The following is a 55,794-nucleotide window of genomic DNA, read 5'->3' as shown; positions in this document are numbered from 1 at the left end:
GTCGCCATCCGCGGCGAGGGCCTGTTTCGGGTCACCCTGCCGGACGGGCGCACGGCCTACACCCGAGACGGTTCTTTCGATCTGTCGGCACAGGGCCAGCTCGTCACCCGTGACGGTTACCTTGTCGATCCCGGCGTGACGGTGCCGAACAATGCCACCTCGGTGACGATCAGCGCCCAGGGTGCCGTGCAGGCGACGGTGCCGGGCCAGACGGCTCCGCAGGCGCTGGGCCAGTTCCAGCTCGCGCGCTTCGTCAACAAGGTCGGCCTCGAGTCGATCGGCGACAACCTGTTCATCGAGACCGCCGGGTCCGGTCCCGCCATCAACGGCCTGCCGGGGGCGGAGGGCTTCGGCAACCTTCAGCAGAGCTACCTCGAGGAGGCGAACGTCAACGCCGTCACCGAGATCTCCTCCCTGATCGCTGCCCAGCGCGCCTACGAGATGAACTCGAAGGTGGTGACGGCCGCCGATCAGATGCTCTCGACCACCTCCCAGATGTTCCGCAGCTGATCGGGCTCCTGACCATGCATGCTCTGCGACAGATCCCGCCCCGCCGTTCCGCCCGCGTTGCGACCTTGAGCGCTGCCATTGTCGCGCGGACTTTGTTCGCCGTGCTGGCCCTGTCCGTCCTCACCCTGCAGGTGTTGGCGCAGGACGCGCGATCGGCCGGCGCTCCCATGCGCCTCCGCGGCGACGTCACGGCGCGCGGCGACGTGCTGACGCTCGGAGACCTCGCGGAGGGTGCGGCCGCCGAGATGGCCCTGCGTCCGCTGTTCCGGGCGCCGGCTCTCGGCGCCACCGGCACCATCCAGGTGCGCCGCATCGCCGAAGCGATCGCGGGGCTCGGGCTCGGCTCGGTCGAGACCGGCGGCCGGCTTCAGGTGTCGGTCCAGCGCGCCGCCCGCAAGGTGACGCAGCCGGAGATCGAGGCCGCCCTCAAGCGCGCTCTCGATTCCGGTTACGGCGTCGACTCCCGCAATTTGGCCATCCGCCTCGATGGCGAAGCGCCGGTCCTGCTGGCGCCCCTCGATCTGAACGGCCAGGCCGTTGCCCTCGACCTCAGCTACGATGCCCGCTCACGTCGAATCGCTGCCCTGATCACGCTCGGCGAGCGTCAGGCATCCCTGCGGGTGTCCGGTCAGGTCATAGAGATTCGCGAAGTCGCGATCCTCGGCCGGAGCCTCAATCGCGGCGAGACCATCCTGGCCTCGGATCTCACGGTGGAGCGCCGCCCGCGGGAGGCGACCCCGGCCGATGCGCAGGGGTCGCATGCCGATCTCGCCGGGCAGGTGGCGCAGCGCAGCCTGAGTGCCGGCGCGATCCTGCGTTCGGGGGACCTGGCACCCCCCGATCTGGTGGCACGTGGCGAGGCCGTGACCATCGTGTTCGACTCCCCCGGCCTGAATCTCTCCCTCCGGGGGCAGGCCAACGAGAGCGGCCGTCTCGGGTCATCGATCACGGTGACCAACCCGATCTCGAAGAAGATCCTGTCCGCCACCGTGATCGGGGCCGGCCGTGTCTCGGTTGGTCCGGCACCGCTGCTGCGCCAGGCCAGTGCGGCCTTCGACCCACCGACCGTTCAGCGCTGATCCGCTTCGTTCGCGTCCCTTTTCCGGTTTGCCAAAGGTCCGGTCCCCATGACCTACCGCCTCTCGCCCGCTCTTGCCGTCACGCTGATGTGCACCGCGCTCGGTGCCTGCAACACGGCCGACCGCCTGTCCCAGATCGGTGCGACCCCCGCCCTTTCGGCCATCGAGGATCCGACTTCTCAGGCCGGCTACAAGCCGGTGCGCCTGCCGATGCCGGAGATCCAGCCGGTGTCCTACGCGCCGAATTCCCTATGGCGGACAGGCTCGCGCGCCTTCTTCAAAGACCAGCGTGCAGCCCGGATCGGCGACCTCGTCACCGTGAAGGTCAACGTCACCGACAAGGCGAACCTGAACAACGAGACCAAGCGCTCGCGCTCGAACGCGGAGGGAATGGGATTGCCCAATGCCTTCGGTTTGGAGAGCAGCAAGGGCATCGCGGCATCCGGGATCAGTCCCGACAAGCTCATCACCGCCACCTCGAACACGTCGAGCGACGGCGCCGGCTCGGTTCAGCGCAACGAGACGGTGACCACCAGCGTGGCGGCGATCGTGACGCAGATCCTGCCCAACGGAAACCTCGTGGTCGAGGGCAAGCAGGAGATCCGGATCAACTTCGAGGTGCGGGAACTCATCGTCGCCGGCGTGGTCCGTCCCGAGGACATCGAGTCGGACAACACCATTGAATCCAGCAAGATCGCCCAGGCGCGGATCGCCTATGGCGGGCGCGGTCAGATCACAGACGTCCAGCAGCCGCGTTACGGCCAGCAGCTGGTCGATGTGTTGCTGCCGTTCTGAGACCGATCGGCGCCCCGTGGATGGGCGCCGAGATCGTGTCGTCAGCAGCCCGATCGATCACGGGTCGATCCAGGAGAGGATTCTGTTCGAGATCAGGTGACAGGCTATCCGGGGTCAGTCGTCGCGATAGACTCGCTCGCGACGCTCATGGCGCTCCTGCGCTTCCAGGGACAGTGTGGCGATCGGACGGGCATCAAGGCGTTTCAGCGAGATCGGCTCGCCGGTCTCCTCGCAATAGCCGTAGGAGCCGTCTTCCAGACGCGCCAGCGCCGCATCGATTTTGCCGGTAAGCTTTCGCTGTCGGTCGCGCGCCCGCAGCTCGATCGAGCGATCGGTTTCAGAAGATGCGCGATCGGCGAGGTCAGGATGATTTTCGTTCTCGGTCTGTAATGCCACCAGCGTATCCTGCGCCTCCCGCAAGATATCAGACTTCCAGCCGAGCAATTTGCGACGGAAATACTCCCGCTGCCGATCATTCATGAACGGCTCGGTTTCACTCGGTACGTATCCGTCCTCAATCGTGATCTTCGCCATTCGCGCCTCTTGCAGCCGGTTCGCGGCGATCATTTTGCGTGGCTATAATGCAGGGGGCAGGCCACGACAACGCATCGTGATCCCTACTCACGGCAATCCTCTCGGATGTTTTGCGCGCTGCGGCAAACACGCAACGGCTGCAAACCCTCTGCAAGTCGCTTTGCGCTGCAACAACGGCGACGCTTTGTCATGGACTTTCTAACCTGCGTTAAAATGCAGGCTGAATGGCTTCCGCCGGTCTCACCAACCCTGTGGCCGAGATCGAACACAGGGCGCCGCAAGCGGAACCGGAGCGATGGCCCTACGTTGGGCTCGGCACCGCCGAGAATGGTAAGTCTTCAGCAGTCGAGATCTTGGCCGAAGTTCCTCAAGGTTTTACCTAGGTTACTACCACCAAGATAATCGGCCTAACTTATGGTTGATACTTGGGGCCGATGGCGGTCAGGCTGGCTGTATCGACGTGGTTTTGTGCGAATCGCCTAATATTCACTACAAACCATGTGGTCGATGTGCCGATTGCTGTCTCGGCAAGTGATTATTATTTCCTACGATCCGGAGCATATCTCATGGCGACCAAGGTCAAGTCTCTGCACGATGCGTTTTATGAGACGCTGAAAGACGTTTACTACGCCGAGAAGCAGTCGGTCCGAGCCCTCAAGAAGTCAGCGAAAGCGGCTCAGCACGAGGAACTTCGCAGCGCCTTCGAGACGCATGCCGAGGAAAGCGCCGAGCAGGTCGAGCGTCTTCAACAGGTCTTCGAGATCATCGGCAAGCCGGCGCGCGCCAAAACCTGCGAGGCGATGCAGGGCATCACCTCCGAGATGGAAGAGGATCTCGAAGATTTCGCCGACAGCCCGGCCGCCGACGCTGTGCTGGCTGCCTGTGCCCAAGCTGTCGAGCATTACGAGATCGCTCGCTACGGGACGCTGAAGACCTGGGCGCGGCAGCTCGGTTACGCGGATGCCGCCAAGCTTCTGGAACAGACCCTTGAGGAGGAGAAGAAGACCGACGCGCTCCTCAGCGAGATCGCCGAGCGGATCAACACGGATGGAAGCGAAGAGGCCGAGGCCGCCGAGGAGGCGCCGCGCGCCAAAGCGAAGACCAAGGGCTGAACGGTCCCTCGAGGACGAGGGGAGAAGCGGGGCGCTGAGTTGGCTGGTGCTCCGCCCTTCGCCAAGCAGGTCAGAATGCTACCGAGGGGGAGAGCTTGGCGAGTTCGACGGCGGCCCGCAACTCAATATCGGCGATCAGACCGTCGAGACGCGGGTCACCGCTGATCCCGGTCCGGTCGGCCAAGCGGCGCGCGATGGACTGGAGGTCGCGCGTCGAGACTCGTCCCATGATGAGCGAGGCCTTGAGGCGGTCCAGCCCATCAAGGAGGTCGCTGCCGCGCTGGGTCGAGCGCCGCCGACGCTCCTCTGGGGTGTCCGCGTTGCACTGGAGGGTCAGGATCGCATCGAGTCCGGCCAGAGAGGCTGCCGGGGTGGCCGCAGCGCTGGTGGACGCCTTGCCGGGGTCTGAAAGGGTAAAGGACCGCATGGTGTCGTTGCGACGAGCGCCCGCGGCCGCCGGACCGGTGTTCAAGGTGACGAAGCGGGGATCGACGCGCATGGGAAAAGACCAATCGGGGCGGCGGTGCGCCCTGCACCGTGAGAATCCGCCGATGATGGTTAAGCCGGCGTAAAGAGCCCGGCAGAAAATGCCGGGTCGGCATGAAGCAATCAGTCCGACGGATCGTACATCCCTGCCCTCGCAGAAGAAAACCATTCAATTCCAACGCATTGGGGAAACGATTGGCTTGGCATGGTCCTGGCACGGTATCCGGGACATCCCTGCTGCGAAGAGCCCCATGCCTGACAGTCAGAACGGCCCGTCCCGGCTTCATCGCTTCACCATCTGCTTGCTGGCAGCGATGGCCCTGGTTTTGGGCCATGCGGCTCCTGTCCTTGCCCTGTCGCGGGTCAAGGATCTCGCCAGCGTCGAGGGCGTGCGCCAGAATCAGCTCGTTGGTTACGGCATCGTCGTCGGCCTCAATGGCACCGGCGATACCCTGAACAACATCCCGTTCACCAAGCAATCGTTGCAGGCGATGTTGGAACGGCTCGGGGTCAACACCCGCGGGGCGACCATGCGCACTCAGAATCTGGCGGCCGTGATGGTCACGGCGAGCCTGCCGCCTTTCGCGACCCAGGGGAATCGCATCGACATCACCGTCTCCTCCCTCGGCGACGCGAAGTCTCTCCAGGGCGGTACTCTGCTGGTCACGCCTCTGCTCGGCGCCGATGGCGAAGTCTACGCCCTGGCCCAGGGCTCGGTCGCCATCGCGGGCTTCTCCGCCGAAGGGGACGCCGCCAAGATCACGCGCGGCGTGCCGACCAACGGGCGCGTTCCGAACGGGGCCATGATCGAGCGCGAGATGGCGTTCAAGATGAACGACATGCGGTCGCTTCGTCTCTCCCTGCGCAACCCCGACTTCACGACCTCCAAGCGGATCGCAGCCGCGATCAACGACTTCATGGGGGCGGACACGGCCGAGCCGACCGATCCGGCCACGGTTACTCTGCAGATTCCGGCCCGCTACACCGGCAACATGATCCGGCTCGTGACCGAGGTCGAGCAACTCAAGGTCGAGCCGGACCAGACCGCGCGGGTCATCGTCGACGAGCGCTCCGGCATCATCGTCATGGGGCGTGACGTGCGCGTCTCCACCGTGGCGATCGCGCAGGGCAACCTGACCGTGACGATCACCGAACAGCCGCAGGTCAGCCAGCCCGCTCCCCTCTCCAACGGCGCCACGACGGTGGTGCCGCGCACCGGCGTCAAGGTCGATACCGGCGACGGCAACAAGCTCGCCGTCGTGAAGGAGGGCGTGACCCTGCGGGAACTCGTCGACGGCCTCAACGCCCTCGGTATCGGTCCTCGCGATCTCATCTCGATCCTTCAGGCGATCAAGGCGTCCGGCGCCCTGCAGGCCGACATCGAGGTGATGTGATGCCTGTTCTCTCCATCTCCTCAAACCGACCCGAGAGGTAATCCCATGCTGTTCGCGCCCCTCGCCGCCAGCGCCGCCCTTGGGGTCGGCAAGGCCATCGTCGGAGACATCGCCAAGACCGTCCAAAGTGCGGTCGGCTCGGGCACCGCCACGGCCGCCAAAACCGCCGCTGAGGCCAAGGCGAAGAAGGCTTCGACGGATTTCGAATCGATGTTTCTCGAGCAGTCCCTCGACCGCCTGTCGCAATCCGAAGGCACCGATGGCCCGCTCGGCGAGAACGGCACCGGCGGTGGCGTGTACCGTTCGATGCTGACCAAGGAATATGCCGGCCAGATCGTGAAGAGCGGCGGCGTCGGCATCGCCGATCAGGTGTTTCGTGAGATGATGAAGATGCAGGAGGGTGGCGGTGCAAAGGTCAGCTGAGACACAAACGCCTCGCATCGCAGACCGCGCCGGCGCTCAGGCGCTGGTCACCGGCGTGTTGGCGAGCCTCGAAGCGCTGGAAGCCGTGCTGGCCCGGGAAAGTGATCACATCCGGGTCGGTCGAATGCGTGAGGGACTTGCGGATATGGATCGCAAATCCGCCCTGGCGGCGGCCTACTTCCAGGGGCTCGAGGCGATCAAGGCCAATGCCATCGTGCTCGCCCGTTTCGCACCGGAGGACATCGAAACCCTGAAGGCGGCGCATCTTCGCTTTGCTCAGGCGCTGGAGACCAATCAGGCGGTCCTCGCCACGGCGCGGGGCGTCTCCGAAGGCCTGGTAAAGACCCTGGTGGACGAGATCGACCGGGCTCGAACCCCCACGGTCTACGGCCGCCCCTCGCAGGCGCCCTCCCCCTATGGACGCAGCGGCGGCGCCCGCAGCCAGCCCCTGGTCCTATCGCGCAGCCTCTGACGAAGGACCAAGGAACGCGATAAACGGCCGGGTGGCGCGTCAGGGCCGCCCGTGACCCATCCGCACGAAGGCGCGCACCGGCCCGAACTCGGATTCACTGCGGGTGTCGATCGAGAGCTGCCCCGCGGTGACGGGCGCAGTGCCGTGACTGCCGATATTCAGGGCGCCGATCGCCCGGCCGCTCAGGCGAATGCAGGTCGGCGAGCCCGGAACGCGCACGAAGCCGGGACCCTGCTTCGGACAGGGCTGGCGGGTCTCCCGCTGCCGCAGGTCCGGATGCGGTTTCGGTCGCTCCCCCGGCTGCGCCGACGCGGCAAGGTCTCCGCCGAAAAGCGCGGCGAGGCCGATCGCCGATGCGGCACGCATCGCAGAGGTCATGCCGGGTCCCCCGTCCTTGAACCGAAATCCGGGATAAGCCATCCCGCCTTCCCGGCCAAGTTCGGCGGCCGGAAGCTGCTGCTTCGTCAGCCGGAAACTGCTGCTTCGTCAGCCGGAAGCTGCTGCGCGAGCGCGTCAGCTGAGATAGTTCACGAGGTTCAGTTTCGAAAGCATCGAGGTGACCTGATAGCTCGCCTGTAGCTGCGTCTGGAGTTGCAGCAGCTGGGCGGTCACCTCCTGGGCCGAGATGTTTTCCACGCCGTCGAGCGAGCCCTGCAGGGTGGCGCGATTGGTCCGGTTGTCGGCCTTGGTGTTCGAGAGTGTGTTGGCGGCAAGCCCCATATCGCTCGCAATGCCTGGAACACCACCCGCTTTGCGCGAGTCTGTGACCAGGAGGGCTCTGGCGCTGTCAGCGAGCGCGCTGAAGCGCTGCGCGTCCGGCGTCCCGCTGACGGCGGTCGTTCCGGGATCAGCCGCGATGATCGCAAGACCCGAGAGCACGGCACGGATCGGCGCTTCGTTGGCCTGGGCGCCGATGTTCAGGATTCGATTGGCGCCGATCTGAGCCGTGGCCGTGGCGCGTGGATCGGGAGACGTATCGTCGCCCTTATACCAGATCACCGTCTTGGTGCTCGCCTGCTCGGTGTAACCCGTGGCCTGACCGTTAGCGAACGTGATGCGCCGTGGAGCGAAGCCCGGCGATTGCGATCCGGCAAAAAAATCCTGCGCCGCCCGCGATGCCGAACTGGCCGCGAGACTGGTCGAGGCAGACCCCTCCAGGGCATTGGTCACGGCCTTCGACAGGCTCTTGGCGATGGTCGGCAGGTCGCCCTCGAGGGAGAACTCCGTCGTGGAGGCGGCATCGGCGGTGGCCCTGGCGGTGAGGGTCAAGGTCTGGGTCGTGCCGTCGCGCAGGCCGACGCTGACGGTCACGGTGTCGCCCGCAAGGGGCGTCCCTATCAGGCCCAGGGTCAGAGACGCGGGCGTGCCCCCGCTATAGGTCGAGGTGATTCCGACCCGATCCGGCCCCTGGATTCCAGCGACGGTGGCTTTGCCGAAATTCTTCTCGCGATCCGCTCCGAACCGCTGGTTCAACACGGCCTCGGCAACATCCGGACGCAGCGCCGTCGGATCATCGTCGGTGGCTGCAGCCTTGATCGCATAATCAACGAAGGTCTGGGTGCCGTCGGGTTGATTCAGGGTCACCCGAATGCGGTCCCCCTCTTGCGGAGCCGCCGCGAACTTGAAACTGACGTTGGACGGTGCGCCGCCCCCGGTCGCACTCGGCTCGATCGCGTCCGGGTTGGAACTCGTGGCGCCGAGCAGTCGAAACCCGAAATTGGCGCGCATCTCCATGCCGGCCGCGCTGATGCCGCCGTCTTCCGAGAGGCTGACGGTCGCGCCGTTCGCCGCGGTCGTGATCCGGCCGGAACCCGTTCCGAGATCGGCCGCCTTCTGCTCCGCGATCAGGGTCTTCAATCCGTCGAGGTTCCGGGCGACGTCTCCGTTCAGGATGGTATCGGCAGTGGCCACCGGCGGCGCATCGGTCGCGCGCCCGCCGAACAAGTATTGGCCGCCCATGTCGACGTTCAGGGCATCGATCGCGGCGTCCAGGCTGTTGCGGGCGATCTGCGGCGTGTTGTCGATGGTCGAGCCGTTGCTGGCGGCGAGCGAACGCTGAAGATTGGTACCGAGATTGTTGATCTGGGTGATGCTCAGGTTGGCCAGGGTAACGCGCGTGGTCGCACCCGTGATGGCTGCATCGTACCCGTCAAGGGCGCTCAGGGCCGCATGCGCGCTGAGGCTGGTGGTGCGACCCGTCCCGAGGCCACCATACGTCGTCGCCGTCTTGCCGCTGGCGAGCTGGTTGGTCAGCGTATCGAGGCGACCCTTCAGGCCGACAAGATTGGCCGTGTTGCGGTCGCCGAGATAGGTGCTGGCGTTGAACGGAGCGATGCTCATCGGTTCCTCGGGAGAATGCGTGACCTCGGTCGGGCTTTGCGTTGGGAAGGCTTGAACACCGCGGACTCGTCCTAGATCCGCAGCAGGGTGTCGAGAAGGTCGCGGGCGGCCGTGAGCACGCGCGCGTTGGCACTGTAGGCGGTCTGGAGCTGCACGAGCTTCGACATCTCCTCGTCGATGCTCACCCCCGACACCGATGCGACCCGGGCCTGCGCCGTCGCCAGCGCGATTCCCTGGCCCTCGTCGAGGCTCTGCGCGGAAGCGGCGCCGGCGCCCTGCGTGTCGATGATGCGCTGGGCGAAATCCTGGACGCTGGATGTGTAGGGCGCGTCGACGCCCCCGATGCCGCTCGCCGCCGCGAAGGTCCGGCTCGAGCCGATGAGCGCTCCGTAGAGGTATTGCGGGCGCGTCGCGTCTGACGCCAGGGTGTTGGACGCCGTGTTGACGAGTTGGGCGGTGTTGGTGGCCACGGCCTGGTTGACGGTGATCCGCTGGGCAAAGCCGGTCAGTTGCGATCCGCCCTCGAAGGAGCCGGTATAGAGCGTCCCCTTGCCTCTGCTGTCGAGGAAGAGCGGGATCTGTGGCTTGCCGGTCTGGAAGTCCGTTGGATTCGCGGCCTGAGTTACGCTGGCGCTGATGCCGAGAAGCGTCGGAGCACCGGCGGCCGGGTTGCTGGCGATGCGCAAGCTGCCGGCGGCGGCGCCCGGCTGGTTGCTGACATTAAATTCGGAGCCGAGGGCAGCCTGCAGGGCGGCGCGAAGATCCGTTGTCGGATTGGTCAGCCTGATCATGCTGATCTTGGCGTTCGGATCGCTGAGATCCGCGCGGTTGACGCTCGGGGGGGTCGCCGAGCTGTAGGGGATCAGCACACGATTATACGAGACGCCCATCGCGTCCTTGAGGCTGACCGTGATCGCATTTCCCGAGCTGAGGCCGGCGAGATCGATGTCCAGCGCATTCGCCGTTCCATCCAGGGGCACGGTGCCGACGGCGGCTCGGTCGGACATCGAGCGGGACAGCCCGGCGGCGAGTTCATCGAGCTGCCGCTGGGCTTGGGGCAGAATCGAGTCGCGCAACTCGATGGCTGCCGCGAGTGAGCCCGAGCGAATGGCCTGCGAGGCGATGAGGTCGACGCGAGAGCCGCCGGGGGTCGTGGCGGTGATGGTGCCAACGCCTCGCGTCGCTGAATCCTGCGTATAGGCAGAATCCGGATCCAGGGCGCCTCGGCCGTCGAAGCTCAAGGTCGCCGCCGCGCCGCGATCGACCAGGGTCATTCCGGACGTGGTGATCACCGTCACCGTGCCGTTGCGCTGATCCACCGTCTGCACGTCGAGAAAGGCGGACAATCCGTTGATGGCCTGGTCGCGCTGGTCAAGCAGGCTGGCACGGGCGCCCTCGTCGGAGGCGCTGGTAATCTGCGTGTTGAGGGTCGCGATCGAGGACAGGTAATCGTTGGCCTTGGCCGTGTCGCTGCCGAGCTGGCTTTCGGTGGCCGAGCGCAGATCCTGTACGCCCTGCGCGATGGTGCCGATGGTGGAGGCGAGGTTCGCGGCCCTGGAAACCACGGTGGCACGGGCCGGTGCGGAGGTCGGATCGTTGGTCAATGATTGCAGGGACAGCGCGAAGTCGTTGACGACGCCATCGAGCGCGGTCGACGATCCCGGCATCCCGTAGAGCTGGTCGAGGGACGTGCGAACCGTCGAGAGGAAGCCCGTATAGGCGGACCCAGAGGTTTCCATCCGCAACTGTTTGAGGGACGCCGCATCGAAGGCGCGGCCGAGCGTTCCGATGGAGACGCCGGAATTGCCGATGCCCTGCGCCACGGACGTGAGGGTACGCTTGGAGTATCCAACGGTGCCGACGTTCGCGATGTTCTGCGAGACCACGCCAATGGCGGCCTGGGTCGCCTTCAGGCCGGCCGAGGCGGTGTTGATCGCATTAAAGCTCACGAGGCTTCTCCCTTGCCTGTCGGTTCACGTCCGGTCGCGGGTGTCCTCAGCGAATGATGTTGATCAGCGCGGATATCATGTCCTGCGCCGTCGAGATGACCTTCGTGTTGGCAGAGTACGCCTGTTGGGTTACGATCATCTTCGAGAATTCACTCGCAATGTCGGTGTTGGATTGCTCGACATTGCCGCCGATGATCGAGGTGGTACCGAGGCCGACCAGCGGCGTGCCGGAATCGAGAGTCTGCTGATAGGTGCCGTTTGACGTCGCCTTGAGGCCATCCGAATTGATGAACTGCACCACCTTGATGTTCGCCAGAGCGACCGTGTTGCCGTTGCTGTAAGAACCAGCGATCTTGCCGTCCTTGGTGATGCTGAGGTTGTTCAGGGTGCCCGATGTAGAGCCGTCCTGGGTCAGCGCATTCGTGGTGACGGTGCCGCCGGAGGAGGTGTAGCCAGTCAGGCCCCCGGTGCCGTAGGAAAGCTGAATGTTCCCTAGATTAACTCCATCCACCGTGAGGGCGGGGATCGTTACCGAACTGGCCGCGGGCGCAGTCAATTGGCCACTGCTGTTGAACTGGAAAGCCGTTCCAGCGTTCGTCCAGGTACTATTAGTGCTCAGGACCGTGCTCTGATTGGCGTAGAACAGGTTCCAGACATCATTCGTCCCCGCCGCCGCATTGCCGTTCTGAACCTTTGCCCAACGGGTCGTGAGGGTGACGGGGGCCCCCCCTGCAGTGTAGGCGGTGAGGACAGGACCCGAAATGCTGCCGTTGATGAAACTAGTCGCGTCGGCCGCCGACACGGTTGCGGTGCCGGTCCCGGACAGGATGGCGGGGTTGGCCCCCGAGGCCAGGGTGCCGAGAAGCTCGGTGCCGGGCTGACTCGCATTGGCCTTGGCGGTCGCGGGCGTCTTCGGCAGGTTGGCCGAATAAGTGATGGTGGAGGTCGGCTGTGCCGGTAGAATCGTGTTCGCGACCTGGATCGGACCCTCGGCGGTCGCCTGCCCGGTGACCGGATCGAGGCTGCTGCCCTTCAGGTAGGAGCCGGCCCCGTTGACGAGATAGCCGTCTTTATCCAGGGCAAAGTCCCCGCGCCTTGTATAGGTATCGCCGGTCACGAAGCTGGATTGACCGTTGGCGTCGCCGGATTTGGTCGTGACCGCGAAGAAGCCTTCGCCGTTGAGCGCCATGTTCGTCCCGATGTCGGTGGCGTTCAGGCCGCCCTGCACCGTGGTGGTCTGCCGCGAATTTGCGGAGACCGATCCGGCGACCTGCCGACTCGGTGACTGCTGTTCCGCGACGAGATCGACGAAGCTCGTATCGACCCGCTTGAAGCCGGTGGTCTGCGAGTTCGCGATATTCCCGGAAATGTTCTCCAGCGAGAAGGACTGAGCCTTCAGGCCGGAGACGGCCGTCTGCATCGCGGAGAAGACATCCATGACCGAAAACCTTGTGTGACGATCGCTTCGCCGGCGCAGAGCGGCACGGACCGGATCTCGTCCAGCAATCCACGTGCCAAGCGTAAGGTATTGTCAGTAATGGTTTTTCTGCAGGGATGACCCGGCAGGAACGGCCGGGAGACGGCCGGATCGGCAGCTTTTGCCGAGGCGCTTTGGTCGAAGGATCTTGTTTACGCGACGTTATCGCCGATTCCGCTAGTGTCCCGAAATCGAAGGCGGTGGATCGCTATCATGAGAGCCAAACGGTCGACCCTCGTCCATCTGATCTACTTCTCGCGATTGAACCTCGCGGCGGATGCGCCCACGCGGACCCGGCAGATCGGCGAGATCACGCGGCAGGCGCAGAAGAAGAACGAATTCTCGGTGATCACCAGCTTCCTGATCATCGAGCAGAATTTCGCGGCCCAGATCATCGAAGGCGAGCGTACGTCGGTGAGCGATACCTTCGCGCGGATCAGCAGCGATTCCCGCCACCGCGATGTTCAGATCGTCGAATGGCGCGAGATCGTGAAACGGGAATTCGTGAACTCCTTCACCACTGGCATACGGGGTCCGACGAATGACGCGCTGTTTCAGAAGGCCGCCCTTCTCCCCATGTTCCAGCGCGGAACCCCGAAGAGCACCGCAATCCACGCCCTGGCGGCGACCCTGCAGGCTGAGTCAATGACGAAGCAGGGCATCGACCATCTGTTCGTCTAATGCCGACGCGGCTCAGTCCGACATCGGGGTCCTGTCCTCAAACCCGTGATATTCCATGAGCGATACGCCCGCGATCCTCATCGTCGACGATCAGGAGAAGTTGCTTAAGCTGATCATCCTCTTGATGAACCGGCTCGGCTTCCCGGATGTCGAGGGTGTGACCGACGCCGTCACGGCTCTGGAGCGAATGCGTGAGCGTCGCTACTCCCTCGTGATTTCCGACCTCGACATGGAGCCGATGGACGGGCTCTCGTTTCTGCGTGAGATCCGGGCCGACGACGCCCTGATGAACACCCCCTTCCTCCTCACCGAAGCGTCCTTCGATTTCGAGGACATCAACCTCGCGCACCAAGCCGGTGCGGACGCCTTCATCCTCAAGCCCTTCGACATGTCGGTGCTGAAGACCAAGCTCAAGCAGGTCATCAACCGCAAGCCGCGTCGGCGTGAAGCGCCGCTCGCCGCGGAATCGGCTCTGAACATCGATTTCCCGATGCTAGGTAAGTTCTGAATTCGGCCCCGACGGGTACGGATTGCGCCGTCCCCTCAGGCGGGCACCACCCGCCGATAGAGGTGCCATGTCGCGTGCCCGAGGATTGGCATGACCACCGCGAGCCCGACGAAGAGCGGCAGAGACCCGAGCACCAGAAGACCGGCCACGATGAAGCCCCAGGCTGTCAGGATGCGGGGATTCCTGCGGAAAGCGGCCAGCGAGGTTTCGATCGCCGTCGCAAGATCGATGTTCCGATCGACGAGCATCGGCACCGAAACCACGCTGATCGCCAGCACGACGAGAGAGAAGGCGAACCCGGTGAGGTTCCCGACGATGATCAGCGCCCAACCGCGCGGCGTCAGGAAGACATCTCGGGCGAAGTCCAGCAGCGAGGCTGGCTCTGCATCGCCGTACAGCGCCCAGTAGAGTCCCTGGGCCGCCACCAGCCAACTCACGAAAATCGCAGTCAGCAACATGCCCATGCCGGCGAGCGCGCCGGCTGCCGGCCGTGTGAGATTGGCAAACGCCAGGGCCCACTCGGTGGACAGCCCCTGCTCACGTCGGCGGCTTAGTTCGTAAAGCCCGATGGCCGCGAAGGGTCCGATCATGGCGAAGCCTGCGGCCAGGGGGAACACCAGCGGCAGGATCTCCAGCCCGAAGGCGACGGTCGCCAGGACGACCCCCACCAAGGGGTAAATCAACCCGATGAACAGCGCATGGGTGGGCATCGCCAGGAAATCATCGACGCCGCGTCGCAAAGCCATGGACAGATCATGGCCATCAATCGTGTTCACGGCTGGCCGCGCCATCGCATGGCCGAAATCGTCGACAGGAAGAGTCGTCATCGCTCAAGCCCTCTCGCAGGGGTGAAGCTCACGACGTCGAGGCCCAAGCCTTTCCGCGTCTGCTCGTGCGTGAAGGCGCCGAGAGCGAAGACCCGGAAGGATATCCGATTTGTGAAAACCTGTCTCCACCCAGATCATGCAAGAGAAACAATTTCGCAGCACTTGTCACGTTCCGCGAAAGCTTGACCTTAGGCTGCCCGCTTCTGATAATCCTTGATGTCGCTGAAGCGAATGTCCGGCGCGCGCTCCTCCTCGTAGCGCAGGGAGAAGGCCGTGGTCGCCATGAAGACCGGAGCGCCGTCGAGATCGCTCGCCATGGCGGACCCGTGGCTGCCGATGAACTTGTCGAGCGTTGGCTCTGTCTCGGCGGTGATCCAGCGGCAGATCGAGAAGCGTGTCGGTTCGTAGTCGATCGGCAGGCCGTACTCGGCCTGGAGCCGCTCCTTCAGCACGTCGAGCTGCAGGGCGCCGACGACCCCGACGATGGCCTGGGAGCCGTCATGCGGTCGGAAGACCTGAACGACGCCCTCCTCGCCCATCTGCTGGAGAGCTTCCTTCAGCTTCTTGGCCTTCATGGCATCGGTCAGCTTGATCCGGCGCAGGATCTCCGGCGCGAAGCTCGGCACGCCGCGGAACACGATCTCCTCGCCTTCCGTCAGGGTATCGCCGATTCGCAGCGTTCCGTGGTTGGGGATGCCGACGACATCGCCCGCGAAGGCCTCGTCGGCGATGGCCCGGTCCTGGGCGAAGAAGAATTGCGGGGCGGAGAGCGACATCGGCTTGCCGGTGCGCACCAGCTTCGCCTTCATGCCCCGGTTCAGGCGGCCCGAGCACACGCGCATGAAGGCGATCCGGTCGCGATGGTTCGGATCCATGTTCGCCTGGATCTTGAAGACGAAGCCGGTCATCTTCGGTTCGGTCGGCTCCACGAGGCGCTTGTCGGCATCCTGCCCGCGCGGTGGCGGCGCGAAGCGGGCAAGCCCGTCGATGAGATCGCGTACGCCGAAGTTCCGAAGGGCCGAGCCGAAGAACACCGGCGTCATATGGCCCTCGCGGAACGCCGCCAGATCGAACCGCTTCAGTCCGGTTTCGGCAAGCTCCGCCTCTTCGCGCCAGGTCGCGGCCTCGCCGTTCTCCGTCAACAGCTGGTCGAACAGCGGATCGTCAACGCCCGTCACCGCCACCGTGCCGGCGTCGTCGGCCGCGTCCAGGCGGCGGACACGACCGTTGCCCAGGTCGTAGGTGCCGGCGAAGCTGCGTCCGCGGCCGATCGGCCAGGTCACCGGTGCAACGTCGAGCGCCAGCACCTTCTCGATCTCGTCAAGAAGCTCGAACGGGTCCCGCGCTTCCCGGTCGAGCTTGTTGATGAAGGTGACGATCGGGATATCGCGCAGCCGGCAGACCTCGAACAGTTTGCGCGTGCGCGCCTCGATGCCCTTCGCGGCGTCGATGACCATCACGGCGGAGTCGACCGCCGTCAGGGTGCGATAGGTGTCCTCCGAGAAGTCCTCGTGGCCCGGAGTGTCGAGGAGATTGAAGACGCAGTCGCCGTACTCGAAGGTCATCACCGAGGTGACCACGGAGATGCCGCGCTCCTTCTCGATGCCCATCCAGTCCGAGCGGGTCGACACGCGGTTGCGCTTCGCCTTGACCTCGCCGGCGAGTTGGATCGCGCCGCCGAACAGCAGCAGCTTTTCGGTGAGCGTGGTCTTGCCGGCATCCGGGTGCGAGATGATCGCGAAGGTGCGGCGCCGGGCGACCGGATCGGCCTTCGTCTCCGGAGCTTTGGTCTCGGTCTGCATCAGCATGGCGGGCAATAATTTCCGGGTCCGCGCGCGGCGGCGCTGCGTTCGCGACGTCTAAGCGAAGAAGAGCTGTTCTGTAGGCGTTTCGAGCGTGATGCGCAAAACTCAGCCGCGCCCGAGATAGGGCATGTTGGTGGCGACCACGGTGAGGAACGGGACGTTGGCGGAAAGCGGAAGCCCGGCCATGTATACCACCGCGTCGGCCACGTGCCGGGCATCCATGACCGGCTCCGCGCGAATGCTTCCATCCGCCTGCCGTGCACCGAGGGCGATGCCAGCCGTCATCTCCGTCTCGGCATTGCCGATATCGATCTGCCCGCAGGCGATGTCGTACGGACGCCCGTCCAGGGCGGTCGCCTTGGTCAGGCCGGTGATCGCATGCTTGGTGGCCGCATAGGGCGCCGAATGGGGGCGCGGCACCTGTGCGGCGATCGAGCCGTTGTTGATGATGCGCCCGCCCCGTGGTGCCTGCGCCTTCATCATCCGGAACGCCGCCTGCGTGCACAGGAAGGCTCCGGTGAGGTTCACGTCCACCGACTGCCGCCAATCGTCGAGGGTGACCGCGTCGATGGCCGCCCCCGGGGTGAACACGCCCGCGTTGTTGAACAGCAGGTCGAGGCGACCGAACCGTTCGGACACCCGCGCAAACAGCTGCGCCACGGAAGCCGCATCAGCCACATCGGTCTCAACAGCCTCGGCGGAGACCCCGCACGTCTCAGCCAAGCCGGCAACCTCCTCCAAGGGGGCGCGGCGGCGGCCGGCCAAGACCAGATGAAACCCGGCTTCCGCGAGGCCCAAGGCCACCACCCGTCCGATTCCCGAGCCGGCTCCCGTCACGATCGCGATCCGCTCGCCCATGCTCCGACCCTCCGCTAAGCGACGCACGACCATAAAGCGCCTTCCCTCCCTGTTGCCAGCACCCGGCACTGCGTCTAGACACACCTCCGCCGAGCGCGATGGGGCGTCGCCAAGTGGTAAGGCAGCGGTTTTTGGTACCGCCATTCCCAGGTTCGAATCCTGGCGCCCCAGCCAATGTTTCAGGAACCGGCTCTGGCCCTCCTCTGAAGCTTGGTCTGCTGGCCCGGGCTCCGGTTGACGGGGCGATCGGTGGCACTGTTCGGATCGGCTCGTTCCCTGCCGCGTCTCGCTGATCGGCGAGGAAGACGCGCTTTGGCGCACTTCGGCGCGGGAAGGATCTTGGTTGCGGACAATCTTGGCCGCGAACGATCTTTGCCGCGCCGGAGCGGAACATCGCGTCTTGCGAGCCATGCCCGCCTTGACGCTCGAACATCATCCCGCGCACGCATTCGGGCACTCCATGCGGACAGGAGGCTGGCCGCTTCGGTACGACTCCCACCGCTCGAAATGCGGATGCTCCCGAAAGCCCCATGCGAGTGAGGGTTCTCCCGTTCGGCGGCGCTCGGCAGGTGAGCACCAGGCATGCGCTCGCGTCCGTAGGGAATGCGGAGTCGCGACGGGCGGGGATTGGTCGCGCAACGCTCCCTCGCCACCCCTTCGGCTGCCCGCTGCCGCAACGGCTCGAACAACGGGCCGACCGATGCCGAGGCGCCTCCATCCTAGAGCTGTGCCCTGGCGGGTTGAATCGCTTGGGGTAGGCGATCTGGCTGGCGTGTGATTCACTGGATGGGCTTGTGAGGGAGGATTGCCATGCCTTCAGCCCTGTCGGTCGATCTGCGCGAGCGTGTGGTCGCCGCGATTGAAGCGGGTGCATCGCGGCGTCAGGCTGCCAAACGCTTTGGGGTCGGGGCAGCCAGCGCGATCCGTTGGCACGAGCGCTTTCGGCAGGACGGGCGGATCGCGCCCAGGCCCATGGGCGGCGACCGCAACTCGCAGCGCCTGGAAGCGCAGGCGGCCCTGATCCTTCGGATCCACGAAGAGCACCCGCTCTCCTTCCTGCGGGAACTGAGCGACAGGCTCTCGGAACGGGGCGTCCGCGCCAGCACGAGCAGCCTGTCACGCTTCTTCGCCCGGCATGGGATCACCCGTAAAAAGGGGCTGTCCACGCGGCCGAGCAGGAGCGGCCGGATGTGAAGGCCGCGCGCGAGGACTGGTTCGAGCGTCAACCCGATCTCGATCCAGATCGCCTGGTCTTCCTCGACGAGACGGCCGCCACGACGAAGATGGTCCGCCGGTATGGCCGTGCTCCGTGCGGTCAGCGCTGCCGGATCGCCGTACCTCACGGGCACTACAAGACCACCACCATCACCGCCGCCCTGCGCGCCACGGGATTGATCGCCAGAACCGTCTTCGATGGAGCCACGAATGGTCTGCGCTTCCGGGCCTACGTCACCGACACCCTGGCTCCGGTCCTCAAGCCCGGTGACACCGTCATCCTCGACAACCTGAACGCCCATAAGGTCGCCGGGGTGCGCGAGGCCATCGAGGCAGTCGGCGCGCGGGTTCTCTACCTCCCGCCCTACAGTCCGGACTTCAATCCGATCGAGCAAGTCTTTGCCAAGGTCAAAGCTCTCCTCCGAACGGCTGCAGCACGGACCGCCGCCGACCTAACCACCGCCATCGAGAACGCGTTCGCCGCCGTCCGACCGGATGAGTGCCGAAACTACCTCGCCGCTGCCGGATACGATGCCTACGAGCCAATCTGAAAGGGAACGGCTCTAGTGCTTGTCCTGAAGCTAAAAGGACCGATACGGTTCTTAAGAAACACTCATCGTCACTCATTAGATCCAATATAAATCAAATCTGTATTGAAAGATATTGCGTTTTGTCACCTCTTTGTGTTGCCGTTAGGCATTATCGATGCGTATCTCGACTGACAAAGAAGTGGTGCGGTGAAGCATCGTCAAAAAATCAGGGAGGTCTGCATGGCTGGAGCGACGCTGTCCGGGACGGTGTTCACGGATACCAACGGCAATGGGATGTGGGATCTCAACGAGGCCCCCCTTGCAGGCTTATCGGTCGATCTGCTCGCCGCCGACGGGAGTGGCAGCGTGTTGGCGACCGTCAAGAGCGGCGTGAACGGCGCGTACGCCTTCACCAATCTCGCGGGCGGCACATACGCCATGCGCTTCACGCCGACGCTGTCCGGATATCTGGGAAGCGTCGGAACAACGGCCTCGAACGGCCAGACACTGGTGACCAATCTGAAGGTTCCAAGTAATACGACCACGACAGTCAACGAAGGTTTCTACAAACCCGGAGCGATTGCCGGGGTCGTCTTCAACGACACCAACGGTAACGGTGTCTTCAACACTGGTGAAATTCTCACGAACGGCGTCAGGATCGATTTGTATAATAACGTTGGTGTGCTTTCCGGTACCACGACATCAAGCAACAAGGATCCGTTCAAGCCTGGTACGAATGGGGTCTATAGCTTCCAGAACCTCGCCCCAGGGAACTACACGGTCACAGTCACTGCCCCGGATGGCAAGATGACGAGCGGTGTAACCACGCTTGCGGAGACCGTCACCAGTGGTGCGGTGATCGCGTCGCAGAATTTCGGTGTGAAGAACAATCCCCCGACCGTCAGTCTGGCCGGTACAATCTTCGATGACGGAGACAGGAACGGCAGCCAAGGTCTCGGTGAAAAGGGCCTCGCTGGCAGCAACGTGCTTCTAAGCGATGCGGTCACAGGGCTGGCGCTCAAGACCACTGTCACCGATTCGGCTGGGCGTTACAGTTTTGGGACCACCGCCGGCAGCTATCTCATCACCGTCGCTGCCCCGGAGGGATTGAAGGGAACCTCGCCGACGATCCTCTCGACGGGTGATCTCACCAGCGGGGCTTCGAATGCAGCGCTGAATGTCGGATTCACGACGGATCCGGTCCTCGACAAGACGGGCGCCATTCCTCCGGTCACGGTTCTCAACGTCGTCCTCCGCGGACAATCGAACACCTATTTCCCAACCCTGTACGGCGACTTGCCAAAACTCGAAGCGGCGATCGAGGCCCAGCTCGGATTCGACGGCGTCCGTCAGGTCGTCAACGTGATCGGCACGCGTGACATGGCGAACGGCGCCAACACGGAATGGCCGGGTACGGGGATGCTGACCGACTGGCTGACCCCGGTGAACGGCGACTACCGGAACGGGTGGACGGCCAACATGCAGGAGCTTGGCCTTCTCGGTACCCTCGGGCAATTGTCCGTCGCGCAGAAGGCCGCGCCGACGGCGATCGTCTGGCTGCACAATGAGAATGACAGCCAGAACGCGAATCTCACGCCGGCCATGTGGGAGAGTGCGGTCCGCTACGAAGCCGGCCTCGTGCGCGGCGTGCTCGGCCAGGACGCGAGCACCGTCCCCTACCTGTTCGTCAACGCCATCCCCTTCCCCGCGCAGACGCCCGGGGTTCAATTCACGCAGCCGGTTCAAAACCAGGCCATCCGGGTCGGACAGGCCGAGCTTACCGAGGACAAGGATTTCAACGCAGGCTACGCCACGCATCAGGCGAGCGACGTCGACATGGACGTCGATGGTCACGGCATCACCCGGCAGCCGGGGAGCGTTCACTTCAGCCGAGCGGACGCGGATCAAATTTTCAAGCGGATTGCCCTTTCGGTTGCCGAGGAGTTCAAGGCCTCGGCGCTGCCGGGCTCGCCCATGGCGCTGGCCGGCGGCAACATCGACGACGACGGTCCTCAGGTCGTGCGGGCCGAGCGCGTCGCCGGCGCCACCAACCAGCTTCTGCTGACCGTCGCGTTCGATCAGGCCACGTCGCTCCAGGCCTTCGGCAGCGCCGCCGCCGCCGGTACCGGCTGGAGCCTGCGCGCCGACTGGAACGTCGGTACCAGTCAGGCCGTGGCTACGAAAGCCGAGCTCATCGACGCCAGCCACGTCCGGCTCACCTTCGACAGCGACATCCCTGCCGCCACCGAGCTCTTTTACGGATGGGGCGGCGCCCGCATCGCCGTGCCCGGGCAACCCGGCATCGGAGCTGCGATCTACGACAACAACAGCCTGCCTCTCTGGGTCGATCCGCGTGGCCTCACGGTCACCCAGGCGGGCGTGATCACGGTCCGGTCCGTGGTGGACAGCGGAGCCGGCATCGACGGCAGCGGCAACGGCCTGCTCAAGGCCGGCGCCGCCATCACTCTCGCCGTCCAGTTCACCGGCGCCGTCGAGGTGACGGGCACGCCGGTGCTGACCCTGAACAGCGGGGCCACCGCCGCCTATGCGGGCGGGTCGGGCACCAGCACCCTGAACTTCGCCTACACCGTGGCCGCCGGCCAGAACGTGCAGGACCTGGCCGTCACCGGCATCGGCCTGACGAACGGCACCCTGGTCGGGCAGGATGGCAGCAGCGTCACCCTCGCGGGCTTCGCGGCGGCGATGCCCGGCATCCTGACCATCGACACCACCGCCCCGACCCTGACCCTGACTCAGACGCCGCCGGCGACGATCGAGGCCACCTCCGGGGCGGGGGCTCCGGTGAGCTTCGCCGCCACGGCGATAGATGCTGTCGATGGAAACGATCCGGTGATCTTCCGCGAGGGGATGACGGTCGTCGCTTCGGGCCAGACCTTCGGCATCGGCACGCATGTGGTGACGGCGACGACGAGCGACGCCGCCGGCAACCTCGCCGCCCCAGTCGCATTCGCCTTCACCGTGGCTGACACGGTCAAGCCGGTGATCGGCGTCACGCCTCCGGCCCTGACGATTCAGGCCACTTCAGCGACTGGAGCTCCGGTGAGCTTCGCCGCCGCGGCGACGGATGCCGTCGACGGAAGCGATCCGGTGATCTTCCGCGAAGGTGCGACGGTCGTCGCTTCGGGCCAGACTTTCGGCATCGGCACGCATGTGGTGACGGTGACGGCGAGCGACGCCGCCGGCAATCTCGCCGACCCGGTCGATTTCACCTTCACCGTTGTTGGCGCGCCGACGGCGACGGCGGACGCGGTCACTCTCGATGCCCATTCTCTCACGGCTGGGAACGTGCTCGCCAACGATCTCGATCCCGCCGGCGCCGGGCTGCAGGTTACGGCCGTACGTGCGGGGGACGGCACCCTCACCCCCGTGCCGATGACCGGCACTGTCACGATTGCAGGCATGCGCGGCACCCTGACGATCGGAGCCGACGGGCAATACACCTATCTGGGTCAGCGTTCGGGAACCGATTTGTTCACCTATACCATCGCCGACAATGACGGCGCGGCTGCATCGGCAGCGCTCAGCATCACCGTCGAGGCGCATGTTCCCCCGCCTGAGGCGACCTACGCCTTCGCCTTCGCGCAGGCGAGTCTTACCTATCAGAACGGCGAGGTGTTGCTAACGGGACCGGATGGCGCGGTCCACGATGTCACCGGCATCGAGCGGCTGAACTTCAGCGACGGTACGATCAATGAATCCGCAGGCCGTCCCCTCGTGGATGACCTGTTCTACTTCGGCATGAACCGCGACGTCTGGCAGGCGCAGGTGGATCCGGGTCAGCATTACGCCGAGTTCGGCTGGCGCGAAGGGCGCGATCCCAACCCGCTGTATTCGACCTCCGGCTATCTCACCGCGAATCCAGACGTGGCCGCCACTGGTATCGATCCCCTGGCTCACTACGATCGGTTCGGTTGGAAAGAGGGGCGCAATCCCTCGACTGCCTTCGACACCGATGCCTATCTCTCCGCAAACCCGGACGTCGCTGCAGCCGGAATCGACCCGCTCACCCATTATCTCCAGTATGGGCGGATCGAAGGCCGGCAAGCCGTGCCTGTCTCGGCTGAGATCGCAGGAGCCGATCAGCTCTACGGTGATTTCGACATCACCTATTACTTGGCTCGGAATCCGGACGTGATGGAGGCGGCCGCCGCGGCCGGTCGTGCGCCGGACAACTTCGCCTTCATGCATTATCTCGAGTTCGGGGCCGCCGAGGGGCGCGACCCGAATGCATACTTCTCGACGAAGGGCTATCTGACCGCGAATCCAGATGTGGCGGCCGCAGGCTTCAATCCCATGCTTCACTATGAAGAGTTCGGCTGGAGGGAGGGGCGCAATCCCTCGGCTTTCTTCAACACGAAGGCCTATCTTGCCGCGAACCCGGATGTGGCGGCAGCGGGAGTCGATCCGCTCGCACAGTATCTCCAATTTGGCATCGCCGAGCATCGCGACCTCGCTTGACGAAGACCGCGGCCGGTACTTGTGTGCCAAGGCGTTCCGATCGCATTCTGCGACCGGCTTTAGGAAACACCGGAAGCCTGACAGGCAACCGCCTGCACGGGCTGCCCAGTTGCAATCGCTCCCCAAGAAGCTGTTTGGGACAGGCGCGGGGTAAACTGTCACCGGTGATTGAGCAGGTCGCGACGATTGATGCCCAGGGCTTTGATGCGGGAGGCGAGCGTTGTCGGGCGCAGACCGAGCATCTCGGCGGCGCCTCCCTGTCCGAAGATCTTGCCACCGGTGAGCACCAGGGCCGCCTCGATCTCGGCCCGGTCACGGGCGCGCCGTTCGGTCTCCGTCGGGACGGCAAGCGCGGGCTCGGCCGGAGCCGGCTCACGATGGCGGGGGGGCGCGTCGATCTCCGGCAGGTCCAGATGCAGGCGCCCGCGGACGGCGAGGATCGCGCCGCGCTCGATGACGTTCTCCAACTCGCGCACGTTGCCCGGCCAGGCGTAGCGGCTGAGCCGGCGCGCGTCGCCTTCCGTCAGGCGCGGCTCCGCGATGTTGAGGCGTCGGGCTGCGCCCTTCAGAAAGTGCTGTGCGATCAGGGGAATGTCCTCCGGTCGTTCGCGTAAGGGGCTTGCCGCGATCGGAAAGACGTTGAGGCGAAAATACAGATCTTCACGAAACCGTCCCCGGCGCACCTCGTCCCGCAAGTCTCGATTGGTGGCGGCGATCAGCCGGACATCGACGGCCCGGGTGCGCTCCTCGCCGATCCGCTCGAACGAGCGCTCTTGCAGGACCCGGAGAAGCTTTCCCTGAAGGTCGATGGGGATTTCGCCGACCTCATCAAGGAAGAGCGTGCCGCCATCCGCCAATTCAAAACGGCCAACCCGGTCGCGGACAGCACCCGTGAAGGCACCTCGGGCATGGCCAAAGAATTCGCTCTCGAACAATTCGCGCGGCACAGCGGCGCAATTAACCCGGATCAGGGGGCGGTCGGAGCGACGGCTGGCTTCGTGGATCGCCCGGGCGATCAGTTCTTTGCCGGTGCCGGACTCGCCGGTGACCAGGACGGTTGCGTCGGTGCCGGCCACCACATCGATTTGGCGCAGAGTCGCCTCGATGGCCGGAGATCGCCCGATGATGCCCTGGTGATGGCTTTCGAGCCGGATTTCTTCCTTCAGGTAGGCGTTTTCGAGCTCCAGGCGCTCACGCAGAGAATCGACTTCGGCGAGGGCCTGGCGCAGGCGCTCGTCGGCTTCGCGGCGGGGGCCTATGTCGCGGAAGACGATCACCGCGCCGAGAAGGCGGCCTCGATCGCGGATCGGTGTCGATGTGTATTCCACGGGGAACGCGCGTCCGTCACGGCGCCAGAACACCTCCGTGTCGACCTGGTGCACGGCGCCGTCGCGAAACGCCGCGTAGATCGGGCAATCATGGTGGTGATAATGCGCGCCGTTCGGGTGAGTGTGATGCACCGTGGCGTGCATGTCCCGCCCGACGAGGTCGGCGGCGGACCAGCCCAGCATCCGCTCGGCGGCCGGATTGACGAAGGTGGTCACCCCGTCCGCGTTAACGCCGTAGATGCCTTCCCCGGCTGCCCGCAGGATGAGCTGGTTCTCGCGCTCGAGATCGCGGAAGATCCGCTCCATCCGCTGCCATTCGGATAGGCCGGCCCGCATGTGGGCATCCGCCTGAGCGTCCACCTGACGCCGGCGGCGGGCATCGAGATCGGCCAGGGTCACCAGCATCAGCGGCGCGTGGCTGAGAAGAAGCGAACCCGCATATTCGAGCCGCAGGGTTTTGCCCTCGCCATGGCGCGGGGTCAGCGCGTGGGTCCACCACCGGCCCTTGGCCTGGACCGCCTGGGTGAAGACGATCAGCGTCGGCAGCTGGCCGGGATGCAGGACGCTCGCCGGCATTCCCCGCAGCACGGAAGAATCATAGCCCAGCAGGTCGGCGGCCGCCGGGTTGGCCTCGACGACGCGATCCTGTTCCGGGTCGAGCACCAGCATCGGCTCACGGCTTTCGCGGAAGGCGAGGCCGAGATCGAGCGGTGCCGGAACAGAAAGCATGAAGCCTTATCTCACGACGAGATTTCGTTGTAAAACCACGAAATCTCGTAAAACACGAAATCTCGTATGATGCTTGGATCGCCCTAAGACTATGTGAAAGCTCAGAGAAAGTTCTTTTCTGATCCTGGCACGGGGGTTGCTGAGCAGGCTGCACTTCTCAGCGGCGAGGCAGCCATGGCCCTGTTCGACAATCCTTTCGACGCCTCCCGGCGGCTTGGCCGGGGCGGCTGCTCATGTGGTGCGCACCGCTCGCAAGGTGAACACGATGCGGCCCAGCCGGTGGGCGACGCGGCCATTCAGCGTGTCGTCGACGGGACGGTGATGCGGGCGCTGTTTCCGCACGACGCCGAGCGGCGGGCGTTCCTGCGCAGCGTCGGGGCGGCGACCGCCCTGGCGGCTGTCAGCCAGTTCCTGCCGACCCGCCTGATCGCCGAGGCCTTCGCCGAGGGCGCCAAGCCCGAGAAGACGGACCTGAAAATCGGCTTCATCCCGATCACCTGCGCGACGCCGATCATCATGGCGAAGCCCATGGGCTTCTACGAGAAGCAGGGTCTCAACGTCGATGTGGTGAAGACCGCCGGCTGGGCGGTGATCCGCGACAAGACCCTGAACCGCGAATACGACGCCGCTCACATGCTGGCGCCGATGCCGATCGCGATCTCGCTGGGCGTCGGTTCGAATCCGCAGCCCTACACCATGCCGGCGGTGGAGAACGTCAATGGACAGGCCATCACGCTTGCCATGAAGCACAAGGACCGGCGCGACCCGAAGGACTGGAAGGGCTTCAAGCTCGCGGTGCCGTTCGACTACTCGATGCACAATTACCTGCTGCGCTACTACCTCGCGGAAGCCGGCATCGACCCCGACACCGACGTGCAGATCCGCGCCGTGCCGCCGCCCGACATGGTCGCGAACCTGCGCGCCGACAACATCGACGGCTTCCTGGCTCCGGACCCGGTCAACCAGCGCGCGGTCTATGACGGCGTCGGCTTCATCCACATCCTGTCGAAAGACATCTGGGATCGTCATCCGTGCTGCGCCTTCGCGGCCTCGCAGGATTTCATCACCCAGACTCCGAACACCTACGCGGCCCTGCTGCGGGCCATCATCGAGGCCACGACCTACGCCTCGAAGCCCGAGAACCGGAAGGAGATCGCCGCCCAGATCGCGCCGGCCAACTACCTGAACCAGCCGGTTACAGTGGTGGAACAGGTCCTCACCGGCACCTTCGCGGACGGCCTCGGCGCCGTGCGCAAGGTGCCCGATCGCGTCGATTTCGATGCCTTCCCGTGGCAGTCCTTCGCGATCTGGATCATGACCCAAATGCAGCGCTGGGGGCAGATCAAAGGCGAGGTTGATTACCAGGCCGTGGCCGCCAAGGTCTATCTGGCGACCGATGCCGCGAGGCTGATGAAGCAGAACGGCCTGACACCGCCGGAGACCACCACCAAGAGCTTCGTGGTCATGGGCAAGACCTTCGATCCCGCCAAGCCGAAGGAATATCTCGAATCCTTCAAGATCCGGCGGGCGGGCTGAGTCATGGCGCCAAGCCTCTCCGTTCGCGCCGGCCTCGTCTCGCTCGCCCTGCTGCTGGCTTTCTTGCTGACCTGGCAGATCGCGGTCAGCGGCACGGGCAAGACCGAGGCGATGGACCCGGAATACGCCGCCCTGATGGGCGCCAGTGCCACGACCGGCAAATCGGCCATGCCGGGGCCGCTCGATGTCGGGGCGACGATGTGGAAGCACCTGCGGGACCCGTTCTACGACCGGGGGCCGAACGACAAGGGGCTCGGCATTCAGCTCGCCTATTCCATCGGCCGTGTGGCGCTCGGATACGGCCTCGCGGTGATCGTGGCGATCCCGATCGGCTTCCTCATCGGCATGTCGCCCCTGATGGGGCGGGCGCTCGATCCCTTCATCCAACTCCTGAAGCCCGTCTCGCCCTTGGCGTGGATGCCGCTCGCCCTCTACACGATCAAGGATTCCGGGCTCTCGGCCATCTTCGTGATCTTCATCTGCTCGCTCTGGCCGATGCTGATCAACACCGCCTTCGGGGTGGCCGGCACGCGCAAGGAATGGCTCAACGTCGCCCGCACCCTGGAGGTCGGGCCGTTCCGCCGGGCCGTCACCGTGATCCTGCCGGCGGCGGCGCCCACCATCCTCACGGGCATGCGCATCTCCATCGGCATCGCCTGGCTCGTCATCGTGGCGGCCGAGATGCTCGTGGGCGGCACCGGCATCGGCTACTTCGTCTGGAACGAGTGGAACAACCTCTCGATCACCAACGTGATCACCTCGATCCTGGTCATCGGCCTCGTCGGCATGATCCTCGATCAGGTGCTGGCGCGGGCGCAACGCCTCGTCACCTTCCCGGAGTGAGCGCCATGGCCACGCTCCTTCGCTTCCGAACTGCGCCCAGCCCCGGAGACGCCCGCGTGTCCTCGCAGACCTCGCCGTCTCCCTCGTCAGGGTCCGAGAAGTTCATCTCGATCGAGGGCATCGCCCGGCGCTATCCCGCGCCGGGAGGCAAGAGCACCACGGTGTTCGAGAACCTGTGGCTGCCGATGCGGCGGGGCGAGTTCGTCTGCATGATCGGCCATTCCGGCTGCGGCAAGACCACGGTGCTCAACATCCTGGCCGGGCTGGAAGCGCCGAGCGAGGGCGTCGTCATCGCCGACGGGCAGGCCATCGAGGGCACCAGCCTCGATCGGGCGGTGATCTTCCAGGGCCACGCACTCCTGCCCTGGCGCACGGTTCTGGGCAACGTCGCCTACGCGGTGTCGTCGCGCTGGCGCAAGGCCACCCGCGCCGAGGTGCGAGCCCGTGCGGAAACCGCCATCGCGACGGTGGGTCTCGCCGGTTCCGAGCACAAGCGCCCGTCCGAATTGTCGGGGGGTATGAAGCAGCGCGTCGGGATCGCCCGGGCGCTCGCCATCGCGCCCAAGATCCTGCTCATGGACGAGCCGTTCTCGGCACTGGATGCGCTCACCCGCGGCACGCTCCAGGACGAGGTCCGCCGCATCTGCACCGAGACCGGTCAGACCGTCTTCATGATCACCCACGATGTCGACGAGGCGATCTATCTCGCCGACCGCATCGTGCTGATGACCAACGGACCCCAGGCCAAGGTGGCGGAGATCGTCGAGAACCCGCTGCCGAAGGCGCGCGACCGGGCCAACCTGCACCACGCGCCGGGCTATTACGCCCTGCGCAATCACCTGATGGACTTCCTGGTCACCCGCTCGAAGACCCTGCGGGACGCGATGCCGGCCGGCTACGACCCGCGCCATCCGCCGGTGATCCGCCCCACGCTCACCGACGCCGATGCCGCCGCCCTGTCGGCGGATGCGGCCCCGGCCCTGCGGGCCTGACTTCCCTCTTTCCAAACCGCCACGGAGACGATCCATGAAGCGCGAAGACCTGACCGAGAAGCTCCTCGACATCAAGCGCGAGAAGGGCTGGACCTGGAAGCACATCCAGGACGAGATCGGCGGCATCTCGCCGATCCTGATCACCGCCGCCTGCATGGGCCAGATGAAACTGCCCAAGGCCCAGGCCGCCAAGGCCGCCGCCCTGTTCGGCTTATCCCAGGCCGAGGAGCGCATGTTGAACGAGGCGCCCTATCGCGGCTCGATTGCCCAGATGCCGCCCACCGACCCGCTGATCTACCGCTTCTACGAACTGGTGATGGTCTACGGCACCACCTGGAAGGAGCTGATCCAGGAGGAGTTCGGCGACGGCATCATGTCGGCCATCGACTTCAACATGACCATGGAACGCGAGCCCAACAACAAGGGCGACCGGGTCAAGATGAACCTCTCGGGCAAGTTCCTGCCCTACAAGTACTATGGCAACGACGAAGGCGTGCCGGATTACGGCTTCAAAGAAAGCTGAGTCCCGCCTGCGCTCGCCCTTCGGGAAACGCCGGAGGAATGGGCGCCTGCACGCGGACGATTGTGATCCCCCCCATCGTCGCCCGGACTCAGGCAGCACGCCGTCATTCCGGGGCGCCGAAGGCGAGCCCGGAATCCAGAACCGCCGACAGTGGATGGCCTCGCGCCACCTGCGTTTCTGGATCCCGGACTCCGCTGCGCGGCTCCGGGATGACGGGGCGCTGCCGGGAACCTGGGAGGAAGGTCTTCGGCCGGGACGGACACCACCGGCGCGATAGGGCCGTGCGGTCTTACTCCATCGTCGGTGCCAGCTTCTGCACGCTCTCCACATCCTCGCCGAGCCAGGCCGCGTTCTTGGCCGTGCCGTCGAAGGTCGCGCTGGTCTTGAACAGCTCGTACTTGCCCTGAAGCGCATAGGGCTTGCTGCGTGCCAGGAGTTCGGCGACCGTCGCCCGGTCCATCGGCTTGAAGGTCTTCACCGCCTCGAACGCCTGGTCGAGGTCGCGCTGGCTCTCGATCCCGGTAATGACCACGGTGGTGGGCAGATTGAGGCAGAAGTGCAGGTATTCGAGCGGCTTGATCGGCGCGTCGCTCTTCAGGATGACCCCGTCGCCGAAGGTCTTCATCCCGAGCGCCGCGATGCCGGCTTGCACGAGATAGGGCAGCACGAGGTGCCCGAACGAGCGGAAATGGGCGTCCATCACATTGAGGGGCATCTGCACGGAATCGAAGTGGAAGCCGCGCTCCTCGGCGACTTCGAGCATCTGCAGGTGGATGCGCGGGTCCTTGTGGCCGGTGAAGCCGATGTAGCGCAGCTTTCCGGCCTTCTTCGCCTCGACGAAGGCTTCCATGGCGCCGCCCTCGGCGAAGACCCGGTCGGGGTCGTCGTAGCGCAGGATCTCATGATGCTGGACGAGGTCGATGCGGTCGGTGCGCAGGCGCTTGAGGGATTCGTCGATCTGGCGCATCGCCTCCTGCTTGGTGCGCCCGTCCATCTTGGACATCAGGAACACCTTGTCGCGGTACCCGCCCTGCGCCAGGGCGACGCCCATGCGCAGTTCTGAGCGGCCGCCGTTGTAGTCCCAGCAATTGTCCATGAAGGTGATGCCGCGATCGATGCCGGCATGGATCAGGCGGGTGGCCTCGTCGTCCGAGACCGCGTTCTTGCCGAGGTGGAAGCCACCCATGCCGATCGCCGAGATCTTCTCGGCGTGGCGCCCGAAGGAGCGGTACAGCATCTCGCCGCGGCGCTCGCCCGGATCGGTGATCAGGGGCAGGTCGGCCGGGTCCTTCGGCCGGGTGTTCGGCAGGCCGGGCGCGGTCACGGCCGCACCGGCGCTGCTGGTGGCGGCGAGGCCGGCGCCGGCAGCGGCGCCCTGTAGGAAACTGCGGCGTTCCATGTTTGCTCTCCGGATCGGGGGATGGCGATAGGGCGGGCGTGAGATGTCATGTCAGGCCTCCGCCGCTTCGGTGGACGATGCGTCGGCCAGCGCGCGGGCCGCCTGGAGCAGACGCAGGGCGGCGCAGGCGGCGCCGTAACCGTTGTCGATATTGACCACCGTGATGCCGGGCGCGCAGCTCGCCAGGATCGCATCGAGAGCCGTGCGCCCGCCCTCGGCGACGCCGTAGCCAACGGAGGTCGGAACCGCGATCAGCGCACTGGCGACGAGGCCGCCGACGACGCTCGGCAGGGCGGCATCCATGCCGGCGGCGACGATCAGGATCGGGTGGGCCCGGATCTCGTCCAGCCTGCGCGTCAGGCGCCACAGGCCAGCCACCCCCACATCGGCGAACAGGGTGGTCGCCTCGCCCTGGTACGCCAGGGTGCGCTCGGCCTCGCGCGCCACCGGAATGTCCGAGGTTCCGGCCGCCACGATGCCGATCCGCGCCGGCCCGGAGAGCGCCCGCTTCCGGCCGAAGATGGCCGTGCGCGAAACGGCGCAGTAGTCGATCCGGGTCCGGTGCTCCTCCGCCAGGGCCGCATGCTTGTCGGCGTCGAGCCGGGTCAGCAGCAGCGAAGCGCCGCGCGCGGCGGCCGCCGCCAGGATGGCGTCGATCTGGGCCGGCGACTTGCCGGCGGCGTAGATCGCTTCCTCCAACCCGATCCGCTCCGGCCGGGCGAAATCGAGGACGAATTCGTCCAGGATACGGTCGGTGGCGCTCATGGCGTGGCTCCCGTCAGGAAGGCGCTGCCGGTGCGATAGGCGGTGAAGCGGACCGGCGCCTGGGGCAGGCTCGTGGGAGCCTCGGCCTGGATGCGCTCGGCCAGCAGAGTCTGGTGCGGCGTGTCGAGGGCCGCGAGGCTGTCGGGATCGAGTTCGACCACGATGCCGGCGGCGCGGACCCGGCAGCGCACGGCGCGCCGGGCGCCCGATCCGGCCCCGAGCGTGCGCGATACCAGATTCTCGACGGCGTGGATGAAGGCGAGGGTCTCGGGTTCGATGCGGATGCCGGTCTCGACCCGGCTCGACAGGCAGGGCGCGGACGGAAGATCCGCCACGGAGCCGAGGCCGAGGTTCCGGGCCAGGGCCCGCACCGCCGCCTTGTCGAGTCCGGCTTCCACATAGGGATGGCGCACGCCGTGCTCGCGAGCGGCGTCGAGGCCGGGGCGGTACTCGCCGAGATCGTCGAGATTGGCGCCCGACACCATGGTCCGGTCGGTGACTTGGCGGATGGTGCCGTACAGGTTGGTCTTGCAGAAAAAGCAGCGGTTGACCGGGTTGGCTCGGTACTGCGGGTCGGCGAATTCGCCGGCCTCGACCACGCGCAGGGACCAGCCCAGGCGCTCTGCCTCCGACCGCACCCGCCGGGTCGCCTCGGACGGGACGGCCGGCGAGGCGGCATGCACCATCAGCGCCCGGTCCCGGCCGAGGCGGCGATGAGCCGAGGCCGCCAGGGTCAGGCTGTCGACGCCGCCGCTGACCGCGACCGCCAGGGGGCCGATCTCCGCCAGGACGCGGTGCAGGCGGTCTTGCTCCATGCTCATGCGTCGCCTCCCGCTTCCGCATCGTCGCGCAGGGCAGCCTCCTCCGCGGCCCGTCGCAGGCCGGCCCGGACCGAATGGCTCTCATGCGCCACGGCATCGTCGGCCTCGGCCTTGGCGGTGCGCCCGCCCGGGCGATCGACGATCTTCACCCGCACCGACCTCTCGGCGACCGTTACGGTGCGCATCCGGCGCGGCAGGGCGGCGCCCGAGACGACCCGGTGGCGCAGCCCGATCGTGGTCGTCTCCCGGAAGCAGGCCGCGATTGCCCCGTCGAGGGCGCTGGCGCGCGCGAGCGCCCGGATATGGGTCATCATCCGTCCCTTCTTGCCGAAGACCGGCATCTGGACGACGTCGAAGATGTCGGGGTGATCGCGCAGCCGGTCGAGCCCCATGGCGAGGTCTTCCGCCGACTGGTCGTCGACCTCGAACTCGATCACCCCGAGGTCGCGATGCGGGCTGCCGGCGGGTGTCGTGCGTGTCGCGTAGACCAGCACCCGCAGGCAGTTGCTGAGGCCGGGCAGAACCCTGGTGCCGAAGCCGATGCCGGACCCTTGAAGGGTCCGGGGCATGGCCGCCGAGGCCGGCGCGATGGCCCGCAGATAGGCCAGGATGGCCGCGCCTGTCGGCGTGACGCGCTCACCCGGCACACCGTCGTCGAGGGTCTCGAAACCTTCGAGCAGGAGGCTGGTGGCGGGGGCCGGAACGGGCAGCGGTCCGTGCTGGGTCCGGACCCGGCCCGAGCCGAGCGGCAAGGCGGAGACGCTCCAGGCCTCCGCGCCGAGGGCGGCGATCAGATGAGCGGCCGCCACGATGTCGGCGATGGAATCCCAGGCCCCGACCTCGTGGAAGGCCACGTCCTCGACCGCGATGCCGTGAACCCGCGCCTCGGCCTCGGCCAGGCGGGCGAAGATGCCGACCGCATGTTCGCAGACCATCGGCTCCAGCGCCGAGCCCTGGAGCGCGGCGCGGATCTGCGACCAGTGCCGGTGGCCGTGCGTGGCAGGTTCGGCAGCATGCCAAGAATCGTGCTGGTGATCGTGCTGGTGGTCGTGATCATGCGCCGGATGCCGATGGATCGGTCCGGGCGGCGGCACCGGTTCCGCTCCCTGGCGCGCGACGATGAAGCGGCGACCGGCCAGGATGCCGTCATTGTGGCGGACGAGTTCGCAGGTCACTGCCGGCAGAGCCGCCGCGATGCTGGCCATCACGCCGGCTTGATGGTCGGGAAAAGCATCGAGCAGGGCGGCGGCGAACATGTCGCCCGCGACCCCACCGAGGGCGTCGAGATGAATCTGCATACCGCGCGCTGGTGTCCGGCCCGTCATTGCAACAGGCGAACGCGAGATCGTTCGGAAAGGTCCGGCGCGATCTCGTCCGGTGCGGAGACCGAAGGCCGCAGCGGGCGCTGGGTCAGTCCGCCCGGATCGGGTGCGGTTCGGTGATCTTGGCGCCGAAGGTGCAGGTGTGGGGGAGCGCCCGCCCGGACTCGCCCTTGGCGGGAAGCGCCTCGCAGACGAGCAAATGCCGGAGCATCCGCGCCATCTGGTCGACCTGATAGGGTTTCTGCATCACCGGAACGGCGCCATAGGCCGGATCGATGCCGGCGGCGCCGTAGCCGGTCGCGAAGATGAAGGGGATGCAGCGGGCGAACAGCACGTCGGCCACCGGATAGCTGACGGTCTCGCCGAGATTCACGTCGAGGATGGCGAGATCGAACGCGGTCGCGCGCGCCATCGCGACGGCTTTTTCCAGGCGCATCGCCACCGCGACCTCGCAGCCGAGGTCGAGCAGCATGTCCTCGCCCAGCATGGCGATCAGGCTCTCATCCTCGACGAGCAGGACTCGCCGGCCTTCAAGATCGGTCATGCGGGAGGCGGTCATTGGGTTGCCCGCCCGGTCACCAGATCCTGTCCATGCCAGCCGAGCGCCGTCAGAGGAATGCGGATGTGGCAGGTCACGCCACCCGGCGGATAGGCGATCACCGCGCTGCCGTCGAATTCCATGGGCAGTTGCCGTTCGATCAGGCGGCTGCCGAACCCACGGCGCGTCGGTTCCACGACGGTGGGGCCGGCGGTTTCGGTCCAGGCGAGGTCGAGGCGCTCGCCGCCCTCGATGCGCTCCAGCGTCCAGTGGACGCCGACACGGCCCTCCGGCACCGAGAGGGCACCGTACTTGGCGGCATTGGTCATCAACTCGTGCAGCGCCATGGCGAGGGTCACGGCCACCTTGGGATGCAGGCGGGTGTCGGGGCCGACGAGATCGAACCGCGCCGTATCGACTTCGGCGAGCGCGTGCGGAGCCAGGGCGCTCTCGACGACGCTGCGCAGGCTCGCGGCTTCCCAGTTCTGGCTGGTCAGAACGTTGTGGGTGTTCGACAACGCCACCATGCGGGCATCGAACATCTGACGGGCCGCATCGTCGGTCCTGCCCCGGAAGGTCTGGGTGGCGATCGACTGCACGGTGGCGAGCGTGTTCTTGACCCGGTGGTTCAGTTCGTTGGTGAGCAGGCGCTGGCGCTCCGCCGCGGCCTTCTCCTCGGTGATGTCCCGGACCTCGATGATCGTCCCGATGATTTTCGCATCGTCGTCGCGGATCGGGCTCGCGGTGAATCCGACGGGGTAGAAGCGTCCGTCCTTGTGCACGAACACCTCCTCGCCCCGCTCCTGGTTGTTCTCGGGAAAGGCGCGATCGATGGCGCATTCCTCGAGCGGGAAAGGACGTCCGTCCGGGTAGGTGTGATGGACGATGTCGTGCAGCGGGCAGTCGCGGGCCAGCACTTCCGTCAGGCTGAAGCCGGTCAGCAATTCGGCCGCCCGGTTCATGTAGACGCAGTGCTGGCGGTCATCCATTAGGAAGATCGCCACCGAAGCGTTATTGAGCACCGCATTCAGGCGGCGCTCGGTCTCGTGCAACTGAGACCCGCGCCGCAAGGTCGTGAGGGTCGTCGTAGAGGTGTCGAACGTCTGCATCGGTCCGCAGTTTGGCACGAACGATCGTTTCCCAACAGTGACCGGCGTCTTCTGGCGCCGGTTCTCGCGACGTCGACGGTGTATGAGCTGTGCACGGTCCACCCGTAACAGCCTGTGGCTGCAGGGCGATCCGGGGTTTCAGACGCAATCCACAGTCCCGACTTTCGTTCCGAGGATGGTTTCGTTCCCGGCCGGAAGCCGGCTTACCGACAGGCCCCTGGTAAAGCGCCCGTCACGGTGCCGGTTCCGAAATGCTTGGCGTGAGCGAACCGGTGCAGGCGATCACGCGTTCGAAGGCATCGACGCCCTGCCGGACGTCGGATAGGCAAGCTTCGGATGGCAGGCTTTCGGATGGCGGGCTTCGGATAGGGAACTACCGAGCGCGAAGCGCCTGAGAGGCCGGCAGAGCGCGACGCGGATTCCTGCGTGCGCCCAGCATTTCTTCACGAGCGGGATTTTTCGCCGGGGTGCCCCAGCTCGGGGTAGACCGGTTTGGGGCAGGCCGGTTTGGGACAGAACGGACCGATATGGATGACGCGCTCGAACGCCTTCGCCTGAGAGAACGAGAACTCGAGGCCGAGATCGCTCAGCTCCGAGCCCAACGCGACGCGATGACCCGCAGGCCCGATTCCGGGCAGCGGACCTCGGCCGCCAGTCCGGACCTGCTGTTCACAGCTGCGGAGAAGACCCGCATGCCGATGATCATCACGGACCCCAATCAGCCCGACAATCCGATCGTCTTCGCCAATCGGGCCTTCCAGGATCTGTGTGGCTACGAGGCCGACGAACTCCTCGGACGCAATTGTCGCTTCCTCCAGGGAGAGGGGACCGACCGGGCCGAGGTCGCTCGCGTTCGGGACGCCATCGCGGCGCGGCGGGACGTGGTGGTGGAGATCGTCAACTACCATCGCGACGGAAGCGCCTTCCGGAACGAACTCTACGTCAGTCCCGTCTTCGACGCGGACGGCCAGCTGCTCTACTTCTTCGCCAGTCAGCTCGACGTCACCCGCTTCCGCACCGAGGAGGGCCGTTTCGCCGAGAGCGAGGCCCGCTACCGGACCCTGTTCGATGCGATCGATGCGGGGTTCTGCATCGTCGAAATGCGGTTCGATTCGGACGGTCGTCCGGTCGACTACCGGTTCCTCGAAGTGAATCCGGCGTTCGAGCGCCAAGCCGGGCTCGGCGACGTCATCGGCGAATGGGTCAGCGACGTGATTCCCGGCCTGGAGCCGCGGTGGCTCGAAACCTACGGCGACGTCGCGCTCACGGGGCGGCCGGCGCGGTTCGAGAGCGGTGCCGTCTCACTCGGTCGCTGGTTCGACGTTCACGCCCTGCGCGTCGGCGAACCGGTGCAGCATCGCGTCGCGATCCTGTTCAACGACATCACCGAGCGACGGGAGGCGGAAACGGTCCTGCGCGCCACGGCCCGGGACCGCACGACCGAGCGCGACTTGGTCTGGCGCGCCAGCCGCGATCTCCTGGTGATCTGCGGGTTCGACGGCATCTACCGCTCCGTGAATCCGGCCTGGACCGAGATGCTGGGCTGGCCGGCGGACGCGCTGGTCGGCTCCCGCTTCGATGGGTTCCTTCATCCCGACGATGTTGCGGCGGCCAGTGCGGCGTTCGCGCGCCTGACAGAGGGCGGCATCCTCGACAATCTCGACGTCCGCATGCGGACGGCGGATGGGGATGTGCGTTGGGTGTCCTGGAATGCGATCCCGCAAGGTGATCACTTCTACGCCGCCGGGCGCGACGTCACCGAGCGCAAGATTCTCGAGGATCAGCTGCGACAGTCGCAGAAGCTCGAAGCGGTCGGACAGCTCACCGGCGGTGTCGCCCACGACTTCAACAATCTCCTGACGGTCATCAAGTCCTCCACCGATCTCTTGAAACGGCCCGATCTGCCGGAGGAGCGGCGTCAGCGCTACATCGGCGCGATTTCCGATACGGTGTCGCGCGCTGCCAAGCTGACGGGCCAGCTTCTGGCCTTCGCCCGGCGGCAGGCCCTGAGTCCGGAGGTGTTCGACGTCGCCCGCAGCGTCGCCTCCGTCGCGGACATGGTCGGGACGCTGACAGGGGCGCGCATCCAGGTCCAGACCAAGGTCGACCCCGGCCATGCCCCCGACGGAGCGCCGCTCACCTGCCTCGTCGATGCCGATCCGAGCCAGTTCGACACGGCCCTCGTCAACATGGTGGTCAATGCCCGCGACGCCATGGACGGCGAGGGTCGCCTAGGGATCCGGGTCAGCCGTGCCCTCGCGATCCCAGCGGTCCGCGCCCATCCCCGGATACGCGGCGATTACGTGGCGGTCTCGGTGTCCGACACCGGCTCCGGCATTCCACCCGACGTGCTGGAGCGGATCTTCGAGCCGTTCTTCACAACGAAGGGCGTCGGCCAAGGCACCGGGCTCGGCCTGTCCCAGGTGTTCGGATTCGCCAAGCAATCCGGTGGCGAGGTGGTGGTGGAGAGCGAACTCGGCCACGGCACCACCTTCACGCTCTATCTCCCGCGGGTGCGCGGCGCGATGGTGACCCAGGCGGCGCTTCCCGAACCCGCTCCTCTGGCCGATGGTCACGGCACGCGGGTTCTGGTGGTCGAGGACAACCTCGAAGTCGGGGCTTTCGCGACCCAGGCACTCCAGGAACTCGGTTACGCGACCCGCTGGGTGACCGATGCGGAGCAGGCGCTTCAGGCGCTCGGGCAAGCGCCCGCGCCCTTCGACGTGGTGTTCTCCGACGTGGTCATGCCCGGGATGAACGGCATCGATCTCGGCCAGGCCATCCGCGCCCGGCACTCCGGCCTGCCGGTGGTGCTCGCGTCCGGCTACAGCCACGTCATCGCCGAACAGGGGACCCACGGCTTCGAGTTGCTGCGCAAGCCCTACTCGGTGGAGGATCTGTCGCGCAGTCTACGACGGGCGGTGGAGCTGCGCGGGGCGTCCGTTCGCGAAGGCTGAGCTGGGCCTGGATCTCCTCCTCGAGTGCGCTCGGCCCGCATCCGCTCGCGGCTGCCTGCCCCGGCGCCGCAGCGGTGAACCGCGACGGCGCCTCCGGGTTGATCCCTGGAACCCGGCGGGGGTGCCCATGCCGGGACACAGGATGAGGAATCGAGACATGAGCGACGGCGCGACCGCCAGCGACAGCCCCTTCATCAAGGGCCGCAATGCCCGACTCTACGGCAAGCAGCGGGAAAGCTGCCCCTATGCGGAGGGAAGCCCGGATCGCGAGGCCTGGATGCAGGCCTTCGACGAAGCCTCGGACGACCGTCTGGAAAGCGAGACCGGCACCATCGATCCCCAATCCGCGCAGAGGGGCTGAGGCTCCGACCCGCGGGCTTGCCCGCCGTGGCTTCCGCGTCGTTCAGGCGGAAGCCGCCTCAGATGTCGTGGCCGATCTGCCCGATCTGGCCGAGGTTCAGATAGGCCGGATTGAACTCCGCCAGGTCCGTGAGGCGGGTCCAATCGAGGATCGTCAGCCGTTTGCCCGAGAGGGCGATGAGCCGCTGTCGCCGCAAGGCCTGGAGCGAGCGGTTGACGTGCACGTTCGACAGCCCGACCGTCACCGCGATTTCGGATTGCGTCAGGGGCAAGTCGCAGGTCATCCCGGTCGTGAGGCCGACGCTCGACAGTCGGAGGTGCAGTTCGCAGAACAGATGTGCGATGCGCTCGATGGCCGAGCGGCACCCGATATTGACGATCCATTCGCGCAGCGTGGCCTCGTCGACTCGATCGCTCCGCCGCAGGGCCTTGCGCAGGGTAGGATGCTGGCGGGTCGCGGCCCGCAAGGCGTCCGCGGGAATTCGGGCGATGCGGCAGGCCGACAACGCACTGACCGTGTGGTCCATTCGGCTGACGAGTTCGGCTTCCAGATGGCAGTGATCCCCCGGAACCAGATACGCGGTGATCTGGCGCGCGCCGGTCTGGCGAAACTGGTTTCGGCAGGCGAAGCCTTTGAGGACGATAAGGATGCCGTCCGCCGGCTCGCCCTCGCGGAGGATGTCGGCCTGGGCCGGATAATCCCGCCCATTCGCGATCAGGCGGAACAGGGCGCTACGGTCCTCCCCCGACAGGTGCGCGAAGCATTCGAGTTTCCGGATGAGCGGGTTGACCGATACGTCCGGCGTGAGGGTGAAGGTCCACTCCCCCGCCGGCTGGCTGCCAAAGTGAGGCGCCATCTCAGGAACTCCCGAACGCGATGTCACCGAGCGTGATGACGACATCTCGGGGAACCGCAGGATTGGTGAGCCAGGGCGCGTCGGTGAAGCCCAGGGCCAGGGGATCGTCGCGACCGCACGAGGCGTGCACGACGAACGGGACGCCGCGCCGGCGGAGTTGCCTCATGGTGTCCGTGCAATCGCCATCCCGCAGGAAGGGCTCGATGATCGCGAGATCGATGGCCTGGTTTGCCAGGAGCGCCTCGGTCTCCGCCACCGTCGCCACCGGCCCGACCACGCGATAGCCCGCCTCCACCAGTGCTTCGCACAGGTCGATCCCGACCAGCGCATTGTTCTCCGTCAGCAGTACCAGCAGCGTTCGATTCGTATCCATCGCGGCGGCCCTCGGTCTCAGAGGTCGTTGGACTCTATTCATCCAGCCGCTGAAATAGAGCGCTAATCGATCTCTTGTGCAAGTGAAGTCGGTCTTACCAATTGGTGTAATTCCACGCAGCGGAGAAATGTTTGGTACCCGACAAACATTTGTTGCAGTTATGAAGGGATCGATTTCGGCGCGCTTTTGCGCGTTGGCTGCTTGCCGTGTCTGCCATGTCTGCCACGTCGGCCATGTCTGGCGGAAACACCGGGCCGCGCACTCAGTGACGCTGCGGATCGCGTTGATCGACCCCAGAACGGCGTCGCTGCCGCCCTCCGTCCGGACATCGGCATGTCGGTCTTCGGCGACGCGGCAGTCATGGGTGCGATTTCGGTCGTCGGTGCTGGAATTCCGGTCCGACGAGCGGACGATGGAGACGTTCTTCAGAACCGTTGCTTAACGATCGCGCGAGGGATCGGTGCAGGACTGGATCATTGAACTTGCGCACCGCTGGTTGCCTCGTAGACCATCATCTTGGTTGACGAAACGCGACAGCGCGGGATGGTATCGATGGAAATTGCGCGCCTGATTCACACCTTCGCCATGCCCGTGATGGCGTTGCTCGGTGCTCTGCCGTCTTTCCGAAGGATCCCGTCGCCGCCGCCCCTGCGCGAGGGGCCGACCCGCTCGACCTATGATTTTCCGGCCGTCCAGCCGGCCGCGACGCCCTATTGGCCGGAGCGCGCCTGCATCCTGTCGGGCAAGCCGCAGCAGACCGCGACCTACATCTACAGGAGCCCGGACGACCTGTTCGCGGCCGGAATCTGGACCTGCGAGCCGGGCAAGTTCCGCATCGACTTCGGCCGGGCCGAGTTCATCCAGCTCATCGAGGGCGTGGTGACGGTGACGGATGCGGACGGGACGGCCCGAACCTATCGGGCGGGCGATGCCTTCGTGACGCCAGCGGGCTTCTCCGGCACCTGGGACGTCATTGAGCCGGTGAAGAAGCACTTCACCTGGTACGGGCCGGAGCCGCTCTGGTAGCGCAGCACCCTGCCCTACTCGGCAGCGTCGACCCGGAACCCCTCGATACCCTGGCGCTCGGGGTTGATCGCCGCCAGCGCGCGTTTGGCCGCTTCCAGCGGGTGCTCGGCCTCGATCCGCACGGAGGTGAGGTCGGGGCTCTTGTAGACCGTGACGATGGTGTCCATCACCTCGGTCAGGGTCGTGCGCTTGTCCTCGGGCGCGGCGATCAGGAGTTGCAGACCCCAGGCCTGATAGAGATCGACCAGCGCCTGGCTGTTGCGCACGTCGAGCTTGGAGAAGGCCTCGTCGAGCAGGCACAGGCCGAGGCCGGGATTCTCGTCGCCAGGCCGGTCGCCGGGATAATAGGCGGAGGCGAGCGAGGCCGCGATGGCCACGTAGAACGGCGCCTGGGCCTCGCCGCCCGAGCCGCGCAGCGCCCGATTCGACATGGTGGTGCGGTTGCCCGCCCGGTCGCGCATGCCGATCTCATAGACGAAGTAGTTGCGGTAATCGGCCAGCCGCGTCGCGCTCTCGTCCCCGGCGATCAGGGCCGTGATCTCGTCGATGGCGGTGGAGAGCGGGCCTTCCGGGATGGTGCCGTCCTCGTTGGGCAGGATCGCCTGCGCGGCATCCGGCGAGCGCGCCACCTCGGTCGCCAGGGCGTGGACGGCGGCGTAGCGCCGGTCCACCTCCGCCTCGAAGGCGTAGGTCTGGCCCGTGAAGGTCTGGCTCGACAGGCGCTCGTTCAGGGCGTCGAGGCGGGCGCGCACCCGCTCGAACTTGTCGGCGAGGCGGGTCAGCAGATCCTCGATCATCAGGCGGCGCATCTCGCTCTCCGCCCGCCGCGCCTGGTCGCGGTAGCGCCGCAGCTCGTGGCCCGCGACCTCGTCGTGGGCGCGCTTGGCCCAGCCATAGCCGAAGGAGGCGGGGGCATCGCCGGTGCCGAGGGGGTTCTCGACCCGCCACTGCACGCAATACTCGGCGAGATCGCGCTCGGCGGCGCGCCCCTGCGTCCGCGCGGTCTCCGCCGCGTCCCGGGCGCGCGCGCGGGCGGCATTGGCAAGGCTCCCGAGGGCCTTCGAATCGAGTTCGGCCCGCTCGGCCCGGAGAGTGGCCAGCGCGGCCGGGTCGAAGCCCTCGGGCCGGACTAGCCGGATGCGCATCGAATCGCCCCCGGTCCAGCGCTGATACGCGGTCCGGCGGGCCTGGAGCGCGGCGCGGGCCGCTTCGCGGCTCGTCGCCACCTTGGCCTTCAGGCCGGCCTCTTCGCCGAGGAGCAGATCGCGTTTCGGCTCCAGCACCTGGACCAGTTCGGTGAGATAGGCCGAGCGTTCCTTAGCGAGTTCGGCCAATTCCGCCTCCAGCACGCCGGTCTCGGCCCGCTCGACGCTGTCCCGCTCCGTCGTCAGGCTCCGGCGGCGGCCCTCGAGCGCGTCCGCCTCGGCGCGCAGTTCGGCGAGGTCGAGATTCGTTTCGGACAGGCGACGCGTCAGAGCGGCGGCAATCCGCGCGGCCTCGCGCAGGACGTCGGCCTCCGCCCGGGCCCGGCGGGCCTCGGCAACCGCCTGCTCCCAATCCTGGCGGCTTTCGGCGGTCGGCCCGCGATGGCCCCGGGTCATCATCAGCTGGACCGGGCGCACCACCGAGTAGGCCATGCCGGAGGTCGATCGCCCGCTTGGCGCGACAGCGCGGCTCATATGGGCGAGGGCCGCATCGTTCGGGGCGAGGTCGTAGCCCCCGAGTCGCGCTCCGAGGAAGGCCTGCGCGTGCGGGTCCGCCGTCTCGATCAGCGCCAGCGGTCCCTCGTCGTCGCGCCCGCCCCGGCGGCGGGCGGTATCCGTGGTCTTCACCAGGAGGCAGCGATAGAACTGGCTCTTGCGCGCTTCGAGAAGGCCGAACGCCTCGTTGAGGCGGTCCGGCTGCACCACCAGGGCCTCGCGGGCGCCGCCCAGGAGGCCTTCGAGGGCTTGCCCCCATTTCGGATCGGTGATCTCGGCCAACTCGCAGACCGGCGTCGCCACGATGCCGAGCCGGCCGAGCTCTTCGCGGAAGGCGGCGACGTCCGACGACAGCCGCGGTGCCGCGCCCCGCCCACCCGTGCTCGGCGCCGGCGCGCGGGTCTGGGCCTCGTTCTCCAGGGCGCGGGCGCGAAGCGCCGCGTCCTCCGCGGACCGTTCCAGCGGCGCCGTGATCTCAGGCATCCCGGCGAGGCCGCCGACGAGGGCGGCCAGCGGCCCGTCCGAGCGCAGCGTCTCCTCCGGGTTCGCCTCCCGGCGCAGGCCGGACCGGGCGCAGGCCTCCACCAGGCGCGCGGCCTCCGGCGAGACCTTCCGGATCTCGCCGATGATCACCGTGAGCTTGCCGGCATCGAGGACGATCCCGACCAGCTCGCCGACACGGGCAGCGAGGTCGCGCCGGTCGCGCGCCAGCATGGCGAGCCCGGCATTCGAAGCGGCCAGCCGTCCCTCGGCGGCGGTCCCGGCCAGCAGCGCCTTCTTGCCCGCGATCTCGCCATCGATCTCGCGCACGAAGCCCTGGCTGGTGGCGACGCTTTCGCGGGCGATGCGCAGGCGTTCGGCGACATCCTTCAGGGCCGAACGCGCCGTGCCGTGATCGAGGATGCGGCGGCGCAGATCGGCATCGGCGGCCCGCAACTCGCCGAGGGACGCCGCAAGGCTCGCCTCGGCCCAGGTCTCGTAGCGCCCGAGGATGCGGGCGAGGTGCGACAGCCGGCGTTCCAGTTCCTCGATCGTCTCGAGGAGGCGGCGCCAGGTCTCGACCGATTGCCGGATGCGCGCGACGTCCAGGGGCTCGGGTTCGAGCACGAAGGAGCGCACGAAGGCCGAGGAATCGAAGATCGGCTTGAACGCGACGGCATTGGAGAAGGTGCGCAGGAAATGGCGCGGCTCGGGCACCGCCGCGCCCTCGCGCAGCATCCCGAGCAGTTCGGCGGTGAAGCGCTCGCCGGAGGCCCGGTACTCGTCGAAGGTCTCGCCGCGCGTGCGCAGATCCTTGGCGATCTCGGCCCAGGGCGCTACGAAGCTGCCGCCGGGCGCCTCGCGCACGTAATCCGCGATCTCGAAGCGGTGGCCCACATGGACGAAGCGCGACAGCGTGGTCTCGCGGCTGTCCTCGGCCCGCGCCGCCAGGGCGAGACCGGCCGAGACGACCCGGCCGGTGGTCTCGTTCTCGAACACCAGGACGATCAGCGTCTCGCAGGCTTCCCGCGTCGGGCGGCCGCCCTCGGCCGGATCGCTGATCCAGCCCAGGCAATAGTCCCGCACCGTCCGCGCACTGCGCCCGGAGGCCGAGGCGTTAAGGGCGAGGCGGCTGGCGTTGTTGCCGGCCAGCACCGTGCCGACCGCATCGAAGATCGTCGACTTGCCGGCGCCCGTCGGACCCACCAGCGCAGCCGCGCCCCGGATCCGGATCTGCTCGCGGCGGATCAGGTACCAGTTCGAGAGGACGATGTCGGTGAGGCGATACACGGCCGGTGCAGGTTGTCCCAGGGCTGAAATGAGTGTCCCGGCATGGACGCATGCCGCCCCGGATGCAAGCCGGTGCCGGCCCCGGCCTGGGGATGCGCGGCCGTCTCCGGGCCTCGCTGCCGCGTCGTCCCTCCGGCCGCGTGACGCCGCGGCTTCGGGTCAAGGCGCATCCGGAGCTGTTCCGTCAGTCCTGTTCGGTCAGTCCTGCGCCGGTCCGCCCTCGTCGTCGCCCCGCGCGGCACCCCAGGCGCGAACCTGGTCCATCCAGGCGTCGGGTGACAGAACGGCAATGCCGGGCAGGACCATCAGGGGGGTGATCTTCTCGATCTTGTCGCGCTCGCCCAGCCGCAGCGCACCCTTGCGCGCGAACAGCCGCAGGATTTCGGTGAGGCGAGCCTCCTCGGGCGGGTCGCTGCGCGTGGCGGTGCGGATCGATTCGACGATGTCGTCGGTGGTGCACTCGACCACCCCGTCGGTGGTGACCCGGTGCGCGCGAAGGCCCTCCTCGTAGGCGAGGCGCAGGGCGAGCAGCACGAGGGTCTCGTCCTTGCGCAGGCGCTCGGCCTGCGCATCGTGGCGGATGCCCTCGGGCGGCACCCGCAGACATACCATCTGGTCGCGATGCATCACCTCGAAGCCGTAGCCGAGGCAGGCGAAATAGGCTTGGAAGAAGGGCGCGTAGTGGCGTGCGAGCTCGTAGGAGCGGCCGATGCCGGGCGTGCCGGCATAGACGCACTGGCTCTTCAGCAGCACCTGCAGCGCGCGCGTCAGCTCCTCCTCGGAGGGCGCACGGGCGCCGGGCGGCGGAGGGTCCTCGCCATCCAGGATGGCGCGAAAGGGTTCGAGCATGGCGGGTCTCGGGCGCGCGGGTCGGACCGGCGCGGCCGCGGAAAGGCGCCCCACGCCGGACGCAGTCTCTACCGTCTCCGCGGCCCGTCCGCCATGGGTACGCGGGTCGGGGCGGGCGAGCCCGTCAGGCGGCGACGGCCGGCGTCGCGCGGAAGAGCGAGAGGCAGGCCGTGTCGCGATGCATGCTGAGGATGGACGCGCGGTCGAGGGACGGGTTAGCCGCCAGCACGCGCTGCACCTCGGCCACGATAGCCTCGTAACGGGCCGGATCGTAGTTCGGCTCCAGCGGGCTGACCGCGATGTAGGTCTCGACCACGAGAACCCGTTCGCAACGCTCACGCCCGACTTCGGCGGCGATCCAGGCGGATTTGATCAGGCATTTGGCGGTGGTCATGGGCGATCGCTCCCGCAATCTTTCATCTTCTGCGCTTCGCATCTTGGTTTCGCGTCTTGGGCACGAAATCCACGGGAGCATGAACCCGACCCAGAATTTTGCCAAGGGCCGGGATTAAACATCCAGCGCTAACGAGCCGGAATGTAACGCGATGAACAATCGACACGTTTTTCGAAGACCGCGAAGATTGATCGGATCAAACAGAGGTCCGACCCGGGGCTGGACCTGATCTGATTACCGTCGCAACGCCGGCCCGCGTTCGAGCAGGAAATCCGGGCAGTCGAGCCAGCCATTCGAGACGCGGCCCTCGACGCGGGACAACCGGTAGCGGCACCGCAGCGTGCCGTCGAACAGGACGTCGATCTCGCGCAGGCGCTGGAATACCACGAAGTCGTCCACGTCCGCGATCCGAATCTGCGAGCCCCGAATGGCGCGTTCGGGGCCGAGCCGTCCCTCGATGAACGCCACCACCCGTTCCGGGGTGACTGCGACGCGCTCGCGAAAGGCGTCTTTGGCGGCGATGAAGGCTTCGACGACGGGGTCGATCTCGATCTCCGGCAGGGGCTCGGATTCGATGGGTGCCCGGCGCAGGCGTGGGGCGTAGCAATGCGGCTCCCCGATCGGCGGACGAAAGAGCGAGACCTGCGGGTCGGGCAGTCCGGTGAGGACGTCGTCGCTCCCGGCGACCGCCCGCAGGGCGGCGGCGGTCCGCTCGATGCGGTCGGAATCGCGATGATCGAGGTAGCGCAGGGTCGCGGCGATGCGGCGTTCGAGCCGGGCCACGATATCGCCGACGGCATCGAGATGCCGGTCGAGCCCTTCGAAGATCGCCAGGATTTCGGCGAGGTCGCTGCGGACCGCCCGCTCGGCACTGTCCCGGTCGGGTGCCCGCCCCTCGCGCAGGCCCGCATCCGTCAGCGCCCGCAGGGTCAGTGGATCGCGCAGGGCGCGGCCCGCCTCGCGCACGATTCCGGACCGGAAGCGGAACGGATTGAAACGGGTGTGCAGCGTCCGGTAATCGCTGACGAGGTGCCGTGCCACGAACTCCTCGAAGTAGAGCCGCAGGGCGGTGCCCTGGTCCGCCTCGCGCAGGATGCGTTCCTCGCTCTTGCGCATCGACCCGGCGAGGCTGCGCAGGTGGCTGAGGAACGTGCGAGCCGATTTCGCCGCGTTGACCAGGGCCTCGGAACGCTCGGCCGGGTTGGCGATGGCGCTTTCCAAGCTCCCCAGAACGTCGAGCACGGCGCCGCCGTAGGAGCGCCGCTCGCCCCGGTCGAGGCGCGCGAGTTCGTCGATCACCATCCGGGCCTCGGGGTCGAATTCGACCACCGGAACGTAGCGCTCGCGCCGCTCGACCAGCCATCCGGCATCGAGGAGCCGCCGGTAGACCACGGAGCGGCGTTCATTCGGCTCGACCGGCGTCACGGCCTCGTCGTCGATCTCCCGGTCGACGAAATCCGCCGCGAAGTCGCCGATCGCGCCCAGGAGTTCGCTCTTGCGCAGGGGCTCGGCGGTGTCGCCGAAGACGCGGGCGTGCAGGTGCAGCAGCAGGGCCGCGTTGAAGGCCCGGCTCGGCGAGGCAAGCGGCTTGAACAGGTCGTCGGAAAGGTGCGTGAACAGCATGGCAGGCCGGGACAGATCAGCCCTGACCGGCGCGGAGAGTCAATTCCCGGACGCGGTGCGGCTCGCGGTCCCTGAACTCCCGTCCGCGCCGCCGCGTTGTCAACCGGTCGTCCGCGTTCCTGCGAGGCCACCTGCTTTCGTGGAGTCTGCGATGCCTACCCAACGCCGGAGCGCCCTGCTCCTCGCCCTGTCCCTGCTGGCGATCCCGGCACTGTCCGGGAGCGGCGCGCATGCGCAGCCGGCCGCGGAGGGCGCGGGGGCCGCGCAGCCTCGGCTGGGCGGCCTGCGCGGCTCCAAGATCATCGGGCTTCCGGTGGTCGGGATGGATCACGTCCGCGTCGGCTCGATCGACGACGTCCTCATCGGCGACGGGGGTCGGGTCGAAGCAGTCATCATCGGGGTCGGGGGCTTCCTCGGCATCGGCGAGAAGCTCGTGGCGGTGCCATTCGATAAGGTTGGCTGGAACATGAAGGATGTGCCGCTCACCTCCGGGGCGACCTCGGTGACGACCCCCGAGACGGCCCCGAGCGCCGCGGCTGCGGCCAAGGTCCAGCCCGAGACCATGCCGGGGGCCGACACCACTCGCGAAGTGCTCGGATCGGTCCAGAACAAGCACACCGATCAGGTCAACCCCGCCACCGGGACCATCGACGAGACCAAGAAGCCGACCGCGGGTCGGGCCACCGTCCTGGCCGGCGGCGTCCCGATCGAGGCGGAGGTCCGCATGACCAAGGCCGAACTCACCGCTGCGCCGGCGTACCAGTACGGCGCCGCCCGCACGGCCGAGAAGTAGCAGGACGCGAGGAGACAGCGATGACCCAGATCCGCACCTTGACGACGACCGTTGCGCTGTGGACGATCACTCTCGGTGGCGCACTCGCCCAGCAGACCAACCCGGCGCCGCCGATCCCGGAAAACGGGCCCGCCGGCTCGAACTCCACGGCCGCCAATGCGGCGGCCACGGATTTCAACTGGATCTGGCTGAGCCTGGTGATCGCGGTCATCGCCCTCGGCATCTGGTACGTCGCCCGGCGCCGCCAATCCGGCAACGTCCGCTGACCGGATCCGTCGCGCGCGGCGTCGCCGCCGCGTGCTACGGCCCGGCATTCGGGAAGAACAGCGGCTTGCCGTCGATCTTGTAGCTGGCGATGGCCGCCTGCCCGTCCTGCGAAACGAGCCAGTCGATGAAGGCCTGACCCTCCTTCGCCTTGACGCCCGGATGCTTGGCCGGATTGACCAGCATGACGCCGTAGGGGTTGAACAGGCGCTTATCGCCCTCGACCAGGATGGTGAGGTCGCCCCGGTTCTTGAACGAGAGCCAGGTTCCGCGATCGGCCAGCAGGTAGGCATTCAGGGCCGAGGCGGTGTTCAGGGCCGGACCCATGCCCTGGCCGATGTCGCGGTACCAGTCGCCCTTGACCGCCGGGAGATCGATTCCCGCATCCTTCCAGGTCCGCAGCTCGGCGCTGTGGGTGCCAGAACGGTCGCCCCGCGAGACGAAGGGCGCCTTCGCGGTCGCGAGCTTGCCGAAGGCCGCCACGACATCGCCACCGCGCACGCCCGCCGGATCGGACTTCGGCCCGATCAGGACGAAATCGTTGTACATCACGTCCCAGCGCCGGGTGGCGAACCCCTCCGCCAGAAACTTCTCCTCGGCAGGCCGGTCGTGGACCAGCACCACATCGGCATCGCCGCGCCGGGCCGCGTCGAGGGCCTGGCCGGTGCCGAGGGCGACCACCTTCACGGCGATGCCGGACTTGGCCTCGAACAGCGGCAGCAGGTGCTTGAACAGGCCGGACTGCTCGGTGGAGGTGGTTGAGGCGACGACGATCGAGGCCGGCTCGGCCCGAACGCCGGAGGCGCCGCCGAGGGCGAACAGGAGGCCGAAGGTTACGAGGCCGCGGCGAAGGATGTCCAAGGAAGTTCTCCGGTGATGTAGGCCCGCGTTTCGGGGGCCTGGGGTGATGTGAGGAGTGCGCGGGTCGGGCCCTGCTCGACGGCACGGCCGCGCGCGAGCACCACGACGTTGGCGGTGAGCCGCATGACCTGCCCGAGGTTGTGGGACACGAGCACCACCTTGGCGCCCTGCCGCGCCATGTCGGCGATCAGCCCCTCCACCAGCTCCGTGGCCCCTGGGTCGAGATTGGCGGTGGGCTCGTCGGCGAGCAGCAGGTCGGGCGTGACCGCCCAGGCGCGGGCGAGGGCCAGCCGCTGCTGCTCGCCGCCGGACAGGCGCGTCGCCGGCGCGTCGGCCCGGTGGCCGAGCCCGACCCGCACCAGGGCGGCGTGGGCGCGGGCCGCACGCTCGGTCCGGGACAGGCCGAGGGGGACCAGCGCCAGGGCGACGTTGGCCCGCGCGCTCGCCCGCAGCAGGGCCGGCCGCTGGAACAGGTGCGCGCGGCGGACCGGCTCCTGGCTTACGATCCGCACCGACCCGGCATCGGGACGCAGCAGGCCGTCGATGATCCGCAGGGTAGCGCTCTTGCCGGCGCCGTTCGGGCCGATCAGCGCGGTGATGCCGGCAGCCGGAATGCGGGCATCGAGGCCGTCCAGGATGCGGGTGCCGTTGCGGGTCAGCACGAGGCCGTCGAGGTCAAGGGCGGGCATCGGCTCAACCATAGGCCCGGAGCGCGTAGCCGCGCAGGATCGCCGCCACGGCGTTGACCAGGACGACGAGGGCGATCAGCACCAGCCCGAGGGCGAGCGCGAGGCTGAGATCGCCCTTCTGGGTCTCCAGCGAAATCGCCGTGGTCATCGTCCGGGTGTGCCCGTCGATGTTGCCGCCCACCACCAGAACCGCGCCGATCTCCGAGATCGCCCGCCCGAAGGCGGCCAGTGCCGTCGTCACGAGGGAGAAGCGGGTGTCGTGGATGAGCGCAAGGGCGCGGCGCGGTGCCGACAGCCCGAGGGAGCGGAGCTGGTCACCGAGATGCGCTTCGGCATCGGCCACGACCTGCCGGCTGAGCGCCGCGACCAGGGGCGTCGCCAGAACGGCCTGCGCCGCCACCATGGCGCCCGGGGTGAACAGCAGCCCGAAACTTCCCAGAGGCCCCGAACGCGACAGGACGAGGTAGAGCACCAGGCCGACGATCACCGGCGGCAAACCCATGAAGGCGTTCAGGAGTCCGACCAGGATCGACCGACCTGGAAAGCTGGACACTGCCAGGACCGCCCCCAGGGGAATGCCGACGCAGAGCCCGATGGCCACCGCCGTGAGACTGACGCGCAGGGATAGCCAGGCGATCGCGAAGACGTCGCGATCGAGGGTCGTCAGACGCGAGATCGTCTCCTGAAGAGTCTGAAGCATCGGGACCGGGCTGCAGGGAAGGTTCGGGGATGATACGGAGAGGACCGAAAGATCAATAGGAAAGACCTTGCCGATGCGGATCGATCTGGAGGCCGATGGGACGTGGCGTAACCTTGCGCTCCGATCGACCTTCGCGGTCCTGGACGCTCTGGTAGGATCGGCGTCGCTGCTGAGCGCGGCGCGAACGCTCGGGATTTCCTACCGCTCGGCCTGGAGCCGGGTGGCCGCCATCGAGGCGGCTCTGGGCAAACCTATCGCGGTCAAGACCAAAGGGCACGGCACCACGCTGACACCCTATGGCCGCGCCCTGCACGCCGCCCTATCGGCAACCTATGCGCGGCTCGAGCCTGTGCTTGACGCCGAGGCACGGCGGCTGGAGCAGGCACTTCAAGCGATCGAGACGCCAAAGCCCGTCACGCTCCGGCTGGCCGCGAGCCACGATCCGCTGCTGCTCGGGATCATCGCGGAGCGGTCCGACGTCACGCTCGCGGTCGCCGGAAGCCTCGACGCCCTGGCGCATCTGCGGTCCGGAACGGCGGATGCGGCCGGCTTCCATTACGGTTCCGAGGGGCCGGCGCCGGCGCCGTTCGACGCGCTGTTCCGGGATTCAGAATTGACTGTCTGGCCGCTGTTCCGGCGCGAGCAGGGCTTGATGCTTCCACCCGGCAATCCGCACGCGGTCGCGTCCGTGAGCGACATCGCCCGCCTGCGCCTGCGCTTCGTCAACCGCCAGCGCGGCGCGGGGACCCGGATCTGGTTCGAGCGGCTCTGCGCCGAGTCCGGGTTGGAACCCGGCGCGATCCTCGGTGCGGAGACGGAAGAGTTTACCCATCAGGCGGTGGCTGCGCTGATCGCCACGGGCGCGGCCGATGTCGGCATGGGCACGCCGGCGATTGCCGCGCGCTTCGGCCTCGCGTTCCGGTCGGTTGGCTGGGAGACCTACTACCTCGCGGCCCGCATCACCGGCGACGCCGCGGCGCTGTCCAGCCTGCACGCGGAGGCGGCACGGGCTGCCGACACCACCCTCGGCTACCAGAGCGTGGCGTGTGGATAGAAGGTCAGGATGTCGCCCGGCGCGACGGCGGTGACCGCGTCGGCCAGTTCGACCAGCCCGTCGCTTTCGGTCAGGGAGGAGAGGACGCCCGCGCCCTCGCGTGGGTACTTGGCCGCCTCCAGCACGGCGTCGGGCGCCAGCGCCACGCTGACGCGCACGAATTCCCGCCGACCGGCCTTCTTCTTATAGCTGAAGGCCGCCCGGACGGGCTGGCCGATCGTCGGCGGATCGACGGCGCCCCCCAGCCGGGCGAGGAGCGGGCGCACCACGAAGAGCAGGGTCACGTAGACCGCGCCGGGATTGCCCGGCAGCCCGACGAACGGGGTACCGTCCACGACGCCCATCGCCACCGGCCGGCCGGGCTTGATGGCGAGGCGCCAGAACATCAGCGAACCGACGGCCTCGACCGCTGCCTTGACATGGTCCTCCTCCCCCGTGGAGACGCCGCCGGAGGTCAGGATCAGGTGATGATCCCGCGCTGCCTGGCGGAGCCGGGAGGCCAGCACCGCGGGTTCGTCGCGCAGGATGCCGAGATCCGCCACCTCCGCGCCGAGGCGGGTGAGCAGGGTCGCGAGCATCACCCGATTGGAATCGTGGATCGCTCCGGGCGGCAGCGGCCGTCCCGGCTCGGTGAGTTCGTCGCCGGTTGAAAACAGGGCCACGCGCAGGCGCGTCCGCACGGCGATCCTGTCGTGACCGGAGGCTGCCGCCAGGGCCAGGTCCTGCGGACGCAGGCGCCGTCCGGCCGGAACCGCGCAGGTCCCCTGGGCGATATCCTCACCCGCCGCGCGGGCATTGGCTCCGCGCTTCAGGCCGGCGGGCAGGATCACGGCATCGCCCTCGCGCTGGACGTCCTCCTGCATGAACACCGTGTCGGCCCCGGGCGGCATCGGCGCGCCGGTGAAGATCCGGATCGCGCCGCCTTCGGGCGCGACGGCCTCGGGCGAGGCCCCGGCCGGAAGCCGCCCCCGCACCGGAAGCCGCGTCGCGCCGTCGGGGCTCAGGTCGGCATGCCGCACCGCATAGCCGTCCACGGCGGAGTTCGGAAAGGGCGGCACATCGTGCAGGGCGGTGACGTCCTCGGCCGCGACCCGCCCATCCGCCTGCCCCAGGGGCAGCCATTCGGTGCCGGCCAGCACCGGGAGGCGCTCGCCGATCAGCGCCACGGCGTCCTCGATGCGCATCAGCGCGCCACCGAAGGCGAAGCAGTCGTCGGTCAGCTGGGCCATGACTCCTCCAGGCGCGCCAGCGCCGCCGGCATCGGTTCGGCCAAGGCCAGGACCAGATCGGCGATCCGATCGATCGCGTCGAGGTCGACCACCGGGATGGACGCCTCGGGAAATGCCCGATCGCTCGCCACGGCGAGGATGCGGGGATCGTGCGGGTGCATCGGCGGCTGGCCGTTGGCCACGCGGTGGACCTCGAGCTTGGCGTGGGCCTCGCGCTTGAAACCTTCCACGATGACGAGATTGCAGGGCGAGAGCCGGCGCAGCAAGTCGGAGAGCCGCGCTTCTGCCGCTTCCCCGATCTCATGCATCTGGACCCAGCGCCGCGCCGAGGACACAATGACCTCCGAGGCTCCGGCCTCGCGGTGAACGTAGGAATCCTTGCCAGGCCGGTCCACGTCGAAGGCGTGATGCGCGTGCTTGATGGTGGCGACCTTGATCCCACGCGCGACCACAACCGGGATCAGGCGGGACAGTAGCGTGGTCTTGCCCGCGCCGCTCCACCCGGCGAGACCGATGACCCGGGCGGGCGTCACGCGGGTTCCGCGGGCGAGAACCCGGCCTCGCTGAGGAGGGCCCGCGTCTCCGGCTCGCGGAGACAGGCCAGGAAGGCGGCCAAGGCCGGCCGGGCGGCGTGCTCGGCCCGGTAGGCAAAATCATAGCGCTCGTCGGCCAGCGGCAGGAAACCGAGGCCGTAGGCCCGGGCGACCGTCGCGATGGCGACGCCCCAATCGGCTCGTCCCTGCGCCACCGCCGCCGCGACGGCGTTGTGTGAGCGCGGCTGGTTCCAGAAGCCCGGTGGCCGGGCGCCCGCCAGAAGTCCCTCGACCAGGGCCCGCGTCCCGGACCCCGTGTTGCGGTTGACCATGACCATCTCGGGCTCGGCCAGCGCCGCCGCCACGGCCTCGGCGGCCGAGCGGTCCGCGAACAGGGGATGACCGGGCCGGAAGACCACGCCCTGCAGGCGCCCCCAGCCCTCGGCCAGGATCATGCCCGGCCCCAGGAAGGGCCGGTTGTAGGTGCCGGACTCGGGGTCGAGGAGGTGCATCGCCGCGAGGTCGCATTCGCCCCGGCCGAGGGCGGCGAGACCACCGGCGGAGCCGACCCACAGGGTACGAGCCCGATAGCCGCCCGCGGCGAGCCGGCCGACGACCCGGTCGAGGCCGACGCAATGGCTGCCGATGATGGTGAGGTCGGGCGGGCGGATGCCGGCGCCGAGACGCGTGATTGTGACGGCCTCGCCGGCTTCCAGGCCGGAGCGGGCGGCGGGAATGGCGAAGAATCCGTCGGCCTGGGAGAAGGCCGTCACCGAGCCGGACCCCTTCGGCAGCGGCAGGGCGCGCAGGCCGGCCTCGGTTTCGGACAACGCGGTCATGACGAATTCGGTGCGTCCGCGCTCGGAGGCGACGCGCTGGGGCAGGATTGCCGCCACGCTGGCCTCTTCGCGCGGGGGCAGCCCCGCCATGGCTCGCACCAGCGGCACCACGAAGTCGTGGAAGGTGAACATCGCCGAAGTCGGGAAGCCCGGAAGCACCACGATCGGGGTGCCCTCCGCCACCGCGAGGCAGAGCGGCTTGCCGGGCTTCAGCGCCACCCCGTGGACGAGGATGCCGGGTTCGCCGAGACGCTGGAGGATGCGGTGTGAGACGTCGCCGGCGCCCTTGGAGGTGCCGCCCGACAGGACCACGACGTCGCAGTCCGCCATGGCGGTGCGCAGCGCCGCTTCCAGAGCGACCTCGTCGTCGCGGACGATTCCGAGCGGGCGCACCACTCCGCCGTTCTCGATGATTGTCGCGGCGACGATCGGCCCGTTGGAATCGTAGATCGCGCCCGGCGACAGGGGCTGGCCGGGGGGAACCAATTCGTCGCCGGTGGAGAGCACCGCCACGCGCGGCCGCCGAACCACGTCGATCGATGCCAGGCCGCAGGCGGCCAGCATCCCGATCTCGCGTGCCGTCACCGTCAGACCTCGGCGCAGGACGGTCTCGCCCGAGGCCATGTCGGCCCCGGCATAGCCGATGAACTGGCCGGGCCGCGCCGCAAAGGCGAGGTCGATCGCGAGGCTGTCGGGCTGGAACTCGGTCTGCTCCACCATGACGACGGCGTCGGCGCCGCGGGGAACGACGCCGCCGGTGGCGATCGGCGTGGCCGTGCCGGGCGCCACCGCCAGGGCCGGCGCCACGCCGCAAGCCAGGATCTCGCGATTGAGGGACAGGCGGCGCGGATGGGCTTCGCCGGCCCCTTCGGTGTCGGAGGCCCGCACGGCGAAGCCGTCGACCAAGGCGCGATCGAAGGGGGGCACGTCGATGGGCGAGGCGATGTCGGCGGCCAGGACGCGCCCGACGGCCTCCCCCAGCGCGACGGTCTCGGACCCGAGGGGGGCATGCGGTACGGCAGCGCGGAATCGCTCCAAGGCCTCTTCGCGGCTGACCACGGTGAGGAATTGTTCCTGACGTGCGGCCCTGGCCAGCCTGTCGAGAAACGCCTCGTTGGACGCCGCCCGCATCATAGGGCGAGCCCCGTGAGGGATTGGCCGGCCGGAACGCCTTCGGATTCGGGTCCGACGAGAATTGCCGCATCGGCCTGGATCAGGCTGTGGAGCGGCAGGTCGCTGCTGCCCAGCGGCAGGAAGCCGTCGGGCCTGCGTCGGGCATAGATGACCTCGCTGAGACCGATGGTCGAAGCGATCTTGCGGAGGGTCGGAAGGACAGCCGGCGTGTCCGGCGATGCCCCGGACAGAGCTTCGATCAGCGGCCGGGCAAGCGCCAGGAAGGCGGCGAGTGCCGCGTCGGGCCGCCCGGGCAGAAGCAGGACCGGCCGGTCGCCGACCGTGCCGAATCCGGCCGTCTCCCCAGGCTTCAGGGCGATGCCGTGGGCCTGGACCTTCCCCGCGCGGGACAGGCCGGCCGCGCTGTGATC

The 55,794-nt window shown here is 67.3% G+C and carries 50 protein-coding genes and 1 tRNA gene (2 of these 51 only partly in view); 22 read left to right on the top strand and 29 right to left on the bottom strand.

The window, feature by feature from the left end:
* The 3 genes in view from flgG to flgH are tightly spaced (at most 48 nt apart) and all read left to right on the top strand, a layout consistent with a single transcriptional unit that may run on beyond the window.
* Positions 1-510, top strand: the 3' portion of a protein-coding gene (gene flgG, locus ACV7NL_RS11790; RefSeq protein ID WP_056186239.1) for a flagellar basal-body rod protein FlgG. Its footprint begins 282 nt before the window's first position; only the last 510 of its 792 coding nucleotides appear in the window; its start codon lies beyond the left edge, outside the window; its stop codon occupies positions 508-510.
* Between the two features lie 14 nt (positions 511-524).
* A complete protein-coding gene (flgA, locus tag ACV7NL_RS11785) occupies positions 525-1,589 on the top strand; it encodes a flagellar basal body P-ring formation chaperone FlgA (protein ID WP_463355770.1) in 1,065 nt (354 codons plus the stop codon).
* A 48-nt stretch (positions 1,590-1,637) separates the two neighbouring features.
* A complete protein-coding gene (flgH, locus tag ACV7NL_RS11780) occupies positions 1,638-2,384 on the top strand; it encodes a flagellar basal body L-ring protein FlgH (protein WP_056186246.1) in 747 nt (248 codons plus the stop codon).
* 114 nt (positions 2,385-2,498) lie between these two features.
* Here flgH and dksA read toward each other — a convergent pair whose 3' ends face one another.
* On the bottom strand, positions 2,499-2,918 hold the full coding sequence (dksA, locus tag ACV7NL_RS11775; RefSeq protein ID WP_056186249.1) for an RNA polymerase-binding protein DksA: 420 nt from the start codon (positions 2,916-2,918) through the stop codon (positions 2,499-2,501).
* A gap of 566 nt (positions 2,919-3,484) precedes the next feature.
* Here dksA and ACV7NL_RS11770 point away from each other — a divergent pair.
* Positions 3,485-4,030, top strand: a complete 546-nt coding sequence (locus tag ACV7NL_RS11770; protein WP_056479641.1) for a YciE/YciF ferroxidase family protein — start codon at positions 3,485-3,487, stop codon at positions 4,028-4,030.
* 70 nt (positions 4,031-4,100) lie between these two features.
* Here ACV7NL_RS11770 and ACV7NL_RS11765 read toward each other — a convergent pair whose 3' ends face one another.
* Positions 4,101-4,529, bottom strand: a complete 429-nt coding sequence (locus tag ACV7NL_RS11765; RefSeq protein WP_463355769.1) for a flagellar assembly protein FliX — start codon at positions 4,527-4,529, stop codon at positions 4,101-4,103.
* A gap of 301 nt (positions 4,530-4,830) precedes the next feature.
* On the opposite strand from ACV7NL_RS11765, the gene ACV7NL_RS11760 reads away from it, so the two are divergent.
* The 3 genes from ACV7NL_RS11760 to ACV7NL_RS11750 are packed head-to-tail and all read left to right on the top strand — an operon-like array spanning position 4,831 to position 6,805.
* On the top strand, positions 4,831-5,910 hold the full coding sequence (locus tag ACV7NL_RS11760; protein ID WP_463357110.1) for a flagellar basal body P-ring protein FlgI: 1,080 nt from the start codon (positions 4,831-4,833) through the stop codon (positions 5,908-5,910).
* A 45-nt stretch (positions 5,911-5,955) separates the two neighbouring features.
* Positions 5,956-6,333 (top strand): rod-binding protein, encoded by a 378-nt coding sequence (locus tag ACV7NL_RS11755; RefSeq protein ID WP_056186259.1) that lies wholly within the window; start codon positions 5,956-5,958, stop codon positions 6,331-6,333.
* Positions 6,317-6,805 carry a hypothetical protein gene (locus tag ACV7NL_RS11750; RefSeq protein ID WP_056186609.1) on the top strand — a complete coding sequence of 163 codons (489 nt, stop codon included), beginning with the start codon at positions 6,317-6,319 and terminating at the stop codon, positions 6,803-6,805. The genes ACV7NL_RS11755 and ACV7NL_RS11750 overlap by 17 nt, the downstream gene beginning before the upstream one ends.
* Positions 6,806-6,844: 39 nt before the next feature.
* Here ACV7NL_RS11750 and ACV7NL_RS11745 read toward each other — a convergent pair whose 3' ends face one another.
* From ACV7NL_RS11745 to ACV7NL_RS11730, 4 genes are all read right to left on the bottom strand, one after another.
* Complete coding sequence (locus tag ACV7NL_RS11745; protein WP_463355768.1) at positions 6,845-7,183, bottom strand: porin; 339 nt, start codon at positions 7,181-7,183, stop codon at positions 6,845-6,847.
* A gap of 135 nt (positions 7,184-7,318) precedes the next feature.
* Positions 7,319-9,145: a flagellin gene (locus ACV7NL_RS11740; protein WP_463355767.1), complete on the bottom strand. Its 1,827-nt coding sequence runs from the start codon at positions 9,143-9,145 to the stop codon at positions 7,319-7,321.
* Between the two features lie 71 nt (positions 9,146-9,216).
* Positions 9,217-11,094, bottom strand: coding sequence for a flagellar hook-associated protein FlgK (gene flgK, locus ACV7NL_RS11735; protein WP_463355766.1), 1,878 nt, complete (start codon positions 11,092-11,094; stop codon positions 9,217-9,219).
* A gap of 46 nt (positions 11,095-11,140) precedes the next feature.
* Positions 11,141-12,532, bottom strand: a complete 1,392-nt coding sequence (locus ACV7NL_RS11730; RefSeq protein WP_056186271.1) for a flagellar hook protein FlgE — start codon at positions 12,530-12,532, stop codon at positions 11,141-11,143.
* Between the two features lie 252 nt (positions 12,533-12,784).
* On the opposite strand from ACV7NL_RS11730, the gene ACV7NL_RS11725 reads away from it, so the two are divergent.
* Positions 12,785-13,252, top strand: coding sequence for a BLUF domain-containing protein (locus ACV7NL_RS11725; protein WP_056186274.1), 468 nt, complete (start codon positions 12,785-12,787; stop codon positions 13,250-13,252).
* Between the two features lie 55 nt (positions 13,253-13,307).
* Entirely contained in the window at positions 13,308-13,760 is a 453-nt protein-coding gene (locus ACV7NL_RS11720; protein ID WP_056186277.1) for a response regulator, read from the top strand.
* Between the two features lie 35 nt (positions 13,761-13,795).
* Here the strand turns inward: ACV7NL_RS11720 and ACV7NL_RS11715 are convergent, their stop codons facing one another.
* The 3 genes from ACV7NL_RS11715 to ACV7NL_RS11705 all read right to left on the bottom strand — a co-directional run bounded on the left by ACV7NL_RS11715 (position 13,796) and on the right by ACV7NL_RS11705 (position 17,250).
* Positions 13,796-14,551, bottom strand: coding sequence for a DUF2189 domain-containing protein (locus tag ACV7NL_RS11715; protein WP_463355765.1), 756 nt, complete (start codon positions 14,549-14,551; stop codon positions 13,796-13,798).
* 224 nt (positions 14,552-14,775) lie between these two features.
* Positions 14,776-16,395: a peptide chain release factor 3 gene (locus ACV7NL_RS11710; RefSeq protein WP_463355764.1), complete on the bottom strand. Its 1,620-nt coding sequence runs from the start codon at positions 16,393-16,395 to the stop codon at positions 14,776-14,778.
* Positions 16,396-16,497: 102 nt separating this feature from the next.
* Positions 16,498-17,250, bottom strand: coding sequence for an SDR family oxidoreductase (locus ACV7NL_RS11705; protein ID WP_463355763.1), 753 nt, complete (start codon positions 17,248-17,250; stop codon positions 16,498-16,500).
* Between the two features lie 99 nt (positions 17,251-17,349).
* Between ACV7NL_RS11705 and ACV7NL_RS11700 the strand changes: the two genes are divergently transcribed.
* The 3 genes from ACV7NL_RS11700 (at position 17,350) to ACV7NL_RS11690 (ending at position 23,474) form a co-directional block, all read left to right on the top strand.
* Positions 17,350-17,424: transfer RNA gene (locus tag ACV7NL_RS11700), tRNA-Gln, on the top strand.
* A gap of 636 nt (positions 17,425-18,060) precedes the next feature.
* Positions 18,061-19,016 (top strand): IS630 family transposase gene (locus tag ACV7NL_RS11695; RefSeq protein WP_207414393.1). Its coding sequence is split into 2 segments (ribosomal slippage): positions 18,061-18,412 and positions 18,412-19,016, totalling 957 coding nucleotides; the frame shifts between segments, so codons are not numbered across the junction.
* A gap of 219 nt (positions 19,017-19,235) precedes the next feature.
* Positions 19,236-23,474 (top strand): SdrD B-like domain-containing protein, encoded by a 4,239-nt coding sequence (locus tag ACV7NL_RS11690; protein WP_463355762.1) that lies wholly within the window; start codon positions 19,236-19,238, stop codon positions 23,472-23,474.
* Between the two features lie 158 nt (positions 23,475-23,632).
* Here the strand turns inward: ACV7NL_RS11690 and ACV7NL_RS11685 are convergent, their stop codons facing one another.
* Complete coding sequence (locus ACV7NL_RS11685) at positions 23,633-25,531, bottom strand: sigma-54 interaction domain-containing protein (protein ID WP_463355761.1); 1,899 nt, start codon at positions 25,529-25,531, stop codon at positions 23,633-23,635.
* A gap of 174 nt (positions 25,532-25,705) precedes the next feature.
* Here ACV7NL_RS11685 and ACV7NL_RS11680 point away from each other — a divergent pair, with 174 nt between their 5' ends.
* Genes ACV7NL_RS11680 through cynS form a run of 4 tightly spaced genes read left to right on the top strand, consistent with a single transcriptional unit; the run spans position 25,706 to position 29,425 of the window.
* A complete protein-coding gene (locus ACV7NL_RS11680) occupies positions 25,706-27,067 on the top strand; it encodes a CmpA/NrtA family ABC transporter substrate-binding protein (RefSeq protein WP_056186294.1) in 1,362 nt (453 codons plus the stop codon).
* A 3-nt stretch (positions 27,068-27,070) separates the two neighbouring features.
* On the top strand, positions 27,071-27,910 hold the full coding sequence (ntrB, locus tag ACV7NL_RS11675) for a nitrate ABC transporter permease (RefSeq protein WP_056186297.1): 840 nt from the start codon (positions 27,071-27,073) through the stop codon (positions 27,908-27,910).
* Between the two features lie 5 nt (positions 27,911-27,915).
* Positions 27,916-28,902, top strand: coding sequence for an ABC transporter ATP-binding protein (locus ACV7NL_RS11670; protein WP_463355760.1), 987 nt, complete (start codon positions 27,916-27,918; stop codon positions 28,900-28,902).
* Between the two features lie 34 nt (positions 28,903-28,936).
* Complete coding sequence (gene cynS / locus ACV7NL_RS11665) at positions 28,937-29,425, top strand: cyanase (RefSeq protein ID WP_463355759.1); 489 nt, start codon at positions 28,937-28,939, stop codon at positions 29,423-29,425.
* Between the two features lie 289 nt (positions 29,426-29,714).
* Here cynS and ACV7NL_RS11660 read toward each other — a convergent pair whose 3' ends face one another.
* The 6 genes from ACV7NL_RS11660 to ACV7NL_RS11635 all read right to left on the bottom strand — a co-directional run bounded on the left by ACV7NL_RS11660 (position 29,715) and on the right by ACV7NL_RS11635 (position 35,379).
* Entirely contained in the window at positions 29,715-30,824 is a 1,110-nt protein-coding gene (locus ACV7NL_RS11660; protein ID WP_056186308.1) for an aldo/keto reductase, read from the bottom strand.
* A gap of 51 nt (positions 30,825-30,875) precedes the next feature.
* The gene (larB, locus tag ACV7NL_RS11655) at positions 30,876-31,589 is read right to left on the bottom strand and encodes a nickel pincer cofactor biosynthesis protein LarB (RefSeq protein ID WP_463355758.1); all 714 of its coding nucleotides are present in this window, start codon (positions 31,587-31,589) and stop codon (positions 30,876-30,878) included.
* Positions 31,586-32,404, bottom strand: a complete 819-nt coding sequence (gene larE, locus ACV7NL_RS11650) for an ATP-dependent sacrificial sulfur transferase LarE (protein ID WP_463357109.1) — start codon at positions 32,402-32,404, stop codon at positions 31,586-31,588. The genes larB and larE overlap by 4 nt, the downstream gene beginning before the upstream one ends.
* A 2-nt stretch (positions 32,405-32,406) precedes the next feature.
* Positions 32,407-33,708: a nickel pincer cofactor biosynthesis protein LarC gene (gene larC / locus ACV7NL_RS11645; RefSeq protein ID WP_463355757.1), complete on the bottom strand. Its 1,302-nt coding sequence runs from the start codon at positions 33,706-33,708 to the stop codon at positions 32,407-32,409.
* A 112-nt stretch (positions 33,709-33,820) separates the two neighbouring features.
* A complete protein-coding gene (locus ACV7NL_RS11640; protein ID WP_056186614.1) occupies positions 33,821-34,276 on the bottom strand; it encodes a response regulator in 456 nt (151 codons plus the stop codon).
* 11 nt (positions 34,277-34,287) lie between these two features.
* A complete protein-coding gene (locus tag ACV7NL_RS11635) occupies positions 34,288-35,379 on the bottom strand; it encodes a sensor histidine kinase (RefSeq protein ID WP_463355756.1) in 1,092 nt (363 codons plus the stop codon).
* A 527-nt stretch (positions 35,380-35,906) separates the two neighbouring features.
* Between ACV7NL_RS11635 and ACV7NL_RS11630 the strand changes: the two genes are divergently transcribed.
* On the top strand, positions 35,907-38,336 hold the full coding sequence (locus tag ACV7NL_RS11630; protein ID WP_463355755.1) for a PAS domain S-box protein: 2,430 nt from the start codon (positions 35,907-35,909) through the stop codon (positions 38,334-38,336).
* A gap of 157 nt (positions 38,337-38,493) precedes the next feature.
* The gene (locus ACV7NL_RS11625) at positions 38,494-38,697 is read left to right on the top strand and encodes a ribosome modulation factor (protein WP_463355754.1); all 204 of its coding nucleotides are present in this window, start codon (positions 38,494-38,496) and stop codon (positions 38,695-38,697) included.
* A gap of 58 nt (positions 38,698-38,755) precedes the next feature.
* On the opposite strand, the gene ACV7NL_RS11620 is transcribed toward ACV7NL_RS11625, so the two are convergent.
* Together ACV7NL_RS11620 and ACV7NL_RS11615 are read right to left on the bottom strand one after the other, a co-directional pair.
* The gene (locus ACV7NL_RS11620; RefSeq protein WP_463355753.1) at positions 38,756-39,553 is read right to left on the bottom strand and encodes a Crp/Fnr family transcriptional regulator; all 798 of its coding nucleotides are present in this window, start codon (positions 39,551-39,553) and stop codon (positions 38,756-38,758) included.
* 1 nt (position 39,554) lies between these two features.
* Complete coding sequence (locus ACV7NL_RS11615) at positions 39,555-39,926, bottom strand: response regulator (protein ID WP_463355752.1); 372 nt, start codon at positions 39,924-39,926, stop codon at positions 39,555-39,557.
* Between the two features lie 552 nt (positions 39,927-40,478).
* Here ACV7NL_RS11615 and ACV7NL_RS11610 point away from each other — a divergent pair.
* On the top strand, positions 40,479-40,952 hold the full coding sequence (locus ACV7NL_RS11610; RefSeq protein WP_463355751.1) for a cupin domain-containing protein: 474 nt from the start codon (positions 40,479-40,481) through the stop codon (positions 40,950-40,952).
* A gap of 14 nt (positions 40,953-40,966) precedes the next feature.
* Here the strand turns inward: ACV7NL_RS11610 and ACV7NL_RS11605 are convergent, their stop codons facing one another.
* The 4 genes from ACV7NL_RS11605 to ACV7NL_RS11590 form a co-directional block, all read right to left on the bottom strand.
* Positions 40,967-44,422, bottom strand: coding sequence for an SbcC/MukB-like Walker B domain-containing protein (locus tag ACV7NL_RS11605; protein ID WP_463355750.1), 3,456 nt, complete (start codon positions 44,420-44,422; stop codon positions 40,967-40,969).
* A 198-nt stretch (positions 44,423-44,620) separates the two neighbouring features.
* Positions 44,621-45,271, bottom strand: coding sequence for a DUF4194 domain-containing protein (locus ACV7NL_RS11600; RefSeq protein ID WP_056186337.1), 651 nt, complete (start codon positions 45,269-45,271; stop codon positions 44,621-44,623).
* A 124-nt stretch (positions 45,272-45,395) separates the two neighbouring features.
* A complete protein-coding gene (locus ACV7NL_RS11595) occupies positions 45,396-45,665 on the bottom strand; it encodes a hypothetical protein (RefSeq protein ID WP_056186340.1) in 270 nt (89 codons plus the stop codon).
* Positions 45,666-45,899: 234 nt separating this feature from the next.
* Entirely contained in the window at positions 45,900-47,288 is a 1,389-nt protein-coding gene (locus ACV7NL_RS11590) for a Wadjet anti-phage system protein JetA family protein (RefSeq protein ID WP_463355749.1), read from the bottom strand.
* Between the two features lie 151 nt (positions 47,289-47,439).
* Here ACV7NL_RS11590 and ACV7NL_RS11585 point away from each other — a divergent pair, with 151 nt between their 5' ends.
* Both ACV7NL_RS11585 and ACV7NL_RS11580 read left to right on the top strand, forming a co-directional pair.
* On the top strand, positions 47,440-48,081 hold the full coding sequence (locus ACV7NL_RS11585) for a PRC-barrel domain-containing protein (protein WP_463355748.1): 642 nt from the start codon (positions 47,440-47,442) through the stop codon (positions 48,079-48,081).
* Positions 48,082-48,101: 20 nt separating this feature from the next.
* Positions 48,102-48,347, top strand: coding sequence for a hypothetical protein (locus tag ACV7NL_RS11580; RefSeq protein WP_463355747.1), 246 nt, complete (start codon positions 48,102-48,104; stop codon positions 48,345-48,347).
* Between the two features lie 34 nt (positions 48,348-48,381).
* On the opposite strand, the gene ACV7NL_RS11575 is transcribed toward ACV7NL_RS11580, so the two are convergent.
* From ACV7NL_RS11575 to ACV7NL_RS11565, 3 genes are read right to left on the bottom strand one after another with little or no spacing between them, the layout of a single operon-like run.
* Entirely contained in the window at positions 48,382-49,206 is an 825-nt protein-coding gene (locus tag ACV7NL_RS11575; RefSeq protein WP_463355746.1) for an ABC transporter substrate-binding protein, read from the bottom strand.
* Positions 49,179-49,895 (bottom strand): ATP-binding cassette domain-containing protein, encoded by a 717-nt coding sequence (locus ACV7NL_RS11570; protein ID WP_463355745.1) that lies wholly within the window; start codon positions 49,893-49,895, stop codon positions 49,179-49,181. The genes ACV7NL_RS11575 and ACV7NL_RS11570 overlap by 28 nt, the downstream gene beginning before the upstream one ends.
* Before the next feature lie 4 nt (positions 49,896-49,899).
* Entirely contained in the window at positions 49,900-50,595 is a 696-nt protein-coding gene (locus ACV7NL_RS11565) for an ABC transporter permease (protein WP_463355744.1), read from the bottom strand.
* 73 nt (positions 50,596-50,668) lie between these two features.
* Here ACV7NL_RS11565 and ACV7NL_RS11560 point away from each other — a divergent pair, with 73 nt between their 5' ends.
* Complete coding sequence (locus tag ACV7NL_RS11560) at positions 50,669-51,649, top strand: substrate-binding domain-containing protein (RefSeq protein ID WP_463355743.1); 981 nt, start codon at positions 50,669-50,671, stop codon at positions 51,647-51,649.
* Here the strand turns inward: ACV7NL_RS11560 and ACV7NL_RS11555 are convergent.
* The 4 genes in view from ACV7NL_RS11555 to ACV7NL_RS11540 are tightly spaced (each overlapping or abutting the next) and all read right to left on the bottom strand, a layout consistent with a single transcriptional unit that may run on beyond the window.
* Positions 51,625-52,878 carry a molybdopterin molybdotransferase MoeA gene (locus ACV7NL_RS11555; RefSeq protein ID WP_463355742.1) on the bottom strand — a complete coding sequence of 418 codons (1,254 nt, stop codon included), beginning with the start codon at positions 52,876-52,878 and terminating at the stop codon, positions 51,625-51,627. The genes ACV7NL_RS11560 and ACV7NL_RS11555 overlap by 25 nt on opposite strands.
* Entirely contained in the window at positions 52,866-53,411 is a 546-nt protein-coding gene (mobB, locus tag ACV7NL_RS11550) for a molybdopterin-guanine dinucleotide biosynthesis protein B (protein ID WP_463355741.1), read from the bottom strand. Before mobB ends, ACV7NL_RS11555 begins: the two co-directional genes overlap by 13 nt.
* Complete coding sequence (locus ACV7NL_RS11545) at positions 53,408-55,381, bottom strand: molybdopterin biosynthesis protein (protein ID WP_463357108.1); 1,974 nt, start codon at positions 55,379-55,381, stop codon at positions 53,408-53,410. Before ACV7NL_RS11545 ends, mobB begins: the two co-directional genes overlap by 4 nt.
* Positions 55,381-55,794, bottom strand: the end of a protein-coding gene (locus tag ACV7NL_RS11540) for a molybdopterin-binding protein (RefSeq protein ID WP_463355740.1). Its footprint extends 750 nt past the window's final position; only the last 414 of its 1,164 coding nucleotides appear in the window; its start codon lies beyond the right edge, outside the window — the gene reads right to left on this strand; its stop codon occupies positions 55,381-55,383. Before ACV7NL_RS11540 ends, ACV7NL_RS11545 begins: the two co-directional genes overlap by 1 nt.

Source organism: Methylobacterium sp. Ger2507 (assembly GCF_055231875.1).
The sequence above is the reverse complement of the archived record's forward strand: the minus strand, read 5'-3'. Positions and strand labels throughout refer to the sequence as shown.

Excerpts from the sequence above, each read along its gene's own strand:
- ACV7NL_RS11755 (WP_056186259.1), top strand. The coding sequence starts at position 5,956 with ATGCTGTTCGCGCCCCTCGCCGCCAGCGCCGCCCTTGGGGTCGGCAAG.
- ACV7NL_RS11620 (WP_463355753.1), bottom strand. The coding sequence starts at position 39,553 with ATGGCGCCTCACTTTGGCAGCCAGCCGGCGGGGGAGTGGACCTTCACC.
- ACV7NL_RS11595 (WP_056186340.1), bottom strand. The coding sequence starts at position 45,665 with ATGACCACCGCCAAATGCCTGATCAAATCCGCCTGGATCGCCGCCGAA.
- ACV7NL_RS11570 (WP_463355745.1), bottom strand. The coding sequence starts at position 49,895 with ATGCCCGCCCTTGACCTCGACGGCCTCGTGCTGACCCGCAACGGCACC.
- ACV7NL_RS11745 (WP_463355768.1), bottom strand. The coding sequence starts at position 7,183 with ATGACCTCTGCGATGCGTGCCGCATCGGCGATCGGCCTCGCCGCGCTT.
- ACV7NL_RS11545 (WP_463357108.1), bottom strand. The coding sequence starts at position 55,381 with ATGCGGGCGGCGTCCAACGAGGCGTTTCTCGACAGGCTGGCCAGGGCC.
- larB (WP_463355758.1), bottom strand. The coding sequence starts at position 31,589 with ATGAGCGCCACCGACCGTATCCTGGACGAATTCGTCCTCGATTTCGCC.
- flgH (WP_056186246.1), top strand. The coding sequence starts at position 1,638 with ATGACCTACCGCCTCTCGCCCGCTCTTGCCGTCACGCTGATGTGCACC.
- ACV7NL_RS11760 (WP_463357110.1), top strand. The coding sequence starts at position 4,831 with ATGGCCCTGGTTTTGGGCCATGCGGCTCCTGTCCTTGCCCTGTCGCGG.
- ACV7NL_RS11660 (WP_056186308.1), bottom strand. The coding sequence starts at position 30,824 with ATGGAACGCCGCAGTTTCCTACAGGGCGCCGCTGCCGGCGCCGGCCTC.
- cynS (WP_463355759.1), top strand. The coding sequence starts at position 28,937 with ATGAAGCGCGAAGACCTGACCGAGAAGCTCCTCGACATCAAGCGCGAG.
- ACV7NL_RS11580 (WP_463355747.1), top strand. The coding sequence starts at position 48,102 with ATGACCCAGATCCGCACCTTGACGACGACCGTTGCGCTGTGGACGATC.
- ACV7NL_RS11635 (WP_463355756.1), bottom strand. The coding sequence starts at position 35,379 with ATGCAGACGTTCGACACCTCTACGACGACCCTCACGACCTTGCGGCGC.
- ACV7NL_RS11590 (WP_463355749.1), bottom strand. The coding sequence starts at position 47,288 with ATGCTGTTCACGCACCTTTCCGACGACCTGTTCAAGCCGCTTGCCTCG.
- ACV7NL_RS11705 (WP_463355763.1), bottom strand. The coding sequence starts at position 17,250 with ATGGGCGAGCGGATCGCGATCGTGACGGGAGCCGGCTCGGGAATCGGA.
- ACV7NL_RS11565 (WP_463355744.1), bottom strand. The coding sequence starts at position 50,595 with ATGCTTCAGACTCTTCAGGAGACGATCTCGCGTCTGACGACCCTCGAT.
- ACV7NL_RS11715 (WP_463355765.1), bottom strand. The coding sequence starts at position 14,551 with ATGGCGCGGCCAGCCGTGAACACGATTGATGGCCATGATCTGTCCATG.
- ACV7NL_RS11615 (WP_463355752.1), bottom strand. The coding sequence starts at position 39,926 with ATGGATACGAATCGAACGCTGCTGGTACTGCTGACGGAGAACAATGCG.
- ACV7NL_RS11740 (WP_463355767.1), bottom strand. The coding sequence starts at position 9,145 with ATGAGCATCGCTCCGTTCAACGCCAGCACCTATCTCGGCGACCGCAAC.
- ACV7NL_RS11720 (WP_056186277.1), top strand. The coding sequence starts at position 13,308 with ATGAGCGATACGCCCGCGATCCTCATCGTCGACGATCAGGAGAAGTTG.
- ACV7NL_RS11640 (WP_056186614.1), bottom strand. The coding sequence starts at position 34,276 with ATGACCGATCTTGAAGGCCGGCGAGTCCTGCTCGTCGAGGATGAGAGC.
- larC (WP_463355757.1), bottom strand. The coding sequence starts at position 33,708 with ATGCAGATTCATCTCGACGCCCTCGGTGGGGTCGCGGGCGACATGTTC.
- dksA (WP_056186249.1), bottom strand. The coding sequence starts at position 2,918 with ATGGCGAAGATCACGATTGAGGACGGATACGTACCGAGTGAAACCGAG.
- larE (WP_463357109.1), bottom strand. The coding sequence starts at position 32,404 with ATGGAGCAAGACCGCCTGCACCGCGTCCTGGCGGAGATCGGCCCCCTG.
- ACV7NL_RS11680 (WP_056186294.1), top strand. The coding sequence starts at position 25,706 with ATGGCCCTGTTCGACAATCCTTTCGACGCCTCCCGGCGGCTTGGCCGG.
- ntrB (WP_056186297.1), top strand. The coding sequence starts at position 27,071 with ATGGCGCCAAGCCTCTCCGTTCGCGCCGGCCTCGTCTCGCTCGCCCTG.
- ACV7NL_RS11670 (WP_463355760.1), top strand. The coding sequence starts at position 27,916 with ATGGCCACGCTCCTTCGCTTCCGAACTGCGCCCAGCCCCGGAGACGCC.
- ACV7NL_RS11600 (WP_056186337.1), bottom strand. The coding sequence starts at position 45,271 with ATGCTCGAACCCTTTCGCGCCATCCTGGATGGCGAGGACCCTCCGCCG.
- ACV7NL_RS11625 (WP_463355754.1), top strand. The coding sequence starts at position 38,494 with ATGAGCGACGGCGCGACCGCCAGCGACAGCCCCTTCATCAAGGGCCGC.
- ACV7NL_RS11730 (WP_056186271.1), bottom strand. The coding sequence starts at position 12,532 with ATGGATGTCTTCTCCGCGATGCAGACGGCCGTCTCCGGCCTGAAGGCT.
- ACV7NL_RS11610 (WP_463355751.1), top strand. The coding sequence starts at position 40,479 with ATGGAAATTGCGCGCCTGATTCACACCTTCGCCATGCCCGTGATGGCG.
- ACV7NL_RS11685 (WP_463355761.1), bottom strand. The coding sequence starts at position 25,531 with ATGCTTTCTGTTCCGGCACCGCTCGATCTCGGCCTCGCCTTCCGCGAA.
- ACV7NL_RS11690 (WP_463355762.1), top strand. The coding sequence starts at position 19,236 with ATGGCTGGAGCGACGCTGTCCGGGACGGTGTTCACGGATACCAACGGC.
- ACV7NL_RS11630 (WP_463355755.1), top strand. The coding sequence starts at position 35,907 with ATGGATGACGCGCTCGAACGCCTTCGCCTGAGAGAACGAGAACTCGAG.
- ACV7NL_RS11770 (WP_056479641.1), top strand. The coding sequence starts at position 3,485 with ATGGCGACCAAGGTCAAGTCTCTGCACGATGCGTTTTATGAGACGCTG.
- ACV7NL_RS11560 (WP_463355743.1), top strand. The coding sequence starts at position 50,669 with ATGCGGATCGATCTGGAGGCCGATGGGACGTGGCGTAACCTTGCGCTC.
- ACV7NL_RS11710 (WP_463355764.1), bottom strand. The coding sequence starts at position 16,395 with ATGCTGATGCAGACCGAGACCAAAGCTCCGGAGACGAAGGCCGATCCG.
- flgA (WP_463355770.1), top strand. The coding sequence starts at position 525 with ATGCATGCTCTGCGACAGATCCCGCCCCGCCGTTCCGCCCGCGTTGCG.
- ACV7NL_RS11765 (WP_463355769.1), bottom strand. The coding sequence starts at position 4,529 with ATGCGCGTCGATCCCCGCTTCGTCACCTTGAACACCGGTCCGGCGGCC.
- ACV7NL_RS11555 (WP_463355742.1), bottom strand. The coding sequence starts at position 52,878 with ATGGCCCAGCTGACCGACGACTGCTTCGCCTTCGGTGGCGCGCTGATG.
- ACV7NL_RS11725 (WP_056186274.1), top strand. The coding sequence starts at position 12,785 with ATGAGAGCCAAACGGTCGACCCTCGTCCATCTGATCTACTTCTCGCGA.
- ACV7NL_RS11585 (WP_463355748.1), top strand. The coding sequence starts at position 47,440 with ATGCCTACCCAACGCCGGAGCGCCCTGCTCCTCGCCCTGTCCCTGCTG.